Source organism: Paenibacillus solani (assembly GCF_001277345.1).
Taxonomy (GTDB): domain Bacteria; phylum Bacillota; class Bacilli; order Paenibacillales; family Paenibacillaceae; genus Paenibacillus_AQ; species Paenibacillus_AQ solani.
Genome location: NZ_LIUT01000006.1, coordinates 375,742 through 433,412, shown reverse-complemented (window position 1 = coordinate 433,412; position 57,671 = coordinate 375,742). Strand labels below are relative to the sequence as shown.

Here is a 57,671-nt window from a genome sequence, read left to right as displayed (position 1 = left end):
ATATAGCCCTTTCCGTTGTGGTCTTGGTCCAGAAAGTAACCGATCCAGCAGCTCTGCAAATTCCCCCGCACCACTTCGGTCAGCATAATCTCGCCGATAGTCGCTCCGGTGTCCTGCAGTCCAATCACATAAACATACCCTTGATCTGCCTTACTGGCTTCTATGGCCTTTCGGATCCGCTCAAGCTGACCCTGATGGGTGTAGAAGCTCTCTTCCCTTAAGCCCGTGAACCGCTGAAAAAAGTCCCGGTTATCCTTCTCGAGCTTCAGCAGTGCCTCTACATCCGATTCCTCTACCGACTTGACATAAATCTGTTTCCCTTGCATAAACATGGTATCCTCTCCTTTGTTTGAAGCATTAGAAACACAAAAAAACACCACAGCGCACCTGTGGTGTACATGCCGATCTATGCAACCACAAGCAAGCGACCTGTGGTGTTCAATTCCACTGCTCCCTCATTTCAGTCAACGAAATAAAGGACCTTTGATCGCTGAATATCCGATTTTGGACAGACTTCTCCCGTCATCGGACCGATCAAAGAAAACAGCGGTGGAGAATCCCACACCTTTGGACAACGACAATAACGATCTTTTTTTCATGGGATCCCCCTCCCTTCTGCCTCGTGCAGTTTCACCATTTCACTCATCTATGTTCATAACAAATACCTTACTATATTACTCGCTCATTCCATCGTTTCCATTAAACCATAGAATACATGATTCTGCATGGAGGATCAAATGCCCTACTTCACTTACATGACCGTTCCCTTCGGACTGTCAGTGGTTGGTCCTCTGCCCTGCTTCAGATGCTTCAGTTGAGCCACAATGATGACGCTGATAACCACCAGCAGGAACCACGAGCTGATTTTGCCGATATGCACCAAACTCCATGTCCGCTCCTGATCCGGGTAAGTCCAGGCCCCGAGAAACGTGGAGATATTCTCAGCAATCCAGATAAAAAAGCCAATCAGTAGAAACGCCAGCACCAAAGGCATGCGCAGGGTTTTTCCGTCCACGTCAAAATAGACCATGGTTCTGCCAAAGACCACGAATAACAATGCCGTGAGAAGCCAGCGCGCATCCCAAACATAGTGATGGGTAAAGAAGTTGGCATAAATCGCTGCGCTAATCAGCACGGTCAGCACTGGCAGCGGCCAGCCAGTGATGCGCAGATTCATTCGGCGCCATGCCTGACATATATAACTGGCTACGCTCGCATACATAAAGCCGCTGTACAGCGGAACGCCGCCGATTTTGCTATAGCCTGCCTCCGGGTAAGACCAAGAACCCATATGGACTTTATACAGCTCCAGCATCAAGCCGATAATGTGAAAGACACAGATGACCTTCAGCTCATCCCATGTCTCCAGCTTGCTCGTGAGCATCCCGATTTGCGCCAATATACATATGATAAGGATTAGATCATACCGCGGCAAACCAGGGATTTCTATGACCTTCGTCAGCGCCAGCGTTCCAAAGATGATCACCGGAAAGATGCAGGACAAGGCCTGCTGATAACCGAAAAACCACAGCTTCCGTATGAATTCCATAAGTTCCTCCTACCGCTTGCATTCGTATACTTTACCCTACCACAGAGCTCGAATCGAATAAAAGAACAGCATTGTCATAATTGATCCCTGCCATTAGGGTATAAAGCAAAATGAGAAGGCAGCTCCTTTAGCTGCCCTCTCATCGGTTAACATCTTATCTGATTACTCTTTAGATAGTATCTAACGCCAACCAAAATTTCTACCAACCTCGATCAATCACTTGATCTGATTCATGTTGAAGCATTCTACGTCATGTCTCCGCAGCCGAAGGGTCATTTTCATCCTATGGCTGGCAAATATCGCGTTAAAGCGCGACATGACCCGTTGATTTTTTCTTTTTGACCCGTAACAAAAATGTAAGAGGTATGGCCACGACCGCCACCATCGTGCCGATCATGAATACATCATCGATGCCCATGGTCGTCGCGGCACGCTGGGTGGCAGCTGCGCCTGCGTCCATGTAATGGGACGTTCTGGATACAACCAGGGCGCTGAAAATACCGATCGATAACGAGGCCAGCCCTTGGCGGGCCCAGTTCGTAATCGACGATGCATGACCTGAATACTCGCTGGACACCGCGCTCATCGCAGCGTTCGTTAACGGCATATTGCACAGGGCAATGCCCAGGCAGCGAATCAGCTGCAGCAATGCAATATACATCACCGACGTTTGAGTGCCGATTCCGCTGAACGCCAATGTAGCTGCAACAATGATGATGACTCCCGTTATTACCAGGCGGAATGGACCGATCCGATCATAAAATTTGCCGACAATCGGCGATGCTGCCGCCATGACGATCGCGCCCGGCAGCATGATCAGCCCCGTATCCATCGGGGATAGCTTGAGCACGGTCTGCAAATAGAGTGGCACGAGTAGGGTGCCTGTATACAAGGAGATCGTCACGATACAATTCAAGATCAAGCTGTACCGGAATCGACGGAACTTGAATACCTTCAGCTGCAATAACGGAGATGGGATGCGCAGCTCCCGCTTGATAAAGAGCAGGAGAAGCAAAATGCCGGAGAGTAGCAAGGAGAGCGTCTTCCAGGACCCCCAGCCCCAATTGTTGCCGTTACTGAAGGAGAGCAGTAAAAAGGAGCTGCCCGCCACCACCGTCAAGAAGCCGAGGAAATCGAATGTCTTCTTGGCGGTCAACCGGTAATAAGGAATAAATTTGCTGACGATGACGATCGAGATCAGGCCGATCGGAACATTGAGAATGAAAATCGATTTCCATCCAAAGTATTGCACCAGCCATCCGCCTAAGGTCGGCCCGATCACCGGCGCCAGCATGGAAGCCAAGCTCCATAGACCCATCGCATAGGCTTGTCGCTCGCGCGGAAACACCTGGTAAATGATGGTCATCGTAATTGGGATGATCATCCCGCCGAATACGCCCTGCGTAATCCGGAACGCAATCAACGACTCGATGTTCCAGGCGACGATGCATAACAGCGACGAAAGTGTAAAACCCGTCAAGGCGAGAACGAACAGCCTTTTGTAGCTAAGCTGGTCCCCCATGTAGCCCACAATCGGAGCGATAATGCCCGTCGCCAACAGATATCCGGCCATCAGCCATTGGGTGGTGCTCAGGGTGGTATGGAACTGCTCCATCACAACCGGAAAGGCCACATTGATGGTAGTGATGCTGAGCACCGCCAGAAAATTCCCAAAAAACACGGCGCTCATAATAAGCCAAAATGATGAAGATTTATCGTCAGTATTCACTAAGAAGCCTCCTAAACAAAGTAATCCCGCCCGGATCTGATGTACAGAACTGGAGGCAGGATTACTTAAGCATAATATACATAACTCGATACATTACTCTGTCGGAAATAATTTGCGGCCCAGCAATCGCAGCAGAATATACAGATTATCCGCCTCATCCTGATCCATCTGTTTAAAGGATTCCATGATGGGATAATCCCCCTCGCTGCGCGCATCAAGCACAAGCTGTCGGCCTTCTGCTGTAAAGTTGACATAGTGGCTGCGTCCATCGGTCGGATTCGGCGTTCGGACCACCAATCCCCGCTGTACCAATGCATCCACCAAATACGTAATCGTGGCAGCTTTAAGCTCCATATGCTCTGCCAACTGGTTGGGGAGCCAAGGTCCCTGCTGCTCGATCAAACTCAGGATCTTATACTGATTCATCGTCAAATCGTTCTTTCTTAGATGATTCAGGAAAGACACGACACGATGTCTCGTCATTTTGTCCGATAACTCACGATACATATCCATGAGTCTATCCACGCTTGCTTCTCTTCCGTACTCCAGAGTATTTCACCTCAAGTATTTATTTTAGTTCAATCATTCTAAGTTGTAAACACCATTTTCATAATTTTCATTCCATTTACCTATGTTTTTTCATGATTCGACATTGAATTACTTAGAACATTTAAAGTTATTTATAAGGTTGCGGTTATTCCTCATCGTCTTCAAACAGTTCCTGCAGCATGGCTTCCCGATGATTAACAAATTCCTTTGTAATCATATAATGATCGGTTTCCTCAAGGCTGGACTCTTCCAGTCCTTCGGATGTCAGCTTATAGATAATGGAATCCGGATAGGCCATAACAATGGGTGAATGCGTTGCAATAATAAACTGCGAGTCATCGCGGACCAGGTCATGAATCCGCCTGAGCAGCGCCATCTGGCGCAGAGGAGATAAAGCCGCTTCCGGCTCGTCCATAATATATAACCCATTCCCCCAGAAGCGATGCAAAAAGGTGGCAAAAAACGACTCACCGTGTGACTGCTGGTGGAGCGATTTGCCGCCATATGAGTTTCTGATAGGTGGGCCGAAGCTATCCTCGGCATCCAATCGGTCAATATTCGTCGCGACATTATAGTAACTCTCCGCCCGAAAGAAAAATCCATCCCGCGGTTTGCGTACACCCCGGACAGTTCGAATATAGGCATGGAGCTTGGAGTGCGTCTCCTCTGTCGAGAACGAGAAGTTCATCGTTCCTCCCTCCGGGTTAAACCCGAGCGCCGTAGCAATGGCCTCCAGCAGCGTGGATTTGCCCATACCATTCTCGCCTATGATATACGTAACCTTGGGGTGGAACTGGAGCCCATCCAAAGCAGCAACGGCTGGCAAATTGAAAGGATATTCATGAAATGACGGAATACGCTCCCTCATTAAAACAACGCTTCGCAGATAGGCAAGCATAGCTGCGTTATCCAAGCGCTCCCCTCCTTGATCTACTGATAGCTTTTTTTATTATCTCCTACTATATACCATTGTCTCAGTATGGCACCAACCAGAAAAGAGTACTCGCGATCCATGCGGCTGCCGTAGAATAGTATATCCAAGACTGAATGGGGGGCGTCCTGCTGCTCTTGGGATGGGATAATGCGGTACGTTGCAATGCGGGACCTAGCGGTGCAGCCTTGGGAGAGGCATGTGGGACATTAGGTACGAAGCGTTGGGGTGCAGACTTTGCAGTGCGAGGCGTTGGGGAGGCCATGGAGGACGTTGCCGAAGCCAGGGGAATAAATAAAGGCCATCATTTTAGTTAAATAACCAAAAAAGCGCCAACTCAGGGCTCATCGGCACCTGGAATGACGCATTTTTTCATGTTAATAAAGCTATTCTACCGACACTATTCGCTTACGATAAATTGATAAAGCTCCTCGACCTTTGCATCGGTCAGATCGCCGCTGTTATCAAACACTTTAACGGATTCTTTCGGAATATCCCAGTTCACTTCCGGTACGAAGTCCACACGCTTCTTGAAGTCGTCCCAATGATCCAGCTTCCATTGATCCCGCTCGGTCTGTCTGTCAATGATCCGCTCCTTCTGCAAGTCCATATCGCTGAGCGCGACCACAATGACCTTTACGTCTACATCGTTTTTCGTTAATCCTGCGGATGTGATGACTTCTTCAATCCATTCGCGATTCTTGAGCTCGGCAGTAAATGGAGAAATCATAAATACATTCTGCCCGGCCCCCAAGTTCTCAATGCAAATATCCTTGGTCGTATCATATTCTAAATCACGCAGATTCTCTTTATAGAAGGAAGAGTCGCGGTCATTCGAATCCAGTCCGTTGCTCTCCAGGAACTTCTCAACGAAGCGTCCCCCTACCGTGTCACGGTCGAGAAATGCAGCCGGTATACGGACTGCAAGCTTTTTGGCTACGGTTGTCTTACCTGTACCCGCTACGCCGACGAAAAACACTAGCTTTTGCAAAATGTATCCCCCCATATGCTCTCTATCACTCTAATTCCTGCTGTTATACTTAGCAGTTATTACGCACGTTCTATCCGGTAACGGGTTTCCTCAATGAGTTCCTCCATCGCGGAGGCCAAGCGTTCCTGAAGCACTTCCGCTACATCAAATCCGCCATCCTCGGTACGTGCCACTTGGGCATCCACCGCGTACACGCCGCCCAGAATATGCCGTGCTCCAATCGAAGATAGCACCGGCTTGAGCGAATAATCAATCGCCAGCAGATGCGCCAGACTGCCGCCGATGAACATCGGAAGCACGATTTTGCCAGCCAAACCTTTTTGCGGAATCAGGTCCAAGAATGTTTTGAGAACGCCGGTAAACGACGCTTTATAAACCGGACTTGCCACTATGACAGCATCGGCCTCGGCCACAAGCCCATTCGCTTTGACAATATGCTCACTCTCAAACTTGGTATGAATCAAATCCTCCGGCGGCAGCCCGGCAACGTCAATCCGGCTCACCTCGAAATTGGCAGCAGTGAGTGCCTGCTCGGCATAATCCATTACCGCATTCAATCGGGATCCGGCTGTCGGACTCCCGTTAATAATAACAGCTTTCGCCATATTCATTCACCTCGGGTATCTAATAGTATGTCATCTCATCATTCATCAATCGCTATGTAAGGTCCTCCCGACTTAGAACCAGAAGGCCATAGCCTCATCTTTAGAGAAAAAAGACGACTATAAGGACAGCGAAGTCTTCCGTAAGAGTCACTCTACAATCCGACTTCAGCTCAGCATAAATCAGAGCAAACTTGTCAGGATTATTATCATCGTATCAATGTGTCCGCGCTTTTGTCAATGCAGCGAGACTGCCAACTCAGCCTATGGCGTTCACGAAACATGCCCTCATTTTTATAATCCAAGTCACGATCAGAACGGCAAAAAAATCATCAAGATGTAACGCTACCATTCTCAGGAAGCAGCGGCGAGTACATCATAAGCGCATGATTCTCGGTAATCCATTCATCGTGCAGCAAATCGCCTTCCCTGCTGAATACTTTCCGGCCGATGACATTATGCCTCGCATATCCTCCCCATGCTTCCTGGGTTATGCGATGTTCCCGTTCATATACTTCATAATGATAGAGCGGAGCGGCGCTGGAACGCCATTCCCCGATTAAGTCCTCTTCCCCTACGTATATCGAGAGCTGATATGTGTCATTCGTTGGATTATGAATCTGAAGGTCCAAGTAATTATAGGCACATGTAGCGCCGCTGCCGAATGGCTGGGTCCGGTTCGAATCCGGGAATACGTCATAACTGTGCCGATGCCGCTCCTTCACTTCAAGCGGGCTATGCAGCGTCATCCAGTAGATAAGGTTAGACAGCTGACACAAGCCTCCGCCCACGCCGGTCTTAAAGCCTCCATAGAATAAAACCATGCCGTCTACGTATCCTTTCCTCCGGGTCGGACGGCCAATGGCTCTCCAATAGGACAATGTCTCTCCGGGGCGAATCAGAAGTCCGTCTAAATGGCGGACAGCCAGACGCAGGTTGATCACCTTATTATGCTGAACCCACATATCGACGTCTTTTAATTGGCGCATCAGCGGAGTTTGGTGTCCGAAAACTGAAAATGGCAGCAGCTCAGCACTTTGTGTACGCGCGATGGCAACGCTGCTCTTCTTCATCCATTCCCAATAACGCCGGCATGTAAAATAGTGCCTGCCTGCCCACAGGCGAAGCTTTGAACGTTGTATCGGTTTCATCAGGTGATCATCCTCCTTGGCCATTATGATAGATTGGAAATATTTTACCACAGTAGCCCGAAAGACATCGCAATTAATTCCGTAAACCTCGCGTTTGCGCACGACCTTTCTCCCATTCTGCTCCTAAACGGCACCTTGGAGTGGGCGCATGCATAGAGATAAAGCATCGACATCACGAAAGCATCCATATGCCAAAGGAGGAATGAAATGAATCCACAGCAGCCCGTTCCATATATAGGCTCCAAAACCGAATGCAAGGAACAGCCCATCGCTTTTCCTCCCCAGCATCAAAGCTGCCAGCCGGGCCTTGAGAGCCTGATGTCACCACGTCCGATCAGCGAAGATCCCGCTTACACGGGCAGCAGTAAACTGGAGGGCAAAATCGCCATTGTGACTGGAGGAGACAGCGGTATCGGCAAAGCGGCGGCCATTGCTTTTGCCAAGGAAGGTGCCGATCTGGTCATCCCATACTTATATGAGACTTCAGATGCCGAAGTCACCAAGCAGCGGATCGAGTCGTTTGGAAGGCGCTGTCTTTTGATAAAGACCGACCTGCGGCACAAGAAAAACTGTGAAGCCGTTGTGAACGAGACGATTGCCTGCTTCGGAAAGCTGGATGTTCTGGTGAACAATCATGCCGTCCAATACGTACAGCGCAGCATCTTGAACATGACGGAGGAACAGCTGCACCACACCTACAAGACGAATCTCTTTTCCTTCTTCTTCATGATCCAGGCGGCGCTCCCCCACCTGAAATCCGGAGCCTCGATCATCAATACGGCATCCATTACCGCCTATGAGGGCTCCAAGGAGCTCATCGATTACTCCTCCACCAAAGGGGCTATTGTTTCGCTTACAAGGTCCTTGGCTCTCTCGCTGGTCGAACAAGGCATCCGCGTAAACTCCGTCGCTCCCGGCCCGGTCTGGACACCGCTCATCCCATCCAGCTTTTCTGCGGAAGAGGTCGCTGTATTCGGGACTGATTCACCGATGAAACGGGCCGCACAGCCCTATGAGCTGGCACCCGCTTATGTGTATCTGGCCTCATCTATTGATTCTTCATATGTTACGGGTCAGGCCATTCACGTCAATGGCGGGCAAATGGTGACCAGTTAGCATGTGTGCTGAAAATGTTCGAGAATTCGACGAATAAACATGCAGAGGATGTGTGCAATGAACAGCGAAATTCCCAGAAGGTCCGGGCGGATGGATATGGGGTTTTATGCATTAAACAAGCTGGCGAGCGCGGGCATCGTCGTATTGCTGCTAAGCCTGCTCGGTTGGATATGGCCTTCCAGCGCTGACCGGGCTTCGGAGTGGTTGGGACTTTATTTGCCGCAAGAGCACTGGATATACGGCTATGCGCTGACGGCATCACTGGCAGCAGACGCCATTCTCTCATTTCTGCCCTCGCTTCAGAAGGGCAAACAAGCTGCGGTGTATGGGGCAGTCGGTTTTCTGTTCTTTGCACTGTTTACGGGAGGCAATCCTGATCAGATCTGGTTACGTGCTGCTGCCGGATTGCTGACACTGCTGCTGTTCCTATGGGGAAAGCACAATTTCTCCAGCTATTCTCTAGCCACCCCGTTCTTCGCCTTGGCCGTTCCCCTGCTCTGCTGGTTGATCTAATTTCTGATTCGCACTTAACTTAAAGCTTCCTCCCCATATAAAAAGGGCCCTTCTCGGAGGGCCCTTCATCTTCGCTTCACAGTGCTTCGATCACATCGCCGGCGATGACCGAGGCGGGATGACCCCGGCGCCGCGCGGCCTTCTCGCCAGCGCAGCCGTGCAGCCACACGCCAAGCGCGGCTGCAGCAGGACCGGCATATCCCTGCGCCAGCAGGCTGGCAATGATGCCGGTCAGCACATCCCCGGTACCTCCGGTCGCCATGCCGGAGGTACCGGTTGTGTTAATGTAGGCCTGTCCGTCTGGCGCAGCCACGACGGTATGCGCCCCCTTGAGCACGAGGGTCACCCCGTGCTCCCTCGCGAACTTGGTAGCCGCACTGATCCGGTCCCGCTGCAGCTCGGCCGTCGGGATCCCCAGCAGCCGAGACATCTCCCCGGGATGCGGGGTCAGCACTGTTGCTGCGGCACGCGGCTTCCAGCTCTCGAAGTCTCCGGAAGCAGACAGCATATTCAGCGCATCAGCATCCACCACGAGCGGCCCGTCCCATTCTTCCCACAACCGGCGGAGCCACCTGCCATCTCCTTCAAAACGACCAAGCCCCGGACCTACCGCCAAGACATCGCGGGTCTTCGCCAGTTCAAGGACCCGCTCAGCCGATGGCTCGTTCCAGTAGCCGTCGCTCTCCTCGCCTGTCGCTGGGGCGAGCATCACCTCGGGCACGGCTCCGCTGAGCGGCAGTACCAGGCTCGCAGGGAGCGCCCAGGTGACCAGGCCGCAGCCCGCACGAAGTGCTGCCCGGGAAGCAAGCAAGCCTGCGCCACTCATCGTGCGGCTGCCTCCTACGGTCAGCACATGACCGTAGGTGCCCTTATGCCCGTCCGGCGCACGAAGACGTGTCACGTCGGCACCCAGCTCGGTCCGAAGGACATCCGGGGTGAGCAGGTAGGTGCCGATGCCCTGCTCACGGCACAATGATGCGGGGATGCCGATGGAGCGGACTACCACCCGGCCGGCCGCCTCGGCGCCGGGGGACTGCACCAAGCCTCGCTTCAGGAAGGCGAGGCTTACCGTCACCGCGGCCAAAATGCACGGCTCATGCCGCGCGCCGGTATCGGCGTCCAGTCCGCTTGGAATATCCGCGGACACGATCGGCAGGCCGCTGTCATTGGCGGCCTGGATCAGCGCGGCGTAAGCGCCGCGGGGCGCGCCCGTCGCGCCCGTGCCAAGCAGCGCGTCCACGATGCCGGTGAACGCGCCAAAGTCCACGGCACAGCTGCCGTGGACCAGTGCCGGGATGCCGAGCGCTGCCGCGGCATCCCGCTGCACAGCCGCCTCGCCGGCAAGCGCGGACGGCTCGGCGGCGTAGAGCAGCGTGACCCGGACACCCGCGTCACGCAAATGCCGGGCGGCGACCACACCGTCGCCGCCGTTATTGCCCTTGCCCACCAGAATGAGCCAGTGCTCCTGCGCTGCAAGCGCGGTGGGCAATACAGCCGCATCCCCGTCGATAACAGGCGATGGACAGCTCATCTCCAAAGCCAGATCATCCGGAGCCAAAAGGCTCTTCTTGGCAGCCGAATGATCCCGGAAGGATCTCTGCTCTCCATGCTGTCCATTCTCCAGCATAAATGCCTTATGGTCACCTGTACTGCTCCCTGTGCGCACGATGCGTAGTTCGGGACATGCTTGGATGGCTGTCGGCCATCCAGCTGAGCGAACGGCTGCTGGGGAGCGGGAGTCTGCATGACCCATTCGTTCACGCTCTAGGCACAGCTTCAGCACTTCCTCGGCGATCGCTTTCCCCGCGTTCTCCATCAGCGCAATCGCCGGAATGCCGATTCGATGAATCGTATGGTTGTCGAGTGCCCTCATCTGTTCAGACGTTACTACATACATCCAAGCTCTCCCCTTTGCTTCGATATATCATAACCTTCATGTCGGGCATCAGGATGCCTATTTATTTCTTAATATGCAACGGTAAAACGGGATTTGATAAACTGCGGATCATCCAGCTCGTCGATCATAGCCACGGCGAAATCCTCTACGGAGATCCGGCTGCTCCCGCTCTCGTCGGTCACCAGACGGTCCATGCCAATCCGGAACTGTCCGGTACGTTTCCCCGGCTCAATCACAGCCGCTGGGCTCACATACGTCCATTCCAGATCGCTTTCCTTATAAATATCGTAAGCATCTGCATGCGCACGGGCAAGCGGCCTAATTTCCCCAGGAAATTCCGGAGTATCCATAAGCGGTACACCAGTATCGCTGATCAGGCTTCCAGCCCCGCCAACAATCAGCAGGCGAGATACGCCGCCGCGTTTGGTGCCCTCAACGATCGTCCGTGCGGCAGCCAGCAATTCCTCCTCCTGGCCAAACTTCGGACCAAACGCACTGATCACAGCGTCATGTCCCTGAATGGCCTCCTCCAGCGAGGAAGGATCCATCACATCCGCCTTGACCTTGTTCAAACGCTCATGCTCCTGCTCCAAGCGCTCGGGATTGCGTAGAATCGCCGTTACATCATGCCCTCGACGCAGAGCTTCCTCTGTAATTCGTTTGCCTATCGTACCGCTTGCACCAATGATTGCTACCTTCATACTTCATCGCTCCTTTTTGTCTAGAAATTATACTATATCACCTGCCGTGATGAATGGCTTCACAAATACAGAAACCTGGAATATAAACACGCCCCGAATACCTAACACACCTCCTACTTTACTTATCCCCTTACACGCCTGTTCAAACTCCTTCTGTTTATTCTCCTGCGAAACAACAATACTTTAGACCTATGTATCCAATTAAATATTTCACCGATACAATAATTAAATACATATTCGCGAAATTTCCTAGGATGCATATCAGCTTCGAATGTCGTGTTCATCCAGTATTTTTGTCGTAATTTGTCGTTTGTCAATGATTATATCGTACACCAAAGGGGATAATTCATTATGTTTAAAAAAGGGTTCCGCTTGCTGGCCGCCTGTCTTGCAACCAGCCTGTTATTGCTTGGCAGCTTGTCCCTCCATCCTGATACTGCTACAGCCAAAGCTAACCAGAGGGCAACCTGGTTTTGGGATACCCAACAGATTAAAAATTCAACCGAGGATATTATTAGCTTTGCCTCAAGCCAAGGAGTCAATGTCCTGTATCTTCAGATGAACCGCGACGTTCGCCCCGAATACTACCGCCATTTTATCAGTCAGGCTGGGGAAAAAGGGATTGAGGTTCATGCCCTTGGCGGCGCACCTAACTGGGCGCTGGAATCAGAGCAGCATCGATTAGCGTCCTTTATGCAGTGGATCGCTGAATATCAGGCGGCTGCAGCACCGAATGAGCGATTTACCGGTATTCACGTAGATATCGAGCCGCATGTGCTGCCTGAATGGAGAGCTAATCCTGCCTCGGTCATTCCGCAATGGCAAGAGAATGTTCGTTATCTGGTCGGAGAAGCTCACTCCCTAAACCTGCCCATCGGGTCGGATATGACTTTTTGGCTGCATACCTATCAGCTGCCTGATCAATCCATGTCCGTCAGCCGATGGATGATCCAGCAGTTCGACCAAATCGCGATTATGGCCTACCGTGATCAGGCAGACAATATTTATAATCTGGCCGCTGCCGAACTGACGGAAGCCGATGAACTTGGCAAAGAAGCCTTGATCGCGGTTGAGACGAAATCCAGCAATGAGGGGAACTACATTACCTTCTTTGAAGAAGGCACGGCTTATATGGAAGAGCAGTTGTCCAAGGTAAACACCAAAGCGCAGAAGCACTCTTCCTTCTCCGGCATCGCCATTCATGATTACAGGTACTGGAAGGAACTACACGAAGCTAGACGATAAATTCTAGCCGTGAGTCCTCATAACAGGATATACACGCCATTTCATTAGTTCTCGCCTAACACGATAGATAATAAAAAAACAACAACGATCCTAAATAGTCGTTGTTGTTTTTTATATTCGTCATCTCTTAAAAGATGATTATGCTGTCAGGACGAGGAGCAATACATAACCGATCGTGATTTTTGCCCGCCGGAAAGGCGCTCTGCTTATTTGTGCTTTCGTCATAAGGCTTCTCCCCCTTCGCCTGTTTTGAACACCCTCTCTTGTTATTGCATTATATGTACTTTCATTCCATATGTTAACTTCACACAAAAGAATTTCCTTCAGGAAACATTCCGAAACAAGCTTCACGAAGTTTCGCTTGACGCATTCATTCCCTTGAAATCCCTCGTTCGATGTGCAATAGTGAAAAGTAGAAAATTGAAGGAGGGATCAGCTTGTCCCTTTCGGAATGGATCGCGAATATTTTTGGCTCTATGAATACGCTGGTGGCTGTGCTTCTTGCCGTAGCGATATTCTCAGGGCTGTACATATACACTGCATCCCGCTTATTGGGTGCACGCAAAGATTCACTCGCTCGTATTCGTCAGTCCTTGACCATCTATAGCAGACTGGCAGGTCCTCTGGGTATATTAATCAATCGCCCTACCCGGACGGCTGTTCCTCAGGACCTGCTCATCCAACTTTTGCAAGAGTGTAAGTCCGCTGACCTGCTGACTCGTGAGCTCCATGAACAGCTGGATACCTTCCTCAGCGACCAAGACGAATCCAGATTGATGACGATTCACAAGCTGCTAAACCGCGAAATGATCAGACTTATGAAGGAACGCGATGAGCTGGTAGGTCGCCTTGAGAAACCCGGCTGGGGAATGGGATTGTGGCTGCTCTTAAAACCTGCTGTACCTGCCCTCGCACTCGGAGCCGTTATTCTGTGGTCTATGATTCTCGTTGAGGCACTCGGGCAGCCTTCTGCCTGGACAAGCCCCCAGGTGTGGTGCTTATGGCTCTCCAATATCATTGCTACGATATCCTTCTACCGTCTGTTAATGGATTCCAGAAGAAGAACACATGGCGTCATTTATACGTTGCTGCATCTGTTGATCGTGGCTTCCGCCCTGTTTAATCTGACGGGGGACGCCTCCTCGCCTTACGTTCTCGTTACTCAGTGCTTGCTATATATGGCGGGCTTCCGGGTTACAGCTACCCGCAAGCGGCGTGAGCGGCCCTATGCCGGTCATCCGGAGGTCATGGAACAATTCCTTCATCCAGGTGCAGAACCTGATTCCCACCAAGAGATTGCGACTCCAAGCGAGCCAAAAGAGATCAATAGCCCTCTGAGAACGAGATAGCATCGACTCTCACATGATACACAGAAACAGCCCTGCCGTTATTATGGCAGGGCTGTTTCTTTACAAAGCAATTGGTTTGACGGATTGAACCTCATGACGAGCCTGTTCTATCTCGAGCTTGTTCTTCGTTGTTGGCCGGATGCCCGGGACGCTCCCGGTGTCTTAACCGCTCCAGAGGTCGTATTCTCGAAACGCTTGCGCTCCGTTCGTTCCATCTGAACGATTTGCCCCTCATGCACTACAATTTGCAGCGAACCGAATTCCATATCGTTCAGCAGGCTAGCTATGCGTTCGAGCCACATTTCATCCACCTTTAAAGGTTTAGCCATGGATACGCCTCCTCACCGGGCAATGCCCAAATTTATTTACATATCAGTACAAGTCAACTTAATACTCTACATGATGAATTCGTTATTCATTCTTTTCCAACCAATATAGTATGAATTAACATTAGCATGGGTTGGAAAGGACTGTCAATGGGCATTTTTTCGTGTAAACCAATGTTTAAGCAGCAGTGTTATCACGGCTAACAACAGCAATAAGGAAGCCACCGCGAATGATGCCGAAAACTGATACTCATTGTACAAAATCTCGACATGAAGCGGCAGCGTATTGGTCTCTCCGCGTATATGTCCGGATACAACAGACACTGCCCCAAATTCCCCCATGGCCCTGGCATTACATAGGATGATGCCGTACAGCAGTCCCCACTTGATATTGGGCAGGGTTACCCGCCAGAATATTTGCCAGCCTCTGGCTCCCAGTGTTACGGCAGCTTCCTCTTCCTTGGTCCCTTGCTCTTCCATCAACGGAATCAGCTCTTTAGCCACAAAGGGAAACGTTACGAATAACGTAGCCAATACAATGCCGGGCACGGCAAATATGATCTTGATATCATGACTTTCGAGCCAAGGTCCTAACCATCCCTGGCGGCCAAAAATAAGTACGAAGATGAGACCGCCGATGACTGGCGATACCGCGAACGGTAAATCCAGCAGCGTAATGAGCAGGTTCTTCCCTCTGAAACGGAACTTCGTCAGGGTCCATGCCGCGATGACGCCGAATATGGAATTGAGCGGCACGGCAATAGCTGCGACCAGCAGGGTCAGCCTAAGCGCAGATAGCGCATCGGGATCGGATAAGGCAGCAAGATAGACGTCCCAGCCTTTCTTAAGCGCTTCAGACATGACGGTAATCAGAGGCAGTACAATAAGCCACAGCAGCACAAGCCCAGCCAAGCTAATGAATGTCCATTTCACCCACGGCTTCTCCGCCGCTGCTGAAGAGGAGGGCCCATATCGTTTTACCGCCGGGACGGCATCGGATATAATTTCAGCCATCGTAAATTCCCCCTCCTTAACGCGCGGTCTTCCGCGACCAATGCTGTAGCAGATTAATGCCGAGCAGCAGCGCGAACGAGATCAGCAGCAGGATCAAGGCAACGGCTGTGGCCCCGGCATAATCAAACTGCTCCAGCTTCGTCATGATAAGCAGCGGCGCGATCTCGGTCTTCATCGGCATATTCCCCGATATAAAGACTACCGAGCCGTATTCCCCGATCCCCCGGGCAAAAGCGAGCGCGAATCCGGTTAAGAGCGGTGGCAAGAGACCCGGCAGGATAATCGTGCAAAAAGTCCGCCATCGGCCAGCCCCGAGCGTAGCAGCCGCCTCCTCCGTATCCCGCTCCGCGTCCTCCAGCACTGGCTGGACCGTCCGCACCACGAAGGGGATGCCAATGAACATAAGAGCCAGCGTGATGCCCAGTGGTGAGAATGCTGCCTTGATTCCCAGCGGTTCCAGCAGCGAACCGATCCAGCCATTATATGAGTAGATCGCAGTTAACGCGACCCCCGCCACCGCCGTCGGCAGCGCGAAGGGCAGGTCGATCAGCGCATCCCATATTTTTTTGCCGGGAAAATCATACCGTACCAGCACCCAAGCCAGCAGCAGCCCCAGGATCGTATCCGCCAACGCGGCCAGCGACGCTGTCGTCAAGCTGACCCGGTAGGAGGCCAGCACCCTTGGGTCAGTTGCAACCGACCAGAATTTCTCCCAGGTCAACCCGGTTTGATTGAGAAGAAGCGCCGATAGCGGCACAAGCACAATCAAACTCATATAAAGCACGGTCAGCCCCATACCGATTCCAAAACCCGGGAGTACTCTGCGCTGATTTCTGCCTTGTTTCCGTACGGAGACTACAGTCATATCCTCTCATCCTTTCCTGCCTTCGGCGGTTACGCCGATCAGCTGCCTGGCACGTAAATCTGATTAAAGATACCGCCATCGTTAAAATGCTTGGTTTGCGTCTCTTCCCATGTGCCGAATACATCCTTGATTGTAAACAATTCGATGGCCGGGAATTTATCCTTATACTTATCGGCTACACTTCCAAGCGTTGGACGGTAGTAGTTCTCAGCCGCAATCGTCTGCCCCTCTTCACTGTACAGATATTTCAGATAGGCTTCTGCCACTTCCCGAGTGCCACGTTTGTCAACGTTCTTATCCACGACAGCAACCGGAGGTTCTGCCAGAATGCTGATGGACGGGTTCACGATTTCGAATTTGTCAGGCCCCAGTTCATTAATTGAGAGATAAGCTTCATTCTCCCAAGCGAGCAGTACATCACCAATTCCACGCTCGACAAATGTCGTTGTAGCGCCTCGGGCCCCACTGTCCAGGACCGGCACATGAGTAAACAGCTCTTTCACAAACTCCTGCGCTTTCGCTTCGTCGTTGTTATTGGCTTTCAGAGCGTAGCCCCAAGCCGCCAAGTAGTTCCACCGAGCTCCACCGGAAGTCTGCGGATTCGGTGTGATCACCTCTACCCCATCCTTGATCAAGTCCGGCCAATCCTGGATTCCTTTCGGGTTACCTTTGCGTACTAGGAACACGATCGTCGAAGTATAAGGCGCGCTGTTATGCTCAAACTTGCTCTCCCAGCCTTCCTGGATCAATCCCGCCTGACGGATGGCATCAATGTCGTACCCGAGGGCCAGTGTCACCACATCCGCTTCCAAACCATCAATCACCGAACGGCTCTGTTTGCCCGAGCCCCCATGCGATTGCTTAAACGTAATCTTCTGTCCCTGTTCCTTCTCCCAATGTGCTGCAAAAGCTTTGTTGTATTGGTCATATAACTCCCGGGTTGGATCGTAAGAAACATTGAGCAATTCCAGGCTTGGCTTGCCTGAACCGGCAGCAGGCGCTTCTCCCTTAGCGGTTGCGACCGTGTCTGCTTTCTCTCCGCCGCAAGCCGCAAGCGCCGCCGTCAACATCATGGTTAATCCGATGAGAACCCCTTGCTTGAACACCTTTTTCATATGGATCACTCCCCTTTTATTCTTTGCTAAACAGGTACCTCTCAGGTGATATTGTCTTATCTCTTTAAAAAAAAGACGGAGGAAGGCTCGTCAGAATAGAATCAAGCCAGTTGGTTTACTACCGGGCCTGCTTCTTAGTCTTCGAGCGTTCCTCCGTCGATACGGTGAGAACAATATATAATAATTCCTACCTGTTTAGTGTGTTATGTAGCCATTGTAATCAGTCCAATCACCGATGTCAAACCTTTTTTTCAAAAAAATTCAAGTTCAGGACGACTCCGTCCATAGAACCATTTTTATAGCTATAAACGCAGTCACGACGCGGTTTTCCATTTACTGTTGGTTGTAGGAAGCCGTTTCCGTCCTTATAATTCAACTCCAAAGGAGATGATCACCATACGCAAGCTAACATGGAAAATAATCCCCTCCCTATTTTTGAGCACCCTTCTGCTCCTGCCCCTGTTCGTCCAAACGACCGAGGCAGCTCCGCTGTTAAAGCCAGGCAGTGAAAACGGGGATGTCTGGGACCTTCAATATCGCTTGAAAACGCTGGACTTCTACACCCAGCCGATGGATGGCAAATATGGTGCCCACACGAAATCAGCCGTTACGCGTTTCCAGAAGGAATACGGTATGCCAGCCGATGGAATAACCGGTGCGCAAACGTGGAGACAGCTGAAGAAATATACCTTAAACCAATCCGAAATGAACATCATGGCCAAGATCATATATAGCGAAGCACGCGGTGAGCCTTATAAAGGACAAGTGGCTGTAGGAGCCGTTGTCATGAACCGCATACAATCCAGCGAATTCCCGAATGATATTCGGGGCGTTGTGTTCCAAAAAGGAGCTTTTACAGCCGTCGATGACGGACAGTACTGGCTGAGTCCGAACCGAACCGCCTATCATGCGGCAAGAGACGCCGTTCGCGGCTGGGATCCCACTTATGAGTCCCTGTATTATTTTAATCCGAAAACAGCAACGAGTAAGTGGATCTGGAGCAGGCCGCAAACCGTGCAGATCGGCCAACATATTTTTGCTCATTAATCATTCATCCACTGAAACATATAACAGATGAATTCATGTCTAGGACCTGAAGTTGAAAGTTTAAGCAGCCACATGGCCGCAAGCCCTTCCAGCAGAAGGCAGGGTACAAAAAAAGAGCAGCCTGAGCCCCATGATTGGGTCCCAAGCTGCTCTTTCTCCATTTTTATATAACGAAAATGTATTATGCTTTTTTTGCTTTTTCCACAGGACAGATGCATACCGGACGCGTGACTTCCAGGCTATAACCCGTTGAGACCAGATTGCCCGTATCGGGGTCTATCCGGTAACTTGCGATCAAGCCATTGTCCTGATTCGCCGTAAGCAGGAAGCCACCCGGCAGGATATTGAAATGACGCGGCGTTTTACCGCCGGAAGACACCCAGTTGACCGCACGCAGCGTTCCGTCCTCCTGATCGATTACATACTGAACGATGCTGTCATGTCCCCGATTGGACGCATACAGATAACGACCGCAAGGTGATACGAGCAGATGGGCCGATGTATTGTTGTCCATGACCACGTCTTCAGGCAGCGTCGAGATATGCTGCAATATTTTCAAATCCCCAAAGGTTCCATCGTTCGCATAAGCGGTTACGGTGCTGTTCAGCTCATTCGCGCCATACACCCACTTGCCTGATGGATGGAAAGCGACAAGACGCGGGCCCGAGCCTGGCGGCAGACTAATCTCACGCTGGGTTACCAGTTTGCCCTCTTCCAGTCGGTACATATTCACCTCATCCATACCCAAGTCACTGACAATAATGAAGCGGCTTACCGGGTCTTCCAATATCGAATGCGGGTGGGCCTCCGATTGACGGTCATCGCGAAGTCCGCGCCCGCTGTGCTTGATCTTCGAGACCAGCTCTCCGATCTGCCCGTCGTCTTTTAATGCCAAAACCGAAATCTGCCCATCGCTGTAGCCTGTTGTCATGATAAACTTTCCATCGGATGTGCGGGATACATGGCATGCTCCGGATGAGCCGGTTGACTGAGCATTCAGCAGCGTCAATTCCCCTGTTACCAGGTTGGCCGAATAAGCCGATACATCGCTTTCGCCCTTCTCGCTCACCGCATACAAGATAGAGACGGAATCATCAAAGTCCAGATACGTGGGATTTTCTATCCCTGCAGTGCCTCCCAATAAACGAAGCTCACCCGTTGCCCGATCCATCGCCCCCCAATGTATGCGATTCTCGTCCTCTGAACCATAGGTTCCTATGTAAAATACCAGTTCCTGTCCTGCTGTCATGTGTTCCACTCCTTTATATGAATGATTTGATCCGGTGACCCGGTTTGATGCCTATTATGTATTACCCAACAAAACGACGTGCTTACCGCTTCTTCAAGCAGCCACGGTAATCAGCCATGCTGTTGTTGGTGTCATTACTTTCTTATGCAGAAATATATTGCTACGGATGGTCATATCATGTACGATTACCACAATTACCTCCCCTATTCTATCATTCGTTGAAGGAGATGACAGCACATTGAACAAAAAAATCGGCCTCCTGGCTATCGCCTTGCTGTTTCTGTTTGCTAGTGCAGCGCAAGCAGCACCCGCCAAGAAGCAGGACAGCATCCGAGTCTACCTCGATAACCAGGAAATCCAGTTTCAGGCAGCGCCCATTATGAAAAACGGAGTTACCTTCGTTCAGTTCCGTCCTTTGTTCCAGGCCTTGGATTACAAAGTGGATTGGAACCGTGCGAAGCAGCAGGTGACCGGTACATTTCTCGATCAGAAGCTGCAGATGACCATCGGCCAGAATACCGCCTACGTCAACGGGGTGAAAACCAAGCTTCAGGTGGCTCCGTTCACCGATGCCGGCAACACGCTTGTTCCTCTGCGCTTCGTAGCTGAAGCTACCGGACTTCCCGTGACTTGGGATTCCAAGGCACGTACCATCAAGATTGATCGCGAGAGTGCGATCGTTGATGCCAGCGCTAAGGTGGAGAGTCTTTACAACATCATTGAAAAGGCAGGCAATGCCAAGGATCTGAATGCCGTCATGACCGCTTATCATCCCAAGTCGCCATCTTATAAAGAGATCCAAGAAGAGTACCGGGATCAATTCAAATACGATCTGAGTGTATCCGCTGATGTATGGGACGTGACGGTGGCTGGATCATCCATCCATGCGTTCACCAACGTTACACTCGATCGCAAGAGCGGGCCTTTCACATGGGATGTTACGCTCCATTACGAGATACTAGTGAAGAAGGATGCATCAGGTGCATGGAAAATATATGATCAGAATCAATACGAGACCGAATACTTCGTGGGGGATAAGCTGCTTGAGGCCAGACCGGTAGTGCCGATTGCTGAGCAGAAGGCTCTGCAAGAGTCCATTGATACCCAGTATAAAGGCTTCAATGAGGAGAATGGTCCGCTCCTGATGTCCGTCATTCATCCGGATTCAGTCTTTTACGGGATGTTCCAGGAGAGCATTGCAGAAGGTATCTTCGATGAAGTAAATTTCATGCTCAAGGCAGAGACCGTACAGACGGTATTCTTCCAAGGAGACGACGCCGTTATCTACATTGAAGAGAGCGATAATGCGGACGGTGAGACGATCCAATCGACTTCCCTCTACTGGCTCAAGAAGCATGAGGGCAAATGGCTGATCTATGATGTGCTGGAAGTTGAATAGATTATTCAAATAACCATTATGCATAACCGTGAATTCCTTCTAAGGAGTTCACGGTTTCTTTTATTTGGAACATCAATTGACGACAGAGGAGGTTTCGATAGCAGCCTTAATTCGTTGTATACAATCCAGGTGATGCTGCTCCTCCCTGATATGAAAGCTGAACATACCTCTCAGATACTTCACTCTCAAGAATGGCTGTGCGATTAGATCATCCATTCTTCCATTCGAGACTGCCAAGATTTCGTCTACCTGAGAAGACAAGAAACCGATAATCTCATCGTATGCCGGGGGCTCTTCTGTCCAGGCATCAGGTCTGGTCCCTTTAGAAAACAGACGATAATATAACGCTGGCATCCGCGGGTTCTCATTTACCTTTGGAAAAATTCCGTAGTCCCAAGCAACAAGAATATGCCCCAGGTTCCACCTGATGCTGTTATTAAAGCCTGGCGGCACCACATCCAACATATGTACTGGAATAGAGTCTGCCATTGCTAACGTCTGTCTGCGCAGTTCACGAAATTGTACAAAGAACTTATGTTCCTTCATTACCATTCCCCCACCTAGCCATTTTGTAATTTGTTTTCGGCAAGGTGCCAAGATTATCCTTCTTCCACACATCGCAACTTAGACCTTTACCAAAAATCCCTCCCTCATGGTCTACTTCCCCCCAAGCGACATATATCATAATAATAATCCATAAAGGAGGGGTTCTATGGGTGTCAAATTAATTAAGATCGCCGTTATTTATTTCGTTTTGGGTATATTGCTTGGCATGTATATGTCAATATCTCACAGCTATGATTACGCTTCTGTTCATACACATGTTAATCTCTTGGGTTGGGCTTCCCTGGCTCTGGCGGGTATTATCTATTATCTGTTCCCCGCAGCCGGGGAGTCTACCGTCGGCAAAGTGCATTTCTGGCTCCACAACATCGGCCTGCCTATCATGATGATCGGTCTGACACTGCTCGTAAGCGGAGTAGAATCGGTAGAGCCCGTCATCGCCGCTGGCGGCGTGCTGGTCACGCTTGGCATCCTCGCTTTCCTCTATAACGTACTGACGCATGTCAAAAGTGTGAAGAGTGTGAGGAGAAGGAGATAGAAAACCTCGCTACGCATAGGAGTATCAAGCTCTAATCGCTATATTTTCTCTTTAACGAGGTAGTTCTTGTCATCCTGCGATGCGCCTCTTTCATCCAATATGGGTCACAGTTACCGAGTATTGGGTATAAGTAGATACCTTTCTCTTATTAGGAGGCAACATCAATATGGAGACAAACACAACCATTCAAGTTCAATTTCACTGCCATCAGTGTCAAGCGGAGATCCGCGTGATGTTTCGTTCAAATCCGTTCGCTACGGTTCGCTGCCCGCAGTGTGATTACAGCTATTCACTCATGAAACCTACTATTGGTGAAGAAATATTGCTTGATTGGGAGAAAGAGGCCGTATTCCAAAAAGTCCGTGCAGACCAAACCGAGCATGACAAAATGGAGCTGATGCTCCTCGTCATTAAGGTCGTCGAGCTGCTGACCTGGCGGGATGAAGGAAATGGTCATATTCGTGCCATCGAAACGCTTCGCCAATGGCTGCTGCTCAACGGGGTACCCAAAGCTCTTATTGAGCTGCTGGATGCCAAAGGGTCTGCAGAAAGCTCCCCTCCAAAGCATAATGAATAGCGTAATCAAGCCATAATTCAGGATTGAAGATAAATGAAAAAGGAACCAACCCTTAGGCCTTCATGGCATGGGGCGGTTCCTTTTTCGCGTCCTTCATTCTAGAGATAACCATAAATGAGGATACTCCACGATTTACATATATCGGAACTTTGTTCATTCATCAGACGTATTAATTTTCTAAAGAAAGGAGCTGATTCACCCATGTACAATTTCATATCTACAGTGTTCGTAGGCATCATGCTCATTGTGATTGGTCTATATGCCCACCGCAATCCTTACTCCTGGTGGTTCAGAAGAATGAGTGATGACACTGAACCTAGCGATGTGAGAATATGGTACATAAAATTTATCGGCAAAGTAATTATAACTTTCGGCTTCGTGGTGATTTTGCTGAGCTTCCAGCATCTATAAGCTCACTGAATCGGCACCTCGAATGCCTGCTCCATAACGCCAGGGTAACTGCTTAGCGTAAATGTAAGCGGCTGCGGATAATCCTCTGGTTTAAGGTGGATATACTGCGTAATAAGGCCTACCTCAGTATCCGAAGAAGATCGGGACGAGGAACTGAGTCCCCCTGCGTCCTCGTTGATCGTATGCTTCTTCCCTTCCCCGTCTACGAATTCCGGCTCAATGGATACGCTGCCCATATGCCGATCAGCCTGCTCCTCGTATTCCAATGTCAGCGTATGCCCCGTGTACGCTCCGAACCGAATGTCGCCGTCCGGAGAACGGAGGACCTCCTTCTTATCCGTATCGACCACGAGTTTCATATCTGAGGGGTCCACCGCTTGGAATCCGCTCGCTTTCAGCGTGATCGATTCCGGATTCTCCAATATATTGCTGTCGAAGAAGTATGTCATATCGCCTCCCCCGGCACCCGGCAAAAATGCGGAATCGCTGTTCAATCGGATCCGCTCGCCACTTACTACGGATTCCAAATATACGTCCCATAAACCGGATACCTTCATCGTGTTACTGGAAGGGATATTGGCTTTCAAGACGATCCCGGCCGGAGACATTACCGCTTCTTTCAAATAGAACCTCTGCTTCTCAATTTGCAGCATTTTATTAATCGAAACCGTTGTTGTATACTTCCGGACTGTTTCCATATCCACGGATAGGCCAACATCCAGAACCTGCTCGTTCTCCGCCCGGGATTGATAAGCCGTATTTGTAGAATAGGGCGTGATGCTAAAAGATAACGTCAACTCCTCTGGTATCGGTTGATTGTCGCTTACTTGAACATTCCAGCGGGAATGGATCGTTTCCCCAGGCTTAATCGCCTTACCTGACGACCCGATACTGTAAGGCAGCAATTCGCTTGAACCTTTACGCTTCACCTCGATCCGTTTTAAATCTGCGGGTTCCTCCGCATGATTCTCGATCGTGTAGAATATCTCCATCTGCTGAGAACCAGTAAGAATTCCGTTTACGGTTACCGTGTAATCACCCTCGGTCACTGATTGGTTCACCGGCTGGATCAAACCGTATTTATTAGCTGTATTCAGCGTAATATCCTCTCCAAAATCAAACCCTGTCAGCTCAGGGTACGGTCCCTGAGCCGCCACTTGCTCATTGGGTTTCACCAAGCCTTCGCTCCCGCTCCATACCACGAACAGAAGCGCAGCCGCTATGGTCGCCACCACCCCGGACAAAACCGTTACTCGTGCCCGGCTCCGCTGCCTGTGCCGTCCTCTTTGCATCCCGCTTTGCACGGCCGCATCCAATGCTTCGTCGGATACAACCGCTGTGCTGACTTCCGTATCCTTCTGCATCTCATTCAGCATTCGCTCTTCCTTCTCAAACATGGAATAAGGCACCTCCTGGCTCGATTTTGTGCCGAAGCAGCTTCAATCCTTGATGCAGGCGGGTCTTTACCGTTCCCTCTGGCACATCAAGAATGCTTGCAATATCACGGATCGTCATATCCTGGTAATATTTCAGGATAAGCACATGACGGTATTTGGGCTTGATTCGGCCCAGCGCACGCTCCAGATCCAGCTTGCTGTCGCTGACCATCTCTGCGGCCGTCTCTTGCATGCGCACTTCCTCTACGGGAACCATTCGCTTCTTTCGTTTCTGTTCATCTACACAGCAATGGATCAGAATCCGGGTGATCCAGGGAACAAACGCCTCCGGATCTTTTAGCTTCTTGCATTTCATCCACGCCCGGCATACCGTCTCCTGCAGTACTTCCAGCGCGTCGCTCTCGTTATGCAAATAGCTGTAGGCGATCCCGTACAGGCGCCTTCGGTGCTCTGTGACAAGTGTATAGAACGCCTTCTCGTCCCCTCTGCATGCTGCGACCGCAAGCTCATTATGATCCATCATGCGATTCCTTCCCCCTCATTCATCCTGCCTCAACTATCAACATCACTCTATATAAGACTGCGATAACGCTCAAACGGTTTTTTATTTTTCCGCACAAAAAAAGCCCGCCCAGGTAAAGGCAGACTAACGATAGCATCTTTTAACCTCTTCTTTTGCGTCTTTTAAAGAAGTAGTAGTGCCACAAATAACCAATGCCGCATAACAGCAGCATAAACGCAGAGATCCAGATGATGGGAAGCAGATATGGTGTATGCCGACTGGCGACATATAACAGTAACGCGGAGAAGGCATACATCACAACCACAATAACGATGCGTTTAAAAATATCCATGTCGACTGCCCTCACCCTTCAACCTACAATTTTTTCCGTATATCTATCATTATGGTAACGTAAAATGATGAAAATTGCACTCAAAATTTGGTAAATATATTAAAAAATTAGGGGATAAAGCGTCGTATACATGAAAATGTTAAAATTCACACTTGCATAAACTAACTATATTAGTTAATATACTAATACCATTAGTTTTAAAAATTGAAGAGGAGGGATATCGTTAATGTTAAAAACAACGATGGAACAGGTAACCCAACTTTCTTTTCTCCCACGTCTATTCCCCATAAACGTGTATCTTGTAGAGGAACACGATGGATTGACGCTTATAGATGCCGGCATGTCATTTACACAAAATGGAATTCTGCAAGCGGCAGAAGCAGTCGGCAAACCTATTACCCGCATCGTCTTGACCCATGCCCATGGCGACCACGTCGGGGCACTCGACGGGTTAAAAAAAGAGCTGCCAAATGCCACGGTCTGCATCTCGCAGCGCGATGCACAGCTGCTTAAAGGTAATACCGAGCTGCTGCCCGGAGAAGAGAATACTCCCATTCGTGGAGACATTCCGAAGAGCATAACCACCGTACCGGATATGCTTCTGCATGACGGGGATCGAGTGGGTTCACTCAGAGCCATCGCCACGCCCGGTCATACACCGGGACATATGGCATTTCTCGACGAACGCAGCGGGATTCTGATTGCCGGCGACTCCTGGCAGACCCGGGGCGGGTTAGCCGTATCCGGAGTAATCAAACCCTGGTTTCCATTCCCTGCTATGGCTACCTGGAGCAAGAAGTTCGCCTTGGAAAGCGCAGCAGCAGTAACCGCACTCCACCCCACCGTTTTGGCTGTCGGCCATGGCCGTATGTTGAGAAATCCTACAGATGCCATGAAAGAAGCCATCACGCACGCTGAGTCCATGATGAGGAGGAATGCACAGTGAGTCCAAGACCCGGTATCGATCGGCTTCAACTGCTTCAAACCGCTGCCGAACTAGCAGATCGGGATGGGCTGCACGCACTGACCTTAGCCGCGCTTGCGGGCAAGCTGGGTGTTCGCTCTCCTTCTCTGTATAACCACGTAGACGGACTAACCGGACTGCATGCTGCCCTGACGCTGTATGGCCTACAAACCCTTCATGATCGGATGCTTAAATCTGTTGCCGGTCGTTCGGGGGAAGATGCTTTGCGTCATGCATGCCTCTCCTATGTCGACTTTGCCCGCTCTCATCCTGGATTATACGAAGCTGCACTGCAGCCTATCCGTCCAGATCAGCAAGAAATACAGCAAGTAGGAGATCAAATTGTGGAGCTTCTACTCCAGATACTAGTCCCTTACCAACTCAGCCAGTCAGAGGCCTTGCATACGGTGCGGACTCTTCGCAGCTTGTGCCATGGGTTTTCTTCCCTCGACCGTGCGGGTCAATTCGCGCTTGATCTGAGTTTGGACGACAGCTTGGAATTCATGATTCAAATCTTCATTGATGGGCTAACTCTTCATAAAACTCGGCAATAGATATGCCAGCCAGAACCTCCTTGCCGGCCTGATTTTGCCTGGCATAAGAATATGCTATAATCAATAGGCAGTACGCACAATAGCATGTACATCTTACTTATGGAAAGAGGTTCTGAATTGTGGTTAATTTCGATTCCCCAATTCTTCAAATAGGCTCAACAATCGTTATGCTGGTTATGGCACTGACCGTTATCTTCATTCGCATGAAGGCAAGTCACCGCCCCGTAACCATCAAGAAGATTATCATCCCGCCAATCGCCATGAGCAGCGGATTCCTGATGTTTGTTGAGCCGCAGGTTCGAATCCCGATATGGTGGGCGGGGATTGCCTTTCTGATCGGCTGGTTCATCTTCTCCTATCCCTTGATCCGAAGCACTAAATTCGAAAAAGTCGATGGGCAGATTTATATGCAGAAATCGAAAAGCTTTATCTTTATCCTGCTGGGCCTGCTCGCTGTCCGGCTCTTGCTGCACGGGTATATTGAGCAGCATATTTCCCTTCCACAGACCGCAGCCTTGTTCTTCATGTTGGCTTACGGCATGATCGTCCACTGGCGCATCTCGATGTATCGCCAATATCAGCAGTTTACCGCTCCGGAAGCGGCAATGTAGTAACAAGCAGGCTATATTCCCTTGGTCTTCCTATCAACCCACATATCAGCTTTCAATCACTCACAAAAAAAGAGTGCCGACGCTCACGCAAACCGGTAGGCGAAGCCCTACCCGGACGTGAAGCTTCCGAAAGGGAGCCTCGCGAAGATGCGTGAACCCGGCACTCTTTATTATTTTGGATGGCATATAAAACTAACGCTGTTCTTCGCTTACCTTCACCAGCTGTTTCCCCAGATTCTCTCCGGAAAACAGTCCCAGAAACGCCTCTATGGTCTTCTCGAAACCGTGCACGATATTCTCGGCATATTGAATTTTCCCATCTCTCAGCCATACGGCCAGCTCCTGCAATGCCTCAGGATAACGACTGGCATAATCTCCGACCAGGAAACCCTTCATCAATGCCGTATTGGTGAGCAGCAGGCTCTGAATTCTCGGTCCTGTATCCGGCTTCTCCAGATTATAAAGGGCGATCTGTCCACAAATCGGAATCCGTGCATTTCGGTTAATGAGACGCAGAACCGCATCGGAAACCTCACCGCCTACATTGTCGAAATAGACGTCAACTCCATCAGGGCAAGCTTCGGCTAATGCTGATGCCAGATCATCGCTACGATAATTGATCGCCGCACTAAACCCCAGCTTCTCGGTCAGATACCTGTTCTTCTCGTCAGAACCGGCAATGCCGACCACCCGCGCCCCTTTGATCTTCGCAATCTGTCCGACAATCATGCCCACTGCGCCTGCACCGCCTGATACCACTACAGTCTCTCCTGCCTGCGGCTGACCGATATCCAGCAGTCCGAAATACGCGGTCAAGCCGGTCATCCCTAGCACACCAAGGGCCGTTGAGATCGGTGCCAGATCAGGGTTGACCTTGCGAAGCGACCCCGTTTGAACGGCGGCATAGCGCTGCCAGCCCCATGTACCCACTACGAAGTCCCCTTCGCGTAAGGTCGGATCTGCCGATTCCATGACTTGTCCTATGGCGCCTCCTGCTATAACCTGCCCTACCTCATAAGGCTTCGCATAACTCTTGGCATCACTCATCCTTCCCCGCATATACGGATCCACCGATAAATACACGGTCCGAACCAAAGCTTCTCCCGCTTGCGGGACGGGCAAAGGGATTTCTTCCAACGTAAAATCAGACTCGTCAGGCATTCCTTGCGGCCGCTTGGCCAATATAATATGTTCATTCACAGACAAATGGGTAGCCTCCTTTTAAAAAACCGTCATCCTATCCTTTACCCATTTTATCCGTCTGCCAATTTCCTAGACTTCAATCACCGGCTCTTAACGAGCAGATTAACGGCATCCAGCACCAGCTTCTCCGTATCTTCACCGTTCACTTCCGCCTGGCGTACACAATCCACCAGATTCGAACTGACAACAACCCCGATGGTCCGGTCAATCGCCGTACGTGCAGCCGACAATTGCGTAATAACTTCCCTGCAGTCCTTGTTCTCTTCCATCATCTTCAATATGCCGCGAAGCTGCCCTTCAATTCGTTTGACCCGGTTCTTCATCTGATCGTCGTATTGCATATGATGACCTCCTAAATACGTATACATGTCAGGCTTGGCCTTGTTTCTATATTATACATCAAACCTCTGCCCAATCCTCCCGCTTGCCTTGCCATCACCAGATTCAGTATATCCTTCATGAACAACCCAATTACGTCGGGAAGCGAAAATGCACTTTTATCGGGACTTGTATACGCCAAGAGGCCGTGGTATATTTCTAATTAGCGAGAGCATTCATAGGCTCGCCCTGATTTACAACATCCTAACTTAAAGGCAATGTTATCTTACAAAGGTACAACCTCGGCTATTCATAGTCCTGGTTGTGCCTTTTTTATTTTACTATTTAAGGAGGAATTATCGATGTTCTTGGAAGCGATCTATCACCGTCCCCGCAAAAACTGGTCTTACGCTTATAACGGCACAACCATCCATCTCAGAATCCGCACCAAAAAAGATGATCTTACCGAAGTGTACGCCCTCGCAGGCGACAAGTATCTGTGGGATCAAACGATGGAATACATTCCGATGACCAAGCTGTCCTCAGATGAAATGTTTGATTATTGGGAGTGCGAGGCAACTCCTCCTTATCGCCGTTTGAAATACGGCTTCCTGCTCCAGCAAGGAGAAGAGAAACGCTGGATGACCGAATACGATTTCCTGACGGAACCGCCGGCTAACCCGGACCGTCTGTTCGAGTACCCATTCATTAATCCCGATGATGTCTTTCATCCGCCGGCATGGGTCAAGGACGCCATTTTCTATCAAATCTTCCCGGAACGCTTCGCTAATGGCGATACAAGCAATGATCCTGAGGGCGCCTTGCCTTGGGGCAGTGCCGAACCGACGCCGAAGAACTTTTTTGGCGGTGACCTCCAAGGGGTTATCGACCATCTCGACCATTTAAGCGAGCTTGGGGTCAACGCGATTTATTTCACGCCGCTGTTCACGGCAACGACGAACCATAAATACGATACTGAAGATTATATGGAAATCGATCCACAGTTTGGCGACAAGGAGACCCTGAAGAAACTGGTCGATCTGTGCCATGCACGCGGCATCCGCGTGCTGCTGGACGCGGTCTTCAATCACTCCGGCAGAACATTCGCACCATTCGTTGACGTGCAGAAGAACGGCATGAACTCCAAATATAAGGACTGGTTCTACGTGCGCTCCCTGCCGCTGGAAGTGGTGGACGGCATTCCGACTTACGATACGTTTGCATTCGAGCCGCTGATGCCGAAGCTGAACACGGAGAATCCGGAAGTCCGGGCTTATCTGCTCAAGGCTGCCGAGTACTGGATCAAGGAAACGGGCATCGATGGCTGGCGCCTCGATGTAGCCAACGAGGTAGGCCACAGCTTCTGGCGTGAATTCCGCCAAGTCGTAAAAAAAGCCAATCCCGACGCGTATATTCTTGGCGAGGTATGGCATGAATCCTCCATCTGGCTCGAAGGCGATCAGTTTGACGCTGTCATGAACTACCCGTTCACCAACGCCGTGCTGGATTTCTTCATTGACCGCACTGCCGATGCTGAGAAATTCTCCTTCATGCTCGGCAAGCAGCTTGCCGGTTATCCGAGACAGGCCAGCGAAGTGATGTTCAACCTGCTGGACAGCCATGACACTGCAAGACTGTTAACGCAGGCAAACGGTGACAAGCGTCTGATGAAGCTCGCCGCGATGTTCCAGTTCACATATTTCGGCACGCCTTGCATCTATTACGGCGACGAAATCGGCATGGACGGCGGGCATGATCCGGGCTGCCGCAAATGTATGGAATGGGATGAGTCCAAGCATGACAAGGACCTGTTCAATTTCTATCAAACGCTGATTAAACTGCGCAAAGAGCATTCCGCCCTGCGCACGGGAAGCTTCAAATTTTTGAAGGCCGAGAAGAACGGCGGCAAAATCGCTTACCTTCGCGAGGATGACAACGAGACCATTCTTATTGCCGTCAACAACGATAAAGCGGGCAATACCATCACGGTCCCAGTGCTGGACACTCAGTGGAAGGAACTGTGGAATGGCGAGAACTACCGCGCGAAGCAAGGTCAGCTTAGCGTGAAGCTGCCGGCATACGGCTTTGCCATCTTGAGAGCAGAACAATAAATACATGAAACTCCCTTTGAATGCCATACGGGCCGAAATGACCCGCCGGCAGTCGAAGGGAGTTTTTTCTCAGTAATATTTACAGTGCCGTGCGATCCGACTTCGCAAAGAATTTTAAAATTCGAATTATTTTTATATTGACCGACCGTTCAATCAATAATAAAATAATCTCATCAAGCCCTCATGATTGTAAATCGATTGGAGGTTATTCTATTGGATCTACACTACCAAGTTCATGGCAGCGGTAAACCGATCGTCCTTGTTCACAGCGGTGGAGCGGATATGCGGGATTGGAGCTATCTTATCCCTCACCTATCCGCAAACTTTCACGTCATTGCCTTTGACGGTCGCGGAGCCGGCCACTCTCCATCACCCGTCCAGCCGCCAAGCTATGTTGAAGATCTGTTATCTCTACTGGATCATCTGGATATTTCGCAAGCTGCGATTGTCGGCCACTCTATGGGCGGCCGGATTGCCACCGAGTTCGCGATCCATTATCCTGAAAGAGTATCGGAATTGATTGTCATTGCACCAGCACTGTCCGGTTTTCCTTATTCTGAGGAGATGCAAGCTTACATGCTCAGCGTAAGTGCTGCTGCCCCTGATATCGAGAAAATGATCGAGCTGTGCATAGCGCCGCCTTCTTATGAAATTACTAGAAACCGTGCCGAGCGGGAGCTTATGATCCGCATGCTTCGCCACCATTTTGAACGTATGTTTACCTGGTCTACCTATGACTCGGTGTGGCCGGAGCCGCCGGCGATGGAGCGATTAGAGGATATCAAGGCCAAAACGCTGTTTATTATAGGAGATCATGAGCTGCCCGATAACCAGCAGGTAGGAGAACAATTTCGGAGGGTTCCGAGCATTCGCTTTGCCACCATCGCAGGAGCGGACCATATGGTCACCTTAACGCATCCGGAAGAGTTATCCAGCCATATCATCTCATTTGTGAAGGAATGAAAATGTCATGCCACGCTCACCCAGCGAAAACGAACGCATACGCCAGTTGGCGAAGGACAAAATTTTAGAAGCCGCCATGGATTTGTTTATCCAGCAAGGCTACCATGCCACTTCCATTAACGATGTAGCCAAGCAAGCTGAAATCTCCAAAGGGCTGCTCTATAACTATTTTTCAGGCAAGGAAGGACTCTTGGCCGCTATGGTTGAGGAGCGAATCGCAGGTGTTGCCGAAGTTATCGAAAAAGCTGCTTCACTCCAAGCACCTGCAGAGCAGCTGAAATTCATCGTAGAGCAAGCCATCGACAATGTCTATCAGCAGCCGGAAGTATTCCGGTTTTACTTGCATCTTCAAACCCAGCCAGAAGCAGATCAAGAGCTGTTTCCTTACAGCAAGCGTCTCGTGGAAGAAGCTGCTCGGCAGTTTGAGATTCAATGCAGCATATTCGAAAGCATCGGAGTTCCCGAGCCGCGCAAGCGCTCCTTATATTTCTCTTCTACTCTACAGGGAATCATGCTGATGATCTCCACTTATCCCCAGCACTTCCCCATTGATGAAGTGAAGGAGCAGATGCTGAAGGAATTTTGCCCATAACGAATAAGAGCCGAGGTTATGTCCAGGTTTGTAGGACTCCTCGGCTCTTCGCTGCACGAAATTTATTTTCACTCACAGATAGGGATTTGATCTTTAGTTATTTTGTATCGTTTTATTAAAGGGAAACATCACATGAAAAGTCTCACTCTCTTGAGCATATCCTTCACCGCAACCGTTCAGACGATATTCGATCCCCTGCTCCGTCTCCTCCGCTACCAATTCCTTGCAGAATTCCACGGATTTTGTAGGCATGCCCATCGTATCATGAGTCGTATCCAATCGATGCTTAAAGACCTTGCCCTGATGATCATACTCCAAATCATTAAAAATGGGATCTCCCTCTTTCGTATAGCTCGTCAGCTGTACAGAGGCGGAATTCTTCTTCTTAACCTCCATCACGAATTCATCCCATATTTCCCGATTGGCGATCTCGCCCAATCCAAACACAACATCCCCATTGTCCACAGCCTGCTCAAATGTGTATCGCAATTGACCGATCCTTTCTTTGATCTGGGCTGTAGACTTTTCGGTCAGTCTATATCCTGTCCCGGTATCCGTTATATAGGTAAACATTCCACGTTTACTGTCAGGGTCTAGCCATAAATGAATCGACGTACTTTTTCCGTTAAAATGGATCACCGCATCATAATCGGGCTCCCTTACATCCATGATGCCTGGCATCTTGATCGCTTCGCGAATGGTCTGATCCCATGCCTCTGCTTCCTCCACGCTATCCAGCATTCCATAAATACCGGAGCTGACTTTGCCGAAGTTTTGACCACGGTGGATCGTCACATAATCTCGGGATCGGCTATCCCCCACCATAACGGAAGTGTTTTCTCCTCCTTCTGTCTTGGAAGACTCCTTTGCGCCACCAGCCTTGTCCGAGCCGCAGCTTGCCAGCAGGAGCGCCATCATCAGCAGCCCAAGTGAAACGAGTTTTCTTTTTGTCAGTTTGAATGTCCTCAAGGTTTCCATCAGATTATCACCTCTAACTTATAGACGTTTGACAATGTCCGTTTGTTACGAGGTCTCGTCAATTCTTCAATCTTGTTTCACTGTGGACGACAAGCAGCTGATAATCAATCTGATAAGCCGTGAACTGTCCCTCTCCAAATTAAATCTCCGGATGGCAATGTTCCCCTCAAGAAAAAGAGTGCCTTCTAGGCACTCGATTAATTTTTTTCGCACTTTCCCCTTCCTTCATGCCCTTAATCAGTTATGCTATGAATATCAGGATCGACACGTACTTCAGGAGGGATTGAATGATGGCTATTCACTGGTTGAGTCCAGATATCGATGAGTGTACCCGGAGAGGCATTGCCTACTTTACATCAGAGCTGGAAATGGCGAATGGCCTGCCCTGCAAAATGTACCGGATTACCGAGAAGTTCGGGAGCTTGTCCGATCACATGCACGATTACCTGCAAATCTGGTATGTCAGCAAAGGCGAATTCACCCATACCTTCCATGGTCAAAAATACCGGATGGTCCAGGGAAACATCTTCGTGCTTCCGCCTTACAGCATTCATCGGGTGGAGATGACGCCAGGTAAGGAGCTGGAGGTGCTGGGCTGCGAATTCATGCCGGCGTTCATTAATGAACAGCTGGATGGGAGACCCGCCGAGCCGCATACGTTCGACCTCTCCTTTATCAAGACGTTTGTTACGACTGAAGACAGCGTCCCGCTGAAAATCACCTTGACTGGCAAAAGCGACCTGGCGGTGAAGGAGCTGCTGACCGAAATGCTCTCCGAATACGAAGGCCGGGGGCCTTACTTCGATATGTTGCTGAAGGCCAATCTGCTGAAGCTGCTGGCCATCCTGACCCGTGAGCATGCCGACCAAAGCAAGCATTCAACAACAAGGGGAGACAGCAACCAATACCGCGAACCCATCCTGGAATCGGTCCAGTACATTCATGATCATTATGACCAGCCTCTATGGCTGGAGGATCTATGCGCCCGAACTATGATGTCCCGGACAAACTTCTGCCGCAGATTCAAGGAAGTTACCGGCCGGACCTTCAGCCATTACTTGGCCAATTACCGGATACGGATGGCTATGCGGCTGCTCACAGAGCCTGAATTGTCAGTAACTGACGTGTGCTTCAAGGTGGGATTCAACGAGCTTCCCTACTTCTGCCGATGTTTTAAGAAATATACGGGTACAACGCCCGCCTATTATAAAAAGAATGCCTTTAAGACCATAGACTAATAACACCCCTGTACGATAATCCAATAAATCCGCACGATAGTGAAATCGAAGAAAGCGTTCACATGCTATACTCGGGGCAAGTCATAACGAAAGACCAAGTGACAGGCTGTTGTCGTCTTTGCATTATCAATCCACGATCTTGGAGGAGAACCGATGAACAAAATTACAATCGCCGTAATTGGGTGCGGCACGATTGCGAACAGTGCCCATATTCCTGCCTACATGGCCAACAAGGAAGCCGAAATCAAATATTTTTGCGATATCCAGAAGGACCGCGCCGAAGCCGCTGTCACCAAATATGAATGCGGTCAAGCCATTGAGGATTACAACCAGATCCTGAACGATCCCGAGGTGGATGCCGTATCGATCTGTACGCCAAATGACGTCCATGCCTCCATCGCCATCGATTGCTTGCGAGCTGGGAAGCATGTATTATGCGAAAAACCGGCAGCCCGGACCTATGCCGAAGCGCTGGAAATGCAAAAGGTTCAGCACGAGACAGGCAAAACACTCAATATCGGGGTTGTGAACCGATACAATGAAAGCGTAAACAGAATTAGAAAAATGATCCAAAAAGGCGATCTGGGTGAGCTGTATCATGTGTATGCCAGCTTCCGCTCCCACCGCTCGATTCCGGGTCTTGGCGGTGCCTTCACGACCAAGGCGATCGCCGGCGGCGGCGCGCTGATCGACTGGGGTGTTCACTTCCTCGATGTCGTGATGTACTGTACGGGTGATCCGAAGCCAAAGACTGTTTCCGGTCAGGCCTACTGCAAGCTGGGCAAAGATATGGAGAACTATACTTACCTCAACATGTGGGCAGGTCCGCCGAAATATGACGGCACGTATGACGTTGATGATTTTGTCACGGCTCTCGTCCGCACCGAAGGCCCGACCATTTCCCTGAACGGTGCTTGGGCGCAGAATATTGGGGCTGAAGAGATGTTCATTGACTTCCTTGGTGACAAAGGCGGTATCCGGTTGAAGTACGGCGCGGATTTCACCTTCTATACCACAGAAGACGGCGCTTTGATCGAAACCACGCCAAAATTCAATCTGGGCAGCATGTTCCAGAATGAAATCGACGGTTTCATCCGCTGCATTCAAACCGGAGAGAAGCAAGCTTCGCACATCGACACTGTCATCCTCTCCTCCCAGATCATCCAGGCAATTTACGACTCGTCCGACCAAGGCGCAGAAGTTTCTCTGCAAGCCGCTGCCCAAGTATAGCCAATAACCTGAGGTTCGACGCCAGGGAGGAGAATTTTATATCATGAAAAAAATCGGATTCATCGACCTGCATCTGGACCAGTTCCATGCAAATAAATATCCGGGGTGGATTGAGCAGGCTGCAGGGAATACCATGAAGGTCATGTACGCTTACGGCAAGAGAGATAAAGAGAACGGGCTCACGAACGAAGCCTGGAGCAAGGAATATGAAATTGAGCTGCTGTCCTCGATCGAGGATGTGGTGGAGCGCAGCGATTACCTGATCGTGCTGTCCCCGGATAACCCGGAATTCCACGAAGAGCTGTCCCTGCTCCCGCTACAATCCGGCAAGCCGACCTATATTGATAAAACATTCGCACCTGACCGCAGTGCGGCCATTCGCCTGTTCGATCTGGCAGCGAAGCACAATACGCCGATGTATTCCACATCTGCTCTTCGGTTTGCCAGCGAGTATGCTGAGCTGGACAGGAATGGCATCCAGACCATCAACAGCTGGGGTCCCGGTGCATTCGCCAATTACTCGATTCATCAGATCGAGCCGATCGTCAGCCTGATGGGACCTAACCCCAAAAGGGTGATGTATATCGGGACACCTGATTCTCCTGCACTGCTGATCGATTTCGGTGATGGGCGTCAAGCTGCCGTGAATCATATGGGAGAAAATTGCCCTTTTACCCTGGGTATCAAGCATGACGATGACAGCTTCAAACAGGTTACTGCGCAGTCGAATTTCTTTACCCTGTTCATCGAGAACCTGGTAAATTTCTTTGAAACGGGCAAACCTGCTGTCGATCCCGCGGAAACGATCGCCGTCATGACGATTATCGAGTATGGACTAAAAGCGGCAGACACCCCGTATGTGTGGGTGGAATTGCCGGTATAGCCTAAGGATTCCGTATATTATACAAATACAATGAAAGAGCTGCTCTCCAGGCCGTAAGGACCTCGGAGCAGCTCTTTTGCATGGTTTGGAACAGATCAATTCATGAGTAGTTTATTGAAATTGCCGGTTTCGATTACACTTCTTTGCGCTGAAAATAGATAAATCCCCCGAGAAAGAAGAGCAGAAACCCGCCAACTATCACCATCATGATGCTCTCGAATGGCAGGTTAAATGCCCCGAAATCGGCTTGGCCTGCTGGCATCATCGCGAGAAAAGGCTGTGTCCATGGATAATATGGGGCATACGTCTGAGAGTTGGCCACCAGGATGTTCGGTATCGTAAAGACAACATTCAAGGCAAGTGGAGCCGCAAAGCTGCTCCATGCCGTGGAGACGCCAAGCTGCAGCGCGGCCAGCGGCAAACAGGCAACCCAGCCGCCAAGCACACTACGCAGCATCATTTCCCACGGAATCGGCGCATCCACTTTGTGGATTAAACCTGCTCCCAGGACAGCGCCCATGAACAGCAACTGGACTACGGCAAGGAGCATGGCAACCACTGAAAATTTCGCAAAATAGACGGCGCCGCGTGAAACGGGCAGAACGAGCAGCTGCTTCCACCCGCCCCCGGAGTGTTCATACCGGCACACCATCGCACTGAAAATACCCGTCATAATTGGAAGCAGCAGCATCGCATGCAGAATGATCATGATGCTGATTAAATACTCCCAAGGCGCAAGCTCGTCAGGTTCTCCATTCAATATGCCCAGCAGCATGACCAGGATCGCACACAGAAAGATTTGCGGCCACAGCTTTGATTTGGACAGCTTAAGCCACTCCGCGGACACCGCTCTGAAATAAGAAGCCATCCTAGTCCACATCCTTTCGGTTAAAATGAATCATGCCCGCGCAAATTATAAGCGCGCCAAGAAGCAGACCCGCCCCGATGACTTTGGCTTGATCCGGTCCCATGTAAGCCATCAGCGGCCACTTGAGCGGCATCCAATCCGGGAATTGCAGGGCAAACATCGAGACAACCGAAGCGGTAACTCCAATCCCGACGGCGATCCCCTGATTCTTGAGCGTCAAGGAGAGCCATAGTTGAAAGGCCAGCATAGGCAGCGCCGCAAAGAGCTGCACAAAGCCAATGCGCAGCAGGTCCATATACGGCATTTGCTCTACCCCCATCCCCAGCATGATGCCGAGGACAGCTGTACTGACCGACAGAAGGAGACAGGAGACGCAGAGAATCAGGAAGGCCTGTACGAACTTAGCACTGAATACCGCCGTTCTGGAAATAGGCAATGCCAGCAGCTGTTTCCACGAGCTCAGCTGATGCTCAACGTTAGCCATCAGTGAGCAGACCAGCGTAGTTCCTAAAAAGAGAGCAATCGGTACGAAAAACAGCACGTTCTCCAGCAGCCCTCCCCAGGGATCGGCCGCGTAAGATTTCATCAGGTAGTCATAGCGAAGTCCGAAGTTCAGGCCCTGCATCCCAGCCAGCCCGATGGGACCAAGCGCAGCGAGAAACCAGATGCCTTTGCCCCGGATCTTCAGCCAATCGGCGGAAAGCGCACGGAACATCATACCCGGCTCCCCTCCCCTACGATCTGCATGAAGATATCCTCAAGCGATCTCCGCTGCTCTTCTACCCGGTATACCGCATGCTGGTTCTCCACGAGCCGCTTCACGAGAAGAGCGATCTTGGCATCCTGCATACTCTCCAGCTCCAGCATATGATCGCGCAGAACGCCTGCGCAGCCGAGATCCAGTGCCAATCCGAGAGCTGCCTCCGGCTCGGATACCGATAGGCGGAAGCCGCTGGACGCAGTGGATACCAGATTGTCGATGGTATCCTGGAACACCATCCGTCCCTCGCGGATAATGCCGACTTTATCCGCCATCTGCTCCACCTCGCCCAGCAGGTGACTCGATACCAGGACGGTTATGCCGTATTGGCGCGGCATATTTTTGATCAGCTCCCGAATTTCATGAATGCCGGAGGGATCCAGGCCGTTGGTGGGCTCATCGAGAATGAGCAGCTCTGGATTGTTCAATAGGGCAGCCGCGATGCCAAGCCGCTGTTTCATCCCAAGCGAGTATCCCTTGACGGGGCGCTTGGCTTCCTTGGTCAAGGAGACGATCTCCAGCACTTCCGCGATGCGGGACTTCGGCCCGCCGGTAATCCGACGGATCGCTTCAAGATTTTCCACCGCCGTCAGATGGCCGTAATAGGATGGGTATTCCACAAGCGATCCGGTCCGGCGCAAAATGTTCATTTTTTCGCTCTTCAAATCCTTGCCGAACAGATGTATCGCCCCGCGGGTCGGCTGAATCAGTCCAAGCAGCATGCGAATGGTCGTTGTTTTCCCGGCACCGTTTGGTCCCAGGAAGCCATAAATATCGCCGCGGGCAATCTCCAGGTTCAGATCCTGGACCGCTGCGCGTTTCTTGTACGTTTTATATAAGCCTTTCGTTTGAATGACGAGTTCCGTCACGTTCATCACCTCAGGTTATATCCTACCTGCCCAAGGTTAAATGCCGGTCGGTCCCAAGTTTAAATTTTCTTTAAAAAAGTTGGCAGGCTCATAGAGTGGCTGTAAAACGACTGCATTATGGGGGAGTTCTGGATATCTGGGGCACTAACAGCCCCTGCATGCTGCCGAGAATGCTTCATGCAGTTAGGAATGAACGTGAAAGAAGGCAAAGAGTGACTTCGTGCAGCTAGAAATGACCGTGAAGAGGACTAAGAGTGACTTCGTGCAGCTGAGGCCGCTCCGTGGTCGGATCGTTCTTCCGATCGCTGTTAAAACCGGGAAACTGGAATTTTGTCTAAGTGGGTGTTTCCCGGTTTTAAAGGCGACCGCTTCGCTTCTCCAGCAACGATTCCGCCCCCTCCGCTGGTGTATACGTGGAAGTTCATGATTTAAACTTGAGAGTACAATCGCCGAACTTGAGAGTGCAAACCGCCTTGAACTTAGATAGTAAAATCGGACGTACACTGGATCATAAATGCCCTTCCCCTTCAGATCACATAGGGTCTACCGCCATGCCATACGTGCCCCGGAATACACATGCTTGTGTATGTTCCGCAAACAAAAAAGGAACCGGCCAACTCCGGTTCCTTCTCGTATACTCAATAGTACCAAACAGACTTTTAACCTAGCATCCTCGGGCGGTTTGAATCCTTCACATATCGTCCTAATGCTCATCATGAGTTAGGTTGCCTGAATTGCGTATGACTCCAGCTTGAACTGCCTCGCTCTTCGTTCGCATCTGCACTCCTTGAATACTTACCGCTTCCAGATACTGATCCTCGTTCCCTCATCCGAGCTGTCCACATGGCATCCAAGTCCCATTTCTCTTGTCAGATGATCCACGATCGCCAGGCCGATGCCTGTGCCTTTATTGCTGGAACGGCTTTTGATTCCCGGTCCATGATCGGAAATGACAAGCACGCCCTCAAGCCCCTCTCTCTCCTCCGTATGAATGCCGATATACTGCCCGGATTGGGCGTGGCGGACGACATTTTGGAACAGATTATCAAGAAGCCGCCGGAACCACAGCACGTCTACGTTCCATCTGAGCGGCTCATCGCGCACCTGGATGTCGGGCTCGATCCCAGCCTTCTCCCATACAGGATACCAGGCTGCGGCGCTTTCTTTGACGATGCGCAGAACGTCGGTAGGTTCCATGCTCAGCTGCACTTTGCCGCTGGTAAGCAGGTTGTAGGACAACAGATTGTCGATCAGGCCCCCTAAATCCTCGATTTTTGATTCGATGAGTGACAGCGATTCTTTCCCTTTCGCGCTGAGCGGCTCCCGCTCCATGGAAAAAATATGGCTGCGAATCACGGTCAGCGGGGTTCTCAGATCGTGGGACAGACTGGCGATCAACGACTTACGCAGCTCTTCCTCCTCTTGCTGGCGGCGCTGACCCTCCTCTAGCTGGATGACCATATCGTTGTATCCCTCTTCCAGCTGTCCAATCTCATCATGCTTGGTTAAAGTAACAGGCTGCGGTAAACCTGTCACCGTATGAGGCGATGTCATGGCAGAGCGAAGCCTTAGCAGCCGCTTGCGGATCCGCACGAAGAACAGCCAGGAGACCAGAATGAACAGGCCGGACATCAAGGCCATGAACAGGCCGTAGAGCGCCGGCTCGCTGGCAATCGGCTGCTGGACGTTGAGATATTTTCTCGGCAGCTGCATGACCATAAATCCTTCTCCCGACCCCTCTCCCCCAATATAGGCCACGGAGGTGAAAGGGTCGCTATCCAGGGAGTTTTTCATAAACTGTACGGTGTAGAGGGCGCTCCATACCTCGGGAACGTTTGGCTGCACTGGGAGCTGAAGTCTGGTCGTATTGTCGCCATCCACCCAGAACATAGAGATTTCCGGATATTCCTGCCGAATCGAATTGAGCTTCTGGTCAATAGCCTTCGGCGAAGCTCCGCTTAATCCGGCTGCTTCCTCGTGCCACATTTTCTCTAGCACCGCACCACTGGTATACTTCCCGGGAGGAGCCGGTGGCCGCTCAGAGAACGTATCATTCACGAACCAGTAAAAAATAGACGCTAACGGAAACATGATCGGCATAAATATCATCGCCATCGAGATGAACAGCAAATACCGGTTGGTCAGCGAATTGCGGAACCTTCCCTGCTTCCTTCCCCATCTCATGCTCTCACCCGATAACCAAGTCCGCGAACCGTCTCAATAATTTCCGGGTTGGCGGGATCCCGCTCCAGCTTCTCGCGCAGATACCGGATGTGAACCATGAGCGTTTTGTCTCCCTCGATATAAGACTCCCCCCAGACCGATTCATAGATTTGTTCCTTCGTCATCACACGCCCCACGTGCTGGAGCAAATACATAAAGATTTGATGCTGCTTGCCGGTCAGCAGCATTTCCTCGCCGGTATCTTCGTTCACGATCCGGTTCTCGTTTTCATATACAGATAAGTGCTTCACTCTGATAGGCTCCGCAGATTTCACCACGGATCGGCGTAAAAGCACCTCCAGACGGGCAGCCAGCTCGTCCGGGTGGAAAGGCTTTGTCAAGTAATCATCGGCGAACTCGAGCCCCTGAAGTTTATCGTCAATGGAAGTTCGGGCCGACAGCATCAGGATAGGCAATCCGGGATACGCCTTCTTGAGGCGCTGCCCGACCGTAAAGCCATCAAGCCCCGGGAGCATGACGTCCAGAACAGCGACTGCACACGAAGCTGCTTCTTCGATGGCCTTCTCACCGCTGAGCAGCCACCGCACCTCGTACCCCTTGTCCCTGAGAAATTCGGAGACCCAGCCGCCAATCTCCCGGTCGTCCTCGATATATAGAATGCTTGCACTCATCATTTTTCTTCCCTTCATAACAAATGTTCGAATCGCGAACCATCTTTTGTCATTGTATCATGAGATAGCAAAAGGTTAAGACTTCCGAGAAATGGATTCTGATCGTCTAAAAAAGACCCTGAGCACACCTCCTTCCAGGGGCTCGGGGTCTTGCTGTGTTTGGCTCTAGTGATCAGGCCGCAGCCTATTCCAAAATAACGGTGGTATAAGGAGGAAGCTTTAAGCTGCTGCCGTTCAATGCCGCGTGATTGTCAGTTGTTTTGGACAAAGTATGGAATTCTGCAGATCCATTCTTCGCTGCTAGGTCCACCGTCTGCTCTGTGCCTGACAGATTATGTACCACCAGGGTACTGCTATCATTTGTGTGGCGAATATAAGCCATCACTTGCTGGTTGCCGGATGAGTAGGATTTAATCGTGCCGCGGTTCAGGGCAGGCATCTCATTCCGCCAGCGGATAAGCGTGCGATAGCGGGACAGCAGAGAATCCTCATCATCCGTCTGCTGCTCTACGCCCAGCACCTGATCGCCCCGATTATGCTTTAGCGGCTCCCAGGTCGTCTGTCCCTTTTCATTGCCGGTATTGGACCAGATCATTGGCTCACGGATTTGTTCGTCCGGCTTTGCTCCCTTCATCCCGATCTCTTCACCGTAATAGATAAACGGATTGCCCGGCATGGTCAGCAGGATGCCTGCGGCCATCTTGGCGTGATTCCCATCATCCTTTAACTGCGACATGACACGGTTCATATCATGATTCGTCAAGAATGCAGCATCCGTAAACTTGCCACCTGATACCTGGCTGTACAAACCATACGTCCGTTCCAGGGTAAACGCCAGGTTGTTATCCTTCTCGTTCATCGCAGCGCCAATGATGCTCTCGCCCAGGCTGAAGTTGAAGCCCGAATCAAATGCGTTATTCAAATATGGCGCGATGACCGCAGCGGAGTTATCCCAAATCTCTCCGACGATATAAGCGTCCGGGTTCACCTCATTCATGCTGGCGCGGAATTCCTGCCACCATGCTGTATTCTTAGCCGTTGTCTCCTCACCCTTATCGGACATCAGATCCTCATAAATATGTTTGGCTGCATCGATACGAAATCCATCGACACCGAGCTCCAGCCAAAACTTCCCGATATCTTTCATTTCCTCGCGGACCTTGGGATTATCAAAGTTTAGATCGGGCATTCCCCCCCAGAACGTGCCCATATAATGGGCCCCGTTCAGCTCATGCCAAGGCGAGCCGCTGCCTGCCGCGCTCACCCCCGAAGGGGTCTTTCCTTGATCCTCGGCCCAGATGTACCAGTCGCGGGTAGCTGAAGCTTTGTCACTCGCAGCCTGCTTAAACCAGTCATGCTCCGTGCTCGTGTGATTGACCACCAGATCCATAATAATCTTGATCCCGCGCTTATCCGCTTCGGCAAGCAGCCTCTTAAAGTCATCAAGCGTCCCGTAATCAGGGTGAATTGAACGATAGTCAGTCACATCGTAACCGTGATAGCTTGGCGAAGGATTGATGGGCATCAGCCAAATCCCCGTCACGCCAAGATCATCGGTCGTGTTGGGATCTCCATCATTCAAATAATCCAGCTTCTCGATGACACCTTGTAAATCACCGATCCCATCCCCATCGGAATCATAGAATGAGCGTACGAAAATTTCATAATAGACATCGGATGGCTGCTCATCCACTTCCGTTGTTTCCATGGTTGCCGGCGTTTTGGGTTCCGGGTGCTTTGTTTCCGGTGCCGCTGTCGGCTTGATTCCTTGAGAAGGAGAAGCCGTGCCGCTGCAGCCTGCAAGCAGGCTTCCCGTGAGAGCAATGGCGGCAAAACAAATAGACAGAGTCCTGATTTTTCTTCGCTTATTATGATATACCATAGTAATGGCCTCCTGTTCGATGCAGCTGATATTCAAGCGCAAACACCTATGTTTTCCAGCAATTCATAATTAGCGCAAACGTTTGAATTATAGCCTTCTATTATATTCCAATAAACCGGTTACAATTTGTGGTCTATCTATGTCCGTATGTGTTGTATTCCTTTCAACCTGGCTGTTCTTTTATATATCATAACTGACTTATTCAATTTGTTAAATCGTTTGCACAATGCCGTTTCATGTCATTTTCCTGATATTTATCGACCTAACGCCATCTTTCCTCTCATTTTCTTTCTCTTTCTTTGTTTTTTATGCAATTGTGAATGAAATATCCTGACTGACTTGGATACGTATTTACAAGCCTGTCGTTTAACGTTAATATAGCATTGTGAAACCGTTTAAAATATCGGTGACATATCGCTTTAAATCAAGATGTTTCGCGTATAATCAGGGTCTTACGAACCCACAATTGAATAAAGAAGAACGGACCGCGACTAGCGGAAATTATTCTTGTGAAATAAGGAGCACACACGCTGTCGCTTTCTTATTTTCAAAAAAACGCAAACGGTTCCACTGGAGGTCCTATTATGTCTGTAACGATAAAAGATGTTGCAAAACGAGCTGGTGTATCCCCTTCCACCGTCTCCCGGGTGCTATCCAATCATCCTAGAATCAGCCGCGAGACCTCCCGCAAGGTAAAAGAGATTATGGAAGAGATGGGCTATCACCCCAATATCATGGCAAAGAGCCTCGTTTCCAAAACGACCGAGAGCATATGCGTCATTCTGCCAAAGCCTGCGGAAGAATTATTCCTTAACTTATTCTTCATGGAGCTAATCCGGGGCATTGTCACACAGGCGAACCGTTCGGGATACGATGTAGTACTCAGTTCAGGAGGCAACGAGAAGGAAGAGGTCGAAGCAGTATCCCGTCTTCTTAACGGCCGCCGCGTCGATGGCGCTATCCTGCTCTATTCGAGACAGGACGATCAGGTGGTTGAGTTTCTCAAGTCGAACAATTACCCGTTCGTGCTTGTCGGCAGGAGTGAGAAATACCCTGATCTATTATCCGTCGATACCGACAATGTTCAGGCTGCCTATGATGCAACCAAGCATCTGATCTCGCTGGGACATAAGCGGATTGGCTTTGTCAGCGGTCCGCCTAATCTGATCGTATCTCAGGACCGGATCAAAGGTTATGGCAAAGCACTTGCCGATGCAGGTCTCGAGATGAGAAAGGAATGGATTGTCGAAGGCGAGTTCCTCCAGGAGAGCGGCTATCGGGCGATGTCCTTTTTCATGAATCTGCCTGAGCGGCCAACGGCGCTTGTCATTGTTGACGATATCGTATCTTTCGGGGTACTGCGGGGACTTCATGAGCTGGGATATAAGGTGCCTGAAGATGTTTCTATTATCAGCTTCAACAACATTTCATTGACCGAACTGTCGACACCGCCGCTCAGCAGCGTAGACATCGGTATCTATAATCTGGGTTATACCGCTTCCCAAGCGCTGATTCAGACCATCCGCAACGATGATAACACGATACTGCCGCATCGTTACATTATTCCGCATCGGCTTATGATCCGCGAATCCTCCATGTTTTCACTGCCAAAATCTTAGGATTTTCGTTAACAGGCCGAGGAAACCACGATGAAGTTTTACTAAATAAAGAAGCATTGAGGTGCTTCCTTTATTTTTACAGCTTGGTTCAAACGTTTGCACTAATTGACTAAGGAGGATTTACATGTCATCCATAACCGCTTGTTTATTCGATCTTGACGGTGTTTTGGTGGATACCGCCAAGTATCACTACATTGCCTGGAAGCGTCTTGCCAATGAACTTGGCTTCGATTTTACGGAGCAGGATAATGAACGCCTTAAAGGAGTAAGCCGTATGGCTTCGCTCAATATTCTGCTTGAGATTGGGGGCGTAACGCTGGATGAGATTACGAAGATGGCACTGGCCGAGAAGAAGAATGCCTGGTACGTCGAATATATTTCCAATATGGATAAATCCGAGATTTTACCTGGTGCCCTCGAGTTTATCCAAGCCTTAAAGGAGCGCGGCATCAAGGTTGCGCTGGGCTCTGCCAGCAAGAACGCGATGCTGATCCTGAACAACACTGGCCTCACGCCATACTTCGACGCTATCATCGATGGAACGAAGACCAGCCAGGCGAAGCCGGACCCCGAGGTATTCACGCTGGGAGCTCGTGAGCTTGGAACCGAGCCGGAAGCCTGCGTCGTATTCGAAGATGCCGAAGCCGGAATCGAAGCTGCTACGCGGGCGGGGATGCGCAGCGTCGGCATCGGTTCGTCTGAAACCTTGGGTCAGGCCAACCTCGTTCTTCCCTCCCTGGAAGGATTCACGGTGGACCGTCTGCTGGAATTGTAGGCGAATACACACATATGCTTACAGCATCCAGCAGTTTCATCCTATATAGATCTGCAACCATTTTTCCTAAAAACAAAGGAGCCGATGATTGTGAAACAATATTTAAAGCTTGATGAATGGTCAATTATTGAAGAGGGATTTGATCCTCACACCCATGAAATCTCGGAGAGTGTTTTCAGTATCGGGAACGGGTTTATGGGCCAGCGTGCCAACTTCGAGGAAGCCTACAGCGGCTCTTCTCTGCAAGGCAGTTATATGGCTGGCGTGTATTATCCGGATAAAACCCGTGTTGGCTGGTGGAAAAACGGTTATCCTGAATATTTCGCCAAATTGCTGAACAGCACCAACTGGATTGGCATTGACATTGAATTCGACGGCACGCCGCTGGATCTCGCCAAATGTACGGTGAAGGATTTTGTACGTGAGCTGAATATGAAGGAAGGCTTCCTCTCCCGCCGTTTTACCGCCGTTATGGAGGACGGCAAGGAACTCAAAGTCGAAGCCATCCGTTTTGTCAGCATTGTACGCCACGAGATCGGCGCCATTCGCTATGCCGTAACTCCGCTTAATTTCAACAGTGAGATTACCATTACTCCTTATCTTGACGGCGATGTAAAGAATAAAGATTCGAACTATGACGAGAAATTCTGGCTTGAGGTATTTAAAGAAGCGGCACATGGCTCGGCGGCAGTAACGGTGAAAACCAAGAAGCTCGATTTCCATGTAACCTCCGTCATGTCTTACACCATCTTAAAGAACGGAGAGAAGCTGGAGCTCCAAGCTGAACTGGTGGAGAAAGAGAAATATGCGGGGAACCGCGTAAGTGTGCCGGTATCTGAGGGAGAAACCGTCACCACGTACAAATATGTGGCTAATGTTACTTCCCGCAATCATGGACTCGGCGAGCTGGTGGAAGCTGCACGCGCTGTGCTGGAACCCGCGGCTGAAGCCAGTTTTGAGCAGCTGTTGAAAGAACAAGCCGATGCATGGGGCGATAAATGGAAGGAAAGCGATATTGTCATTGAAGGCGATGTAGCAGCCCAGCAAGCGATCCGCTTTAACATCTTCCAGCTGAACCAAACCTATAGCGGCGAAGACGACCGTCTAAACATTGGACCGAAGGGCTTCACCGGGGAGAAATACGGCGGCAGCACCTACTGGGATACCGAGGCTTACTGCCTTCCGTTCTACCTGAGCACGGCGGATGCCAGCATTTCGCGCAACCTGCTGATTTATCGTTATAAGCATTTGGAAAAAGCGAAGGAAAACGCCAGAAAGCTCGGATTCACCAAAGGGGCCCTCTATCCTATGGTGACGATGAACGGCGAGGAATGCCATAACGAGTGGGAGATTACGTTTGAAGAAATTCACCGTAACGGCGCGATTGCCTACGCTATTTATAACTATGTAAATTATACCGGCGACTTCTCTTATCTCGGTCAATACGGTCTGGAAGTGCTCGTGGAAATCTCCCGCTTCTGGGAAGAGCGTGTGAATTACGTAGCAGCGAAGGATCAGTATATGATGCTGGGCGTTACCGGTCCGAACGAGTACGAGAACAACGTGAACAACAACTGGTACACCAACCGCATTGCCAGCTGGACGATGGAATACACGCTCGACGTGCTTGAATATTTGAAAGAGAATGAGAATGCCCGCTATGAGGAGCTTACAGCGAAGCTTGCCCTGCAGGAAGCCGAAACAACCAAATGGCAGGATATCATCGGAAAAATGTACTATCCGCTAGATGAGGAGCTTGGCGTATTCCTGCAGCAGGACGGCTTCCTTGACAAGGAGCTTGTTCCGGTGAGGGAATTGGACCCTGTCCACCTGCCGCTGAACCAGAACTGGTCTTGGGACCGCATTCTGCGTTCGGTGTACATCAAGCAGGCAGATGTGCTGCAAGGCTTGTTCTTCCTGGGCGACCAATACGATCTGGCTACGAAGAAACGCAACTTCGACTTCTATGAACCGTTCACGGTACACGAGTCCTCCCTCTCACCATGCGTGCACTCTATTCTCGCATGTGAGCTTGGCTATCAGGAGAAGGCATACGAGATGTACCTCCGTACCGCTCGCCTGGACCTGGACAACTACAACAATGATACCGAGGACGGCTGCCACACTACCAGTATGGCAGGTACCTGGATGTCCGTTGTGCATGGCTTCGGCGGTTTGCGCGTGAAGGACGGCGTATTGCATCTGAACCCGTTCATTCCGGGTCATTGGTCTTCCTTCTCCTTCAAAGTGATGTTCCGCGGGTCTCGCCTGAAGGTAAGCGTCAAAGGGAATGAAACCATCATCGTGAATGAAACAGAGACACCTGCCCTCCTGAATGTAAGCGGGAAGGAATTCAGTATCGACGGATTTGGGGAAATAACGGCAGCTGCAAAATAAGAAAAGCATGGCTTTATATCAGAGAATTCCATAAAAAAACAAGAGCCCGATTGAGAATTCCAGCGGCCCTTGCTCTATAGGAAAAACGGACCCACCCAAGAAGCATTCTTAAATCCTTGGCGGGTCCGTTTTCATTTTTCGTACCAGGCATCTGCAACGTCGGACTTTAGCCGGACGTACGGAATTTCTCTGCCGCTCCTCACACTCTCAGGGATTCGATTATGTATGCTATGAATAGGTTATTCGAGAGTGCGGTTCAAGCGGAGGTCTTTCAGCTGGCTTTCCGAATAAATACCCTTGTGAGAGCTCAATTCCAATATCTCGGCAAAAATGAAACTCCTCTCGTCGCTCAATGCCTTCAGCTAATACCATGGCTCCAAAATCATGAGCCATATTCGTGATGATCTCAAGCTGTTTCTGCTGGGCGTGACTCCGATCACAATGATCGATAAGGCTTCGGTCAATCTTTACATAATCCGGCTTAAGCCTCACCATCTGCTCCAATGTGGAATAGCCTGCTCCCACGTCGTCCATGGCAACGGATATTCCGTGGCTGCGATATACCTCAAAAATGGATTGCAAATGTTTGATATCCTCAATCTTCTCCGTCTCCACAACCTCAAATACGAAATCCTTTGGATCCAGCTGGAGCTTGTCGATGGTATTAAAGGTATGACTTAGACACATTTCCGCATCATATATCGAAGATGGCAGAAAATTGACGAAACGCTTCATGCCCATAGGAAGCCACTCAGCACTCGTCTCAATAGCACTGATGCGTGCTGACCGGTCCAGGAATGAATGCAGTCCGGTTTTGCGTGCCGTCTCAAACAGCTCATACGGCTGAAACGCAATGCCCCAATCTACCGGGCGAAGCAGAAATTCATAGGCCACAATCCGCTCGGATGGATCTACGATGGGCTGCATGTAACTCGTAAACTGCTTGTGCAGGATGACACTTACCATATCGTCATGCTCCATTTGCAGTTCGAACCTGCGCATCGGCGTCCACGTAAGCCGTTCGTGAGGAGGTTCTCCACCAGTAACACAGAAGAAGAGCTCCTGACGAATCTTCAGTGGAAGGGGTTTCAGACACTTAATCATGGATTTAAGTTCTGCCCGTACCCTGTACTTCACAGCACAACCTTCATTGTTCTCTTGGATCGCGTAGCCATTCACTTCCAGCAATTGAATAAGCTCACCACTAGCAGGCTTCATATGAACGATCCCCTGGTCCTCAATCGGTTCAAAGGTGCTGCAATTGTCGCAAATCATGTTCGTCCTCCTTGGCAAGCTGGCTCTCACTATGCTTCTTATCGGCATTTTGAATATGATTTCTTTGCATTTTATGGATTTTCTATCGAAGTTATAACCTGTTTTATAAAAAAAGCGCAATATTCGCGCAATTCCGCAGTCTGCATTCTACAAAATTCGACTCAAAAAGCTGCTAACAACGCAGGATCGAAACTCATCTTGTTCCTCTATTTCATAATTTGATCAAGAAACTTTAGCAGCATTGTCCGCTCTACATCAAAATGCCAGCGGGCATGTCTCTCCTTAGCCGCATACATCGCTGCATCGGCACGGCCGATCAGCTCCTGGTCATTTGCGGCATGATCTGGATATACCGCAATCCCGATACTCGGTGTGGTTATCACCTCATGACCTTCCAGCTCGTATGGCTCGCTAAGCATCGTCCAGATCTCTTCTGCCATCCAGATCAACTCTTGATCCTCGCCGGCCGAATTGATCATGACAGTGAACTCATCCCCGCCTAAACGGGAAACGAGAATCCCCTTCGATTCCAATGTTTGCAGCCTTTGGGCGACCTTGCGGATCAGGATATCACCGGCACGGTGACCGTACTGGTCATTGACTCGTTTGAACCGGTTCATATCCATATACAGCAATCCTACTCGGGAGCCTGTACGGGCAGCCTCCTGCAGGGAGCTCGACAGTCTCGCGTTAAAGTAGCGGCGGTTATACAGCCCCGTAAGATCATCGCGATGCGCTAAGGACTCGCTCTGCTTCAGACTTTCATGCAATCGGTCAAACAAACGGTCATTCTCGAACTGGATCAGAACCTGCCGAAGCAGGATCAGGACCACGCACAGGGCAAGCCCCGTAAAGAGTCCATTCCAACCCCCATACCGCTCAGCCATGAGGGCAAACATGCCGCCCAGCACACTATATGGAAGCAAATATCTTACAATCAGGTTTCCGACCGATCGCTGCTCCCTCTCGATGCCACGCTGATATCGAATGCGGGAAGCGGATTTCCTCCCGGCAAACCCAATGAAAAATACAGATAACGTATATAGCCAATCCAAGAAAGAACGGACCTCGATTTTCTTAAAATCGGTGAGATAGATATGTAGAGCATCAGCGATAATATAAATACTGCCGCCCAAGCATAAATAAATCGTTGCCCGCTTCCCCAATTGCCTTGTATTAAAATATAGCACCAACATAAAAAAAAGAAGTATGATTGCGCATAGCGGATACAACATGTCCACCCATAGACTTCCCCACACCGCTTCAACGGCCCATCCCTCAAGCTCAGGCTTGATGAGATACTCCCACCCCACCGTCATCCCCGTAATTCCCACGATGACGATATCCAGCATAAACCGCAGCCCCCGGAATGAACCTTGAAGGTGACGGAATAAATAAATGAGCGAACCAGCGAACAGAAGCACTTCAAGCAGCCAGAATATATGAGATAACCATTGGAGAGATCCGCTTTTTCTCCCAAACCAGAAATAGCAGGCCTGGATTAGCCGGGCGGCGGCATCCCCCATCAATCCGATACTCACCATGAGCCAGAAATTGCGCAAATACGTCTCGTATCGCTGGCATACTCGAAATAAATACAAGGAAGCGGCGGCGGGAGCAATAATAACTAGAATATGCTGCAGTGAAGCGACCTCAGGCATCCACAAAGCTATCAACATTTGAATGAATGCATATATTATGGTGAGTCGAATCCACAGATGGTCTCTTGGAGTTAGACTCATAAGCATTCCTCCTCGGCCAAAGGTAAACTTGTTCGCTCTCGGTAATAGGTCTTTTGTATGAATATACCTATTACAATGATACTTTTCGCCCATCCAAAAGTAAAGATCAGGAAATTGAAGAAAATCATCTCTTCGCCTGCTAGAACGGTAACTTATCGCAGATTTGCTCTTGAAAATAAGTCCTTATTTTAAAGGAATATTACAGAACCATTTTATCCCAATAGCTGTGAAGCGAACAGGGCACTAAACCCGGTATTTATCCAGCCAATTTGGCCTATTTATGCTCGAATCGGGCGGATATGATGAGGCCAGAATAAATTCAAAGCATGAAATATTAATAGGATCAACCATTAATATCATATCGACATTCCATTTTATTCATCTGCTGAATTCTGTACATGGCTGTTCCGAACTAGACAGGAATTAGGGTTAGGACTATAATAGCGGATGTAAGCCCGATAACTTCATAAATACCAGGGGAGCTGGACATTGGCTGGCTGAGAGTGTATCCCAAGATACTGACCCTTAAACCTGATCTGGGTAATGCCAGCGTAGGAAGCCCATATATGCGGCATATTATTTGCCGTGGTATACACTTACGCCGTCATGCGTCCTGATGCTAAAATCAGGGCGCTTTTTTTATGAAGTTGAAACAAAATACATAGAATATTTCAAAGGAGAGACACACGATGAAGAAAGTAAAATGGATTCCGCTGCTGCTTGCTTGCGTCCTGCTGATCGTTGCATCGGGTTGCGGCTCAAGTGGAACGAACAAGGACACCACGAATGAAGGTGAAACCGCCCAGACTCCCGGGAAGCTTCGCGACGTACAACTGATGCTTGATTGGTCTGCCAATACGAATCACACCGGCCTGTATGCAGCGAAGGAGCTTGGGTATTATGAGGAAGAAGGACTTAATGTCCAGATCGTCCAGCCGGGAGCAGGTGGAACCGATACGCTGGTCGCCACTGGAAAGGTGCCGTTTGGCATCAGCTACCAGGAAGGCGTCACGCTTGCCAGAACCCAAGGGCTGCCGCTTGTCTCGATCGCCGCCATCATTCAGCATAATACATCCGGCTTTGCGGCTCCCAAGGATAAAGGAATTCTGAAAGCAGGCGATTTTGAAGGAAAATCCTATGGGGGTTGGGGATCGCCTGTGGAGGAAGCCGTTATGAAATCCATCATGGAAATGGATGGGGCCGACGTCAGCAAGGTCAATTTGGTTAATATGGGAGATGCCGACTATTTCACGGCCGTCAAACGTGACATTGATTTTGCCTGGATCTTCTATGCCTGGACGGGCATCGAAGCCGAGCTTCGCAATGAGCCGCTTGATATGATTTATGTTAAGGATTACTCGGAGCAGCTTGACTATTACACACCGGTTATTGTTACGAACGAGAAGCTGATTCAGGATGACCCTGAGCTCATCAAAGCGTTTATGCGGGCAACCTCCAAAGGTTATGACTATGCCATTCAACATCCCGAGGATGCAGCCAGCCTGCTTACGAAGGCCGTTCCTGAGCTGGATGGCGAACTTGTGCTTGCCAGTCAGAAATGGCTGAGCCCCCGTTATAAGGACGATGCCTCCCGCTGGGGCGAACAGAAGGCCGAAGTATGGTCGGGATATGCCGATTGGATGTTTGAGCGCAAGCTGCTGGAGAAGGAGCTGGATGCTGACCGCGCCTTTACCAATGAATTTTTACCTGAGCAGCCATAAGGTTATTTCTATTCAATAAGAGAGACGGCCTTTGCAGCAACACGGCCTCTCTTCCATTCATTAATACCAACTGTACGAAAGGATGAGTTTGTATGGCGAATACCCTGCTGAGCATACAAGTGATACCAAGAACGCCCGATGGAGGGGACAGCATCCCTTATGTGGATGAAGCGATCAAGGTTATTCAGGAATCAGGCGTAAAATATGAGGTTCACGCACTTGAAACGACCCTGGAAGGAGAGCTTTCCGAGCTGCTCAAAATTGTTGAGCGCATGCATGAAGCCCTGGTGAAAGCGGGAAGCCCGAGCATCATATCCCAAGTCAAAATCGCACATCATCCCAGCGGGATCAGCATGGATAAGCTGACCGAGAAATACCGCCCATGAAAAGCTGGTGGAGTTCCGTCTGGCCGCCCGTTGTGGCGGTCCTCTTCTTTTTGGCGGTGTGGCAGGCCGCGGTATCCCTATGGGATATTGAAAAATACATTCTGCCAGCACCGACGGCCATCGGGCATGAAGCCGTTTCTGGAGCTTCCGATCTCCTCCCGCATGCATTAGCCACCCTGAAATTAACCTTGATCGGATTTATCATTGGTGCAACGATCGGCCTTGTCATCTCATTGGCCCTCCATATGGTGCCTTTTCTCAAAACAGCCCTATATCCGCTTCTTATTCTTAGTCAGAATGTGCCGACGATCGCTCTGGCTCCCCTGCTCATGATCTGGTTCGGCTTCGGCATGCTGCCCAAGGTTATCGTCATTACACTGGTCTGCTTCTTTCCTGTTGCTGTTGCGGCCCTGGACGGGCTTGCACGTACCGACCGCACCATGATGAATTATATGTTGATGTCAGGGGCCACCTCGTGGCAAATTTTCACGAAGCTGGAACTGCCGCATGCGCTCCCTTCGATCTTCTCGGGAATTCGAATCGCAGCCACTTATTCGGTCATGGGAGCGGTTATTGGCGAATGGATCGGTTCGGACCGAGGCATCGGCTATTATATGATGCTGCAAAAATCCGGCTACCGTACGGACCGGGTGTTCGTGGCCATTCTGATCATCGTCCTGCTGAGCTTGATGATGGTGCTGCTTATTACGCTGCTGGAGAAGCGGCTTATCCGCTGGAATCGAAAAAAATGAAGCTATAATAAATGGAGTTTTCACATCCAATTTATATAGGAAAGGAGACTGTTCACGGTATGACACATCAAGGATCTCAGCCTCTCCAAGGCGGGCATGGCCAATCTCAAACCTTAACCTCATGTGCCCCTGCCCTGGAGGTTCGAGGCATGCAGAAAACATTTCGTGATCGGCGCAGTGAGATACATGTCTTAAATAACCTCTCGCTCCAAGTGCGGCCCGGTGAATTCGTGTCCATGATCGGCCCTTCCGGCAGTGGGAAGAGCACGCTTTTTCATATCATCGGCGGCTTAATGGCTCCGGATGCAGGCTCCATCTTCATGGACGGTCAGGACGTAACCGGGGCTCAAGGACGTATCGCCTATATGCCTCAACAGCCTGCCTTGTTTCCTTGGCGTACGGTAGAAGATAATGTGCTCCTTCCCGAGGAACTGAGAGGAACATCGAAAGCTGCTGCCAGGGCAAGTGCCCGCGACTGGATGAAACGTGCGGGGCTGGCCGGCTTCGAGAAGGCATACCCGCATACACTCTCAGGAGGTATGCAACAGCGGGCTGCTTTTCTAAGGGCCTTGATGAGCCCGCAGGAAGTCATGTGCCTGGACGAACCATTCAGCGCACTCGACGCGCTGACACGCAGCGATATGCAGCGCTGGCTGCTCGATATCTGGGAAGATACGCGCCGTTCGGTGCTGATGATTACCCATCATATCGAGGAGGCGCTGCTGCTATCGGACAGCATCTACATTCTATCAGCACGCCCGGGCACCATCTTGAAACGGGTAGAGGTTCCCTTTCCCCGTCCGCGCAGGGATGACATGCTGACAGACCCGTCCTTCATCGCATTAAGGACCGAAATCTCCGCCATCATGCGGGAAGAACAACATAAACGCGGATCTTATCTAGAGTAACGCAATAGGCAATCATAGCGGCTGGCAGTGACTTTTTCACCCGGTCTCCCGCGATAACATGTTACGTTAGGTACCGCGCTGTATGCTTGCGAAGAACGGATAATATATAAAAAGCTCCACAGAAGCTTATAAGTGAGGTTATGTAATGAAGACATCATTAAGACAAACTGAAGCAGACTTCCCTCTGATGGACACCCATATTCACCTGGATCTTTATGAGGCATCCGATCAACAAAAGATTCTCGCAGATATGCAGCATAGCGAGGTCCAGTCCGTCATCTCTGTCTCCATGCACCTGGCATCCTGCAAGCGAAACCTGGAGCTGGCCCGGCAAAACGCGCCAATGGTGCGGCCAGCCTTTGGTTATCACCCCGAACAAGCTCTTCCTTCCTCCGCAGAAATGAACGAGCTGCTGGAATGGATGGCTGAACATAGCGATGAGATGCTTGCTGTCGGAGAAGTGGGCCTCCCCTATTACGCCAGGCTGGAGGCCCAATCAAAGGGCCGTTCGTGGGATAACCGCCCATACGAGCAGCTGCTGGATCAATTCATTGCATTCGCAAAAGAGCATCACAAGCCAGTTATTCTGCACGCTGTGTATGAAGATGCGGATATTGCATGTGATTTACTTGAAAAGCATAAGCTTACTCGTGCTCATTTCCATTGGTTCAAAGGCTCCCGTAATACGCTGCAGCGGATGGCAGATAGGGGATACTATATCTCTTTTACCCCTGATATTCTTTATGATGACGAGATTCGTGATATCGCTAGCAGATATCCAGAGCATCTCGTCATGACCGAAACCGACGGTCCTTGGCCGTTCGAAGGCCAGTTCACCGGACAGATGACCCATCCACGGATGACCTCCGCAGTCGCTGCTGCCTGGGCTGAGCTTCGTGGATTATCCTTGCCGGAGGGCCGCAAGCAGCTCTACGAGAATGCCATGCGGCTGTATGATTTATAGATTACAGATACCTTAAAATTCACAGGTCGAATGCTTAAGCAATCGGCTTGTTTTCTTTAAGGAACCGGTTATACTTATTAATCAATTCATCGAGCACAAGCGATTGTCCGAGAACTTTGGGATGATTAAATTCACGATATCGCTGCTTCATGATATGAAGCTTATGGCGCTCTCGCTCGATATTAAACTTTATACCTTCCTTGGTCTCCATGATTTAATACCCCCTCCTCAGGAATATTTTACACTTTAATGTAAAATTCTAGGATGTTTGTTATTAGACATTAAGAGATATTATATGGAGATATTCCCCACCCCCCTCCTTATTCATACACCAATCCACTAAACGCAAGCCTTCATAAAAAACCCGCAGAATCATGAAATTTCATGATTCTGCGGGTTGGAGTTTTCTACTTATTCTGCTGCCTTTTGCTGTGTATGATAGAAACGCTTAAGTCTTCTTACAGACTTCCGGGAGATATTAAGCCCTTAACCCCTGTACGGCGCAGTAGGATTCGCAATGCTCATTGCTAGCGTCTCATGAAGCCTTTCCCTTCCAGGAAATCCTTCATATGCA

Annotated in this window: 60 protein-coding genes and 1 riboswitch (2 of these 61 only partly in view); of the genes, 27 read left to right on the top strand and 33 right to left on the bottom strand. The window is 50.2% G+C overall.

Annotation, left to right across the window (positions count from 1 at the left end; genetic code table 11):
• The 6 genes from AM231_RS23275 to AM231_RS23255 form a co-directional block, all read right to left on the bottom strand.
• Positions 1-332 carry the start of a GNAT family N-acetyltransferase gene (locus tag AM231_RS23275; RefSeq protein WP_054404716.1) on the bottom strand. It extends 610 nt beyond the left edge of the window, so only the first 332 of its 942 coding nucleotides appear in the window; it begins with the start codon at positions 330-332; its stop codon lies off the left edge, out of view.
• Between the two features lie 132 nt (positions 333-464).
• Positions 465-599: a hypothetical protein gene (locus AM231_RS30280; protein WP_278044648.1), complete on the bottom strand. Its 135-nt coding sequence runs from the start codon at positions 597-599 to the stop codon at positions 465-467.
• 152 nt (positions 600-751) lie between these two features.
• Positions 752-1,549 (bottom strand): DUF817 domain-containing protein, encoded by a 798-nt coding sequence (locus AM231_RS23270; protein ID WP_054404715.1) that lies wholly within the window; start codon positions 1,547-1,549, stop codon positions 752-754.
• A gap of 304 nt (positions 1,550-1,853) precedes the next feature.
• Entirely contained in the window at positions 1,854-3,278 is a 1,425-nt protein-coding gene (locus AM231_RS23265) for an MDR family MFS transporter (protein WP_054404714.1), read from the bottom strand.
• A 93-nt stretch (positions 3,279-3,371) separates the two neighbouring features.
• Positions 3,372-3,803 carry a MarR family winged helix-turn-helix transcriptional regulator gene (locus AM231_RS23260; protein ID WP_242615288.1) on the bottom strand — a complete coding sequence of 144 codons (432 nt, stop codon included), beginning with the start codon at positions 3,801-3,803 and terminating at the stop codon, positions 3,372-3,374.
• A gap of 169 nt (positions 3,804-3,972) precedes the next feature.
• Entirely contained in the window at positions 3,973-4,740 is a 768-nt protein-coding gene (locus AM231_RS23255) for an AAA family ATPase (RefSeq protein WP_054404713.1), read from the bottom strand.
• Positions 4,741-4,874: 134 nt separating this feature from the next.
• Here AM231_RS23255 and AM231_RS23250 point away from each other — a divergent pair, with 134 nt between their 5' ends.
• Positions 4,875-5,075 carry a hypothetical protein gene (locus AM231_RS23250; protein ID WP_131724793.1) on the top strand — a complete coding sequence of 67 codons (201 nt, stop codon included), beginning with the start codon at positions 4,875-4,877 and terminating at the stop codon, positions 5,073-5,075.
• An 83-nt stretch (positions 5,076-5,158) separates the two neighbouring features.
• Here the strand turns inward: AM231_RS23250 and AM231_RS23245 are convergent, their stop codons facing one another.
• The 3 genes from AM231_RS23245 to AM231_RS23235 form a co-directional block, all read right to left on the bottom strand.
• Positions 5,159-5,749, bottom strand: coding sequence for a P-loop nucleotide/nucleoside kinase family protein (locus AM231_RS23245; RefSeq protein WP_053490134.1), 591 nt, complete (start codon positions 5,747-5,749; stop codon positions 5,159-5,161).
• Positions 5,750-5,808: 59 nt separating this feature from the next.
• Positions 5,809-6,354 (bottom strand): NADPH-dependent FMN reductase, encoded by a 546-nt coding sequence (ssuE, locus tag AM231_RS23240; RefSeq protein WP_053490135.1) that lies wholly within the window; start codon positions 6,352-6,354, stop codon positions 5,809-5,811.
• Positions 6,355-6,683: 329 nt separating this feature from the next.
• Positions 6,684-7,502 carry a VanW family protein gene (locus AM231_RS23235; RefSeq protein ID WP_054404917.1) on the bottom strand — a complete coding sequence of 273 codons (819 nt, stop codon included), beginning with the start codon at positions 7,500-7,502 and terminating at the stop codon, positions 6,684-6,686.
• Positions 7,503-7,709: 207 nt separating this feature from the next.
• Between AM231_RS23235 and AM231_RS23230 the strand changes: the two genes are divergently transcribed.
• Entirely contained in the window at positions 7,710-8,618 is a 909-nt protein-coding gene (locus tag AM231_RS23230) for an SDR family oxidoreductase (RefSeq protein WP_054404711.1), read from the top strand.
• A gap of 57 nt (positions 8,619-8,675) precedes the next feature.
• Positions 8,676-9,131, top strand: coding sequence for a hypothetical protein (locus AM231_RS23225; RefSeq protein WP_054404710.1), 456 nt, complete (start codon positions 8,676-8,678; stop codon positions 9,129-9,131).
• Between the two features lie 76 nt (positions 9,132-9,207).
• Here the strand turns inward: AM231_RS23225 and AM231_RS23220 are convergent, their stop codons facing one another.
• Both AM231_RS23220 and AM231_RS23215 read right to left on the bottom strand, forming a co-directional pair.
• A complete protein-coding gene (locus AM231_RS23220) occupies positions 9,208-11,028 on the bottom strand; it encodes a bifunctional ADP-dependent NAD(P)H-hydrate dehydratase/NAD(P)H-hydrate epimerase (RefSeq protein WP_054404709.1) in 1,821 nt (606 codons plus the stop codon).
• A 68-nt stretch (positions 11,029-11,096) separates the two neighbouring features.
• A complete protein-coding gene (locus AM231_RS23215; RefSeq protein WP_054404708.1) occupies positions 11,097-11,729 on the bottom strand; it encodes an NAD(P)-dependent oxidoreductase in 633 nt (210 codons plus the stop codon).
• A 351-nt stretch (positions 11,730-12,080) separates the two neighbouring features.
• On the opposite strand from AM231_RS23215, the gene AM231_RS23210 reads away from it, so the two are divergent.
• Both AM231_RS23210 and AM231_RS23205 read left to right on the top strand, forming a co-directional pair.
• A complete protein-coding gene (locus tag AM231_RS23210; protein WP_054404707.1) occupies positions 12,081-12,974 on the top strand; it encodes a hypothetical protein in 894 nt (297 codons plus the stop codon).
• A gap of 437 nt (positions 12,975-13,411) precedes the next feature.
• Entirely contained in the window at positions 13,412-14,323 is a 912-nt protein-coding gene (locus AM231_RS23205; protein ID WP_054404706.1) for a hypothetical protein, read from the top strand.
• A gap of 107 nt (positions 14,324-14,430) precedes the next feature.
• Here the strand turns inward: AM231_RS23205 and AM231_RS23200 are convergent, their stop codons facing one another.
• From AM231_RS23200 to AM231_RS23185, 4 genes are all read right to left on the bottom strand, one after another.
• On the bottom strand, positions 14,431-14,652 hold the full coding sequence (locus AM231_RS23200; RefSeq protein ID WP_054404705.1) for a YezD family protein: 222 nt from the start codon (positions 14,650-14,652) through the stop codon (positions 14,431-14,433).
• 144 nt (positions 14,653-14,796) lie between these two features.
• On the bottom strand, positions 14,797-15,663 hold the full coding sequence (gene cysW / locus AM231_RS23195) for a sulfate ABC transporter permease subunit CysW (protein WP_054404704.1): 867 nt from the start codon (positions 15,661-15,663) through the stop codon (positions 14,797-14,799).
• A gap of 16 nt (positions 15,664-15,679) precedes the next feature.
• Positions 15,680-16,528 carry a sulfate ABC transporter permease subunit CysT gene (gene cysT, locus AM231_RS23190; protein ID WP_054404703.1) on the bottom strand — a complete coding sequence of 283 codons (849 nt, stop codon included), beginning with the start codon at positions 16,526-16,528 and terminating at the stop codon, positions 15,680-15,682.
• A 38-nt stretch (positions 16,529-16,566) separates the two neighbouring features.
• On the bottom strand, positions 16,567-17,643 hold the full coding sequence (locus tag AM231_RS23185; protein WP_054404702.1) for a sulfate ABC transporter substrate-binding protein: 1,077 nt from the start codon (positions 17,641-17,643) through the stop codon (positions 16,567-16,569).
• 387 nt (positions 17,644-18,030) lie between these two features.
• Here AM231_RS23185 and sleB point away from each other — a divergent pair, with 387 nt between their 5' ends.
• Entirely contained in the window at positions 18,031-18,690 is a 660-nt protein-coding gene (gene sleB, locus AM231_RS23180) for a spore cortex-lytic enzyme (RefSeq protein WP_054404701.1), read from the top strand.
• A gap of 181 nt (positions 18,691-18,871) precedes the next feature.
• On the opposite strand, the gene AM231_RS23175 is transcribed toward sleB, so the two are convergent.
• Entirely contained in the window at positions 18,872-19,939 is a 1,068-nt protein-coding gene (locus AM231_RS23175) for a lactonase family protein (protein WP_054404700.1), read from the bottom strand.
• 238 nt (positions 19,940-20,177) lie between these two features.
• Between AM231_RS23175 and AM231_RS23170 the strand changes: the two genes are divergently transcribed.
• Entirely contained in the window at positions 20,178-21,338 is a 1,161-nt protein-coding gene (locus AM231_RS23170; protein WP_054404699.1) for a copper amine oxidase N-terminal domain-containing protein, read from the top strand.
• 72 nt (positions 21,339-21,410) lie between these two features.
• Here the strand turns inward: AM231_RS23170 and AM231_RS23165 are convergent, their stop codons facing one another.
• Positions 21,411-21,884, bottom strand: coding sequence for a DinB family protein (locus AM231_RS23165; RefSeq protein WP_054404698.1), 474 nt, complete (start codon positions 21,882-21,884; stop codon positions 21,411-21,413).
• A 166-nt stretch (positions 21,885-22,050) separates the two neighbouring features.
• On the opposite strand from AM231_RS23165, the gene AM231_RS23160 reads away from it, so the two are divergent.
• The 3 genes from AM231_RS23160 to AM231_RS23150 all read left to right on the top strand — a co-directional run bounded on the left by AM231_RS23160 (position 22,051) and on the right by AM231_RS23150 (position 23,428).
• Positions 22,051-22,440 (top strand): heme-copper oxidase family protein, encoded by a 390-nt coding sequence (locus AM231_RS23160; protein ID WP_054404697.1) that lies wholly within the window; start codon positions 22,051-22,053, stop codon positions 22,438-22,440.
• A gap of 166 nt (positions 22,441-22,606) precedes the next feature.
• Positions 22,607-23,017: a hypothetical protein gene (locus tag AM231_RS23155; protein WP_054404696.1), complete on the top strand. Its 411-nt coding sequence runs from the start codon at positions 22,607-22,609 to the stop codon at positions 23,015-23,017.
• Between the two features lie 201 nt (positions 23,018-23,218).
• Positions 23,219-23,428 (top strand): DUF6199 family natural product biosynthesis protein, encoded by a 210-nt coding sequence (locus AM231_RS23150; RefSeq protein WP_054404695.1) that lies wholly within the window; start codon positions 23,219-23,221, stop codon positions 23,426-23,428.
• Positions 23,429-23,430: 2 nt separating this feature from the next.
• On the opposite strand, the gene AM231_RS23145 is transcribed toward AM231_RS23150, so the two are convergent.
• From AM231_RS23145 to AM231_RS23135, 3 genes are all read right to left on the bottom strand, one after another.
• Entirely contained in the window at positions 23,431-24,825 is a 1,395-nt protein-coding gene (locus AM231_RS23145) for a DUF4179 domain-containing protein (RefSeq protein ID WP_054404694.1), read from the bottom strand.
• Positions 24,818-25,348 carry a sigma-70 family RNA polymerase sigma factor gene (locus AM231_RS23140; RefSeq protein WP_054404693.1) on the bottom strand — a complete coding sequence of 177 codons (531 nt, stop codon included), beginning with the start codon at positions 25,346-25,348 and terminating at the stop codon, positions 24,818-24,820. Before AM231_RS23140 ends, AM231_RS23145 begins: the two co-directional genes overlap by 8 nt.
• Positions 25,349-25,487: 139 nt before the next feature.
• Positions 25,488-25,679, bottom strand: coding sequence for a hypothetical protein (locus tag AM231_RS23135; RefSeq protein WP_054404692.1), 192 nt, complete (start codon positions 25,677-25,679; stop codon positions 25,488-25,490).
• A 226-nt stretch (positions 25,680-25,905) separates the two neighbouring features.
• On the opposite strand from AM231_RS23135, the gene AM231_RS23130 reads away from it, so the two are divergent.
• From AM231_RS23130 to AM231_RS23120, 3 genes are all read left to right on the top strand, one after another.
• Positions 25,906-26,625, top strand: coding sequence for an MBL fold metallo-hydrolase (locus AM231_RS23130; RefSeq protein ID WP_054404691.1), 720 nt, complete (start codon positions 25,906-25,908; stop codon positions 26,623-26,625).
• Positions 26,622-27,197, top strand: coding sequence for a TetR/AcrR family transcriptional regulator (locus AM231_RS23125; protein WP_054404690.1), 576 nt, complete (start codon positions 26,622-26,624; stop codon positions 27,195-27,197). The genes AM231_RS23130 and AM231_RS23125 overlap by 4 nt, the downstream gene beginning before the upstream one ends.
• A 119-nt stretch (positions 27,198-27,316) precedes the next feature.
• Complete coding sequence (locus AM231_RS23120) at positions 27,317-27,808, top strand: cytochrome c biogenesis protein CcdC (protein WP_054404689.1); 492 nt, start codon at positions 27,317-27,319, stop codon at positions 27,806-27,808.
• A 192-nt stretch (positions 27,809-28,000) separates the two neighbouring features.
• On the opposite strand, the gene AM231_RS23115 is transcribed toward AM231_RS23120, so the two are convergent.
• A complete protein-coding gene (locus AM231_RS23115) occupies positions 28,001-29,014 on the bottom strand; it encodes an NADP-dependent oxidoreductase (protein WP_054404688.1) in 1,014 nt (337 codons plus the stop codon).
• A 77-nt stretch (positions 29,015-29,091) separates the two neighbouring features.
• On the bottom strand, positions 29,092-29,352 hold the full coding sequence (locus AM231_RS23110) for a metal-sensitive transcriptional regulator (RefSeq protein ID WP_053490159.1): 261 nt from the start codon (positions 29,350-29,352) through the stop codon (positions 29,092-29,094).
• A 339-nt stretch (positions 29,353-29,691) separates the two neighbouring features.
• Between AM231_RS23110 and AM231_RS23105 the strand changes: the two genes are divergently transcribed.
• The 3 genes from AM231_RS23105 (at position 29,692) to AM231_RS23095 (ending at position 32,995) form a co-directional block, all read left to right on the top strand.
• Positions 29,692-31,440, top strand: coding sequence for an alpha-glycosidase (locus tag AM231_RS23105; RefSeq protein ID WP_054404687.1), 1,749 nt, complete (start codon positions 29,692-29,694; stop codon positions 31,438-31,440).
• A gap of 213 nt (positions 31,441-31,653) precedes the next feature.
• Complete coding sequence (locus AM231_RS23100; protein ID WP_054404686.1) at positions 31,654-32,403, top strand: alpha/beta fold hydrolase; 750 nt, start codon at positions 31,654-31,656, stop codon at positions 32,401-32,403.
• 7 nt (positions 32,404-32,410) lie between these two features.
• A complete protein-coding gene (locus AM231_RS23095) occupies positions 32,411-32,995 on the top strand; it encodes a TetR/AcrR family transcriptional regulator (RefSeq protein ID WP_054404685.1) in 585 nt (194 codons plus the stop codon).
• A 93-nt stretch (positions 32,996-33,088) separates the two neighbouring features.
• Here AM231_RS23095 and AM231_RS23090 read toward each other — a convergent pair whose 3' ends face one another.
• Entirely contained in the window at positions 33,089-33,964 is an 876-nt protein-coding gene (locus AM231_RS23090; RefSeq protein ID WP_207383674.1) for a DUF4362 domain-containing protein, read from the bottom strand.
• 296 nt (positions 33,965-34,260) lie between these two features.
• Here AM231_RS23090 and AM231_RS23085 point away from each other — a divergent pair, with 296 nt between their 5' ends.
• From AM231_RS23085 to AM231_RS23075, 3 genes are all read left to right on the top strand, one after another.
• Complete coding sequence (locus tag AM231_RS23085; protein ID WP_242615287.1) at positions 34,261-35,211, top strand: AraC family transcriptional regulator; 951 nt, start codon at positions 34,261-34,263, stop codon at positions 35,209-35,211.
• Positions 35,212-35,364: 153 nt separating this feature from the next.
• Positions 35,365-36,441 (top strand): Gfo/Idh/MocA family protein, encoded by a 1,077-nt coding sequence (locus AM231_RS23080; protein WP_054404683.1) that lies wholly within the window; start codon positions 35,365-35,367, stop codon positions 36,439-36,441.
• Between the two features lie 43 nt (positions 36,442-36,484).
• Complete coding sequence (locus AM231_RS23075) at positions 36,485-37,324, top strand: Gfo/Idh/MocA family protein (protein ID WP_054404682.1); 840 nt, start codon at positions 36,485-36,487, stop codon at positions 37,322-37,324.
• Between the two features lie 133 nt (positions 37,325-37,457).
• Here the strand turns inward: AM231_RS23075 and AM231_RS23070 are convergent, their stop codons facing one another.
• The 6 genes from AM231_RS23070 to AM231_RS23045 form a co-directional block, all read right to left on the bottom strand.
• Positions 37,458-38,192, bottom strand: a complete 735-nt coding sequence (locus tag AM231_RS23070) for an ABC transporter permease (RefSeq protein ID WP_054404681.1) — start codon at positions 38,190-38,192, stop codon at positions 37,458-37,460.
• Position 38,193: 1 nt separating this feature from the next.
• A complete protein-coding gene (locus AM231_RS23065) occupies positions 38,194-38,910 on the bottom strand; it encodes an ABC transporter permease (protein ID WP_054404680.1) in 717 nt (238 codons plus the stop codon).
• Positions 38,907-39,827 carry an ABC transporter ATP-binding protein gene (locus AM231_RS23060; RefSeq protein WP_423212942.1) on the bottom strand — a complete coding sequence of 307 codons (921 nt, stop codon included), beginning with the start codon at positions 39,825-39,827 and terminating at the stop codon, positions 38,907-38,909. The genes AM231_RS23065 and AM231_RS23060 overlap by 4 nt, the downstream gene beginning before the upstream one ends.
• 789 nt (positions 39,828-40,616) lie before the next feature.
• Complete coding sequence (locus AM231_RS23055; protein ID WP_054404679.1) at positions 40,617-42,005, bottom strand: sensor histidine kinase; 1,389 nt, start codon at positions 42,003-42,005, stop codon at positions 40,617-40,619.
• On the bottom strand, positions 42,002-42,676 hold the full coding sequence (locus AM231_RS23050) for a response regulator transcription factor (protein WP_053490169.1): 675 nt from the start codon (positions 42,674-42,676) through the stop codon (positions 42,002-42,004). The genes AM231_RS23055 and AM231_RS23050 overlap by 4 nt, the downstream gene beginning before the upstream one ends.
• A gap of 184 nt (positions 42,677-42,860) precedes the next feature.
• Entirely contained in the window at positions 42,861-44,558 is a 1,698-nt protein-coding gene (locus tag AM231_RS23045; RefSeq protein ID WP_054404678.1) for an alpha-amylase family glycosyl hydrolase, read from the bottom strand.
• A 584-nt stretch (positions 44,559-45,142) separates the two neighbouring features.
• Between AM231_RS23045 and AM231_RS23040 the strand changes: the two genes are divergently transcribed.
• From AM231_RS23040 to AM231_RS23030, 3 genes are all read left to right on the top strand, one after another.
• Positions 45,143-46,177 (top strand): LacI family DNA-binding transcriptional regulator, encoded by a 1,035-nt coding sequence (locus tag AM231_RS23040; protein WP_054404677.1) that lies wholly within the window; start codon positions 45,143-45,145, stop codon positions 46,175-46,177.
• Between the two features lie 124 nt (positions 46,178-46,301).
• On the top strand, positions 46,302-46,952 hold the full coding sequence (gene pgmB / locus AM231_RS23035; RefSeq protein ID WP_054404676.1) for a beta-phosphoglucomutase: 651 nt from the start codon (positions 46,302-46,304) through the stop codon (positions 46,950-46,952).
• Positions 46,953-47,042: 90 nt separating this feature from the next.
• Positions 47,043-49,349 carry a glycoside hydrolase family 65 protein gene (locus AM231_RS23030; RefSeq protein ID WP_054404675.1) on the top strand — a complete coding sequence of 769 codons (2,307 nt, stop codon included), beginning with the start codon at positions 47,043-47,045 and terminating at the stop codon, positions 49,347-49,349.
• Positions 49,350-49,577: 228 nt separating this feature from the next.
• Here the strand turns inward: AM231_RS23030 and AM231_RS23025 are convergent, their stop codons facing one another.
• Both AM231_RS23025 and AM231_RS23020 read right to left on the bottom strand, forming a co-directional pair.
• On the bottom strand, positions 49,578-50,624 hold the full coding sequence (locus AM231_RS23025; protein WP_053490174.1) for an EAL domain-containing protein: 1,047 nt from the start codon (positions 50,622-50,624) through the stop codon (positions 49,578-49,580).
• Positions 50,625-50,830: 206 nt separating this feature from the next.
• Entirely contained in the window at positions 50,831-52,366 is a 1,536-nt protein-coding gene (locus AM231_RS23020) for a GGDEF domain-containing protein (RefSeq protein ID WP_054404674.1), read from the bottom strand.
• 465 nt (positions 52,367-52,831) lie between these two features.
• Positions 52,832-52,942, top strand: a riboswitch (TPP riboswitch).
• Positions 52,943-53,055: 113 nt separating this feature from the next.
• On the opposite strand from AM231_RS23020, the gene AM231_RS23015 reads away from it, so the two are divergent.
• The 5 genes from AM231_RS23015 to AM231_RS22995 all read left to right on the top strand — a co-directional run bounded on the left by AM231_RS23015 (position 53,056) and on the right by AM231_RS22995 (position 57,097).
• Positions 53,056-54,087, top strand: coding sequence for an ABC transporter substrate-binding protein (locus AM231_RS23015; protein ID WP_054404673.1), 1,032 nt, complete (start codon positions 53,056-53,058; stop codon positions 54,085-54,087).
• A gap of 92 nt (positions 54,088-54,179) precedes the next feature.
• Positions 54,180-54,473, top strand: a complete 294-nt coding sequence (locus tag AM231_RS23010; protein ID WP_053490177.1) for an MTH1187 family thiamine-binding protein — start codon at positions 54,180-54,182, stop codon at positions 54,471-54,473.
• Positions 54,470-55,225: an ABC transporter permease gene (locus AM231_RS23005; RefSeq protein WP_053490178.1), complete on the top strand. Its 756-nt coding sequence runs from the start codon at positions 54,470-54,472 to the stop codon at positions 55,223-55,225. The genes AM231_RS23010 and AM231_RS23005 overlap by 4 nt, the downstream gene beginning before the upstream one ends.
• A gap of 59 nt (positions 55,226-55,284) precedes the next feature.
• On the top strand, positions 55,285-56,133 hold the full coding sequence (locus AM231_RS23000; protein ID WP_054404672.1) for an ABC transporter ATP-binding protein: 849 nt from the start codon (positions 55,285-55,287) through the stop codon (positions 56,131-56,133).
• Between the two features lie 145 nt (positions 56,134-56,278).
• The gene (locus AM231_RS22995; RefSeq protein WP_053490180.1) at positions 56,279-57,097 is read left to right on the top strand and encodes a TatD family hydrolase; all 819 of its coding nucleotides are present in this window, start codon (positions 56,279-56,281) and stop codon (positions 57,095-57,097) included.
• 34 nt (positions 57,098-57,131) lie between these two features.
• Here AM231_RS22995 and AM231_RS22990 read toward each other — a convergent pair whose 3' ends face one another.
• Positions 57,132-57,308, bottom strand: a complete 177-nt coding sequence (locus AM231_RS22990; RefSeq protein WP_053490181.1) for an aspartyl-phosphate phosphatase Spo0E family protein — start codon at positions 57,306-57,308, stop codon at positions 57,132-57,134.
• A gap of 316 nt (positions 57,309-57,624) precedes the next feature.
• Positions 57,625-57,671 carry the 3' end of an oxygen-insensitive NADPH nitroreductase gene (gene nfsA / locus AM231_RS22985; protein ID WP_053490182.1) on the bottom strand. 694 nt of this gene lie beyond the right edge of the window, so 47 of the gene's 741 nt are visible here — the last part of the coding sequence; its start codon lies beyond the right edge, outside the window — the gene reads right to left on this strand; the stop codon is at positions 57,625-57,627.

Bases quoted from the DNA above. Each gene is read 5' to 3' on its own strand.
- AM231_RS23225 (WP_054404710.1), top strand. From the start codon at position 8,676: ATGAACAGCGAAATTCCCAGAAGGTCCGGGCGGATGGATATGGGGTTT.
- AM231_RS23175 (WP_054404700.1), bottom strand. From the start codon at position 19,939: ATGACAGCAGGACAGGAACTGGTATTTTACATAGGAACCTATGGTTCA.
- sleB (WP_054404701.1), top strand. From the start codon at position 18,031: ATGATCACCATACGCAAGCTAACATGGAAAATAATCCCCTCCCTATTT.
- AM231_RS23005 (WP_053490178.1), top strand. From the start codon at position 54,470: ATGAAAAGCTGGTGGAGTTCCGTCTGGCCGCCCGTTGTGGCGGTCCTC.
- AM231_RS23000 (WP_054404672.1), top strand. From the start codon at position 55,285: ATGACACATCAAGGATCTCAGCCTCTCCAAGGCGGGCATGGCCAATCT.
- AM231_RS23165 (WP_054404698.1), bottom strand. From the start codon at position 21,884: ATGAAGGAACATAAGTTCTTTGTACAATTTCGTGAACTGCGCAGACAG.
- AM231_RS23150 (WP_054404695.1), top strand. From the start codon at position 23,219: ATGTACAATTTCATATCTACAGTGTTCGTAGGCATCATGCTCATTGTG.
- AM231_RS23105 (WP_054404687.1), top strand. From the start codon at position 29,692: ATGTTCTTGGAAGCGATCTATCACCGTCCCCGCAAAAACTGGTCTTAC.
- AM231_RS23235 (WP_054404917.1), bottom strand. From the start codon at position 7,502: ATGAAACCGATACAACGTTCAAAGCTTCGCCTGTGGGCAGGCAGGCAC.
- AM231_RS23220 (WP_054404709.1), bottom strand. From the start codon at position 11,028: ATGTATGTAGTAACGTCTGAACAGATGAGGGCACTCGACAACCATACG.
- AM231_RS23065 (WP_054404680.1), bottom strand. From the start codon at position 38,910: ATGATGTTCCGTGCGCTTTCCGCCGATTGGCTGAAGATCCGGGGCAAA.
- AM231_RS23140 (WP_054404693.1), bottom strand. From the start codon at position 25,348: ATGATGGATCATAATGAGCTTGCGGTCGCAGCATGCAGAGGGGACGAG.
- AM231_RS22995 (WP_053490180.1), top strand. From the start codon at position 56,279: ATGAAGACATCATTAAGACAAACTGAAGCAGACTTCCCTCTGATGGAC.
- AM231_RS23230 (WP_054404711.1), top strand. From the start codon at position 7,710: ATGAATCCACAGCAGCCCGTTCCATATATAGGCTCCAAAACCGAATGC.
- AM231_RS23060 (WP_423212942.1), bottom strand. From the start codon at position 39,827: ATGAACGTGACGGAACTCGTCATTCAAACGAAAGGCTTATATAAAACG.
- AM231_RS23215 (WP_054404708.1), bottom strand. From the start codon at position 11,729: ATGAAGGTAGCAATCATTGGTGCAAGCGGTACGATAGGCAAACGAATT.
- AM231_RS23015 (WP_054404673.1), top strand. From the start codon at position 53,056: ATGAAGAAAGTAAAATGGATTCCGCTGCTGCTTGCTTGCGTCCTGCTG.
- AM231_RS23025 (WP_053490174.1), bottom strand. From the start codon at position 50,624: ATGATTTGCGACAATTGCAGCACCTTTGAACCGATTGAGGACCAGGGG.
- AM231_RS23160 (WP_054404697.1), top strand. From the start codon at position 22,051: ATGGGTGTCAAATTAATTAAGATCGCCGTTATTTATTTCGTTTTGGGT.
- AM231_RS23130 (WP_054404691.1), top strand. From the start codon at position 25,906: ATGTTAAAAACAACGATGGAACAGGTAACCCAACTTTCTTTTCTCCCA.
- AM231_RS23055 (WP_054404679.1), bottom strand. From the start codon at position 42,005: ATGAGATGGGGAAGGAAGCAGGGAAGGTTCCGCAATTCGCTGACCAAC.
- ssuE (WP_053490135.1), bottom strand. From the start codon at position 6,354: ATGGCGAAAGCTGTTATTATTAACGGGAGTCCGACAGCCGGATCCCGA.
- AM231_RS23050 (WP_053490169.1), bottom strand. From the start codon at position 42,676: ATGAGTGCAAGCATTCTATATATCGAGGACGACCGGGAGATTGGCGGC.
- AM231_RS23110 (WP_053490159.1), bottom strand. From the start codon at position 29,352: ATGCAATACGACGATCAGATGAAGAACCGGGTCAAACGAATTGAAGGG.
- AM231_RS23095 (WP_054404685.1), top strand. From the start codon at position 32,411: ATGCCACGCTCACCCAGCGAAAACGAACGCATACGCCAGTTGGCGAAG.
- AM231_RS23010 (WP_053490177.1), top strand. From the start codon at position 54,180: ATGGCGAATACCCTGCTGAGCATACAAGTGATACCAAGAACGCCCGAT.
- cysW (WP_054404704.1), bottom strand. From the start codon at position 15,663: ATGGCTGAAATTATATCCGATGCCGTCCCGGCGGTAAAACGATATGGG.
- AM231_RS22990 (WP_053490181.1), bottom strand. From the start codon at position 57,308: ATGGAGACCAAGGAAGGTATAAAGTTTAATATCGAGCGAGAGCGCCAT.
- AM231_RS23045 (WP_054404678.1), bottom strand. From the start codon at position 44,558: ATGGTATATCATAATAAGCGAAGAAAAATCAGGACTCTGTCTATTTGT.
- cysT (WP_054404703.1), bottom strand. From the start codon at position 16,528: ATGACTGTAGTCTCCGTACGGAAACAAGGCAGAAATCAGCGCAGAGTA.
- AM231_RS30280 (WP_278044648.1), bottom strand. From the start codon at position 599: ATGAAAAAAAGATCGTTATTGTCGTTGTCCAAAGGTGTGGGATTCTCC.
- AM231_RS23080 (WP_054404683.1), top strand. From the start codon at position 35,365: ATGAACAAAATTACAATCGCCGTAATTGGGTGCGGCACGATTGCGAAC.
- AM231_RS23145 (WP_054404694.1), bottom strand. From the start codon at position 24,825: ATGTTTGAGAAGGAAGAGCGAATGCTGAATGAGATGCAGAAGGATACG.
- AM231_RS23210 (WP_054404707.1), top strand. From the start codon at position 12,081: ATGTTTAAAAAAGGGTTCCGCTTGCTGGCCGCCTGTCTTGCAACCAGC.
- AM231_RS23135 (WP_054404692.1), bottom strand. From the start codon at position 25,679: ATGGATATTTTTAAACGCATCGTTATTGTGGTTGTGATGTATGCCTTC.
- AM231_RS23200 (WP_054404705.1), bottom strand. From the start codon at position 14,652: ATGGCTAAACCTTTAAAGGTGGATGAAATGTGGCTCGAACGCATAGCT.
- pgmB (WP_054404676.1), top strand. From the start codon at position 46,302: ATGTCATCCATAACCGCTTGTTTATTCGATCTTGACGGTGTTTTGGTG.
- AM231_RS23075 (WP_054404682.1), top strand. From the start codon at position 36,485: ATGAAAAAAATCGGATTCATCGACCTGCATCTGGACCAGTTCCATGCA.
- AM231_RS23270 (WP_054404715.1), bottom strand. From the start codon at position 1,549: ATGGAATTCATACGGAAGCTGTGGTTTTTCGGTTATCAGCAGGCCTTG.
- AM231_RS23155 (WP_054404696.1), top strand. From the start codon at position 22,607: ATGGAGACAAACACAACCATTCAAGTTCAATTTCACTGCCATCAGTGT.
- AM231_RS23185 (WP_054404702.1), bottom strand. From the start codon at position 17,643: ATGAAAAAGGTGTTCAAGCAAGGGGTTCTCATCGGATTAACCATGATG.
- AM231_RS23070 (WP_054404681.1), bottom strand. From the start codon at position 38,192: ATGGCTTCTTATTTCAGAGCGGTGTCCGCGGAGTGGCTTAAGCTGTCC.
- AM231_RS23085 (WP_242615287.1), top strand. From the start codon at position 34,261: ATGATGGCTATTCACTGGTTGAGTCCAGATATCGATGAGTGTACCCGG.
- AM231_RS23250 (WP_131724793.1), top strand. From the start codon at position 4,875: ATGGGGGGCGTCCTGCTGCTCTTGGGATGGGATAATGCGGTACGTTGC.
- AM231_RS23020 (WP_054404674.1), bottom strand. From the start codon at position 52,366: ATGAGTCTAACTCCAAGAGACCATCTGTGGATTCGACTCACCATAATA.
- AM231_RS23040 (WP_054404677.1), top strand. From the start codon at position 45,143: ATGTCTGTAACGATAAAAGATGTTGCAAAACGAGCTGGTGTATCCCCT.